Genomic DNA, 56,279 nt, shown 5'->3' on the forward strand with positions numbered 1-56,279 from the left:
GTGAGGAAGGTGGCGCAAAAACCTTGCTTGCGCTCGCGCCTCAAACCTTCAACAACCCCTTCTTCTCGATAAACTTCACCACCTCATCCAACCCGTCGAGCGCCTTCAGATTGGTCATCACGAAGGGCCGCTCGCCGCGCATCTTCTTCGCGTCCGAGGCCATTACTTCGAGATTCGCGCCGACCATCGGCGCGAGGTCCGTCTTGTTGATCACGAGCAGATCGGACTTGGTAATGCCGGGGCCGCCTTTGCGCGGAATCTTCTCGCCGCCCGCCACGTCGATCACATAGATCGTCAGGTCCGACAGTTCCGGACTGAACGTCGCCGCGAGGTTGTCGCCGCCCGATTCGATAAACACGATATCCGCATCGGGAAAGCGCGTCAGCATACGGTCGACAGCTTCAAGATTGATCGAAGCGTCTTCGCGAATCGCCGTATGCGGACAGCCGCCGGTCTCGACGCCCATGATCCGCTCAGCGGGCAACGCGCCGGCCACGGTCAGCAGACGCTGGTCTTCTTTCGTATAGATGTCGTTGGTGATGGCGACGAGGTCGTACTGTTCGCGCATCGCCTTGCAGAGCATTTCGAGCAGCGTGGTCTTGCCCGAGCCGACCGGACCGCCGACGCCCACGCGCAGCGGCGGCAGTTTCTTCGTGCGGACGGACGAGTGGGCGGGATGATGAGGTGCGTTCATGATGGATCGTGTTATGAGCGAAAGAGCCGTGAATACTGCGACTCGTGGCGCGCCGACAGAATGCCGAGCTGCGGCGCGAAGGTGTTGATGTTCTCGGGCGATGTGGCGAGAGCGCGCGTCACCGCGGCGTCGATTGGCTCGCGCAGCGCGACGATGATGCGTTGACCGGCGAGCTGTCCCAGCGGCACGGCTTTCAATGCGGCGGCCGCCTGGTTTTCGACCCAGCTGAAGGCGTAGGCGGCGAGGGCGGCGTCGACGGCTGCGTCGTGCGCGTAAGCGGCGAAAGCGAACGCGGTAGGTTGGGCGAGCGGTGTCATCGAGGCGAGCGTCGCGCGCCGGTCAGCGTCGCCCCATTCGAGCGACGCGCACAACTGCCGCAACGACCAGCCCATCTGTTCCGTTTCGCGGCGCAATTCCGCGGATTCACGGCTTGCGAGGAATTCGCTGTTGGCAACGCGCAAGCCTTCCGCGTCATGCGTGCGCCAGCGCTCCATCTGGTGCGCGAGGAACGGCAGTTCGCCGTGCGCGAGCACGTCGGTCAAGCCGCTGGCGATCCACTCGCGGGCGGAATCCGCATCGGTAATCAACTGCGCTTCGATGGCGGCTTCGAGACCCTGCGAGTAGCTGAATGCGCCGATCGGCAACGCCGGTGACGCCAGATGCAGCAGCGCCGTCAGTTCAGCGATGCGCATGATGATGGTGATGTCCGTGGCCGCACGATTCGTCGTGAACGTGATCGCCGTGATCGTGGTCATGATCGTGCGCATGGTCATGGCCGTGATCGTGCGCATGCGAATGCTCATGCGCCGCGTGACTATGCCCATGTTCATGTTCATGGTCATGGTCATGGTCATGCGAATGCTCATGCCCATGCCCATGCCCATGCCCATGATGCTCGCCGAACACCTGCTGCGCGAGCGCATAGTCTTCGGCAAAGGTCTCGTCGTGACCGTGTTTATGGCCGCCGCCATACGCGCCGGATTCCGGCTGGAATGGCATCGAAACCTGATCGACCGTTGCGCCGATGCGCTTGAGCATATCGGCCAGCACCGGATCGTATTCGAGCTTCAGATAGTCCGCGCCGACTTCCACCGGCGTGTGGCGATTGCCGAGGTGATAGGCGGCCCGAGTCAAAGTCAGCGCATCTTTCGCGCGCACGTAGAGGACCGTTTCAGGTGCAGCGACGACGCGCACGAGGCCGCCGTCGTCGGCGATCAGCACGTCGCCGTCGCGCAGCACGGTGCCGCGCGGCAACACCAGCGCGACTTCTTCGCCGCTGTCGAGCGTGGCCGCGAGCCGGCTCTTGCGCCGGTCGTCGAACGCCAGCGTCAAGGTCGGCGCGCGCTTCACCAGCACGGGAGCGAGCTTCAGATGCGGCGCAATCAGTTTGTCGATGGTACGCATGGTCAGAACAGGAAGTAGCGTTGCGCCATCGGCAGCACGGTGGCCGGTTCGCAGGTCAGCAACTGACCGTCGGCGATCACCTGATAGGTTTCCGGATCGACGCTGATCGCCGGACGCCACGCGTTGTGGATCATGTCTGCCTTCGAAATGTTGCGGCAGTTCTTGACCGCAACGATACGCTTGTTCAGACCATAGCGTTCGGCGACGCCGGCGTCCGCGGCCATCTGCGAGACGAAGGTGAGCGACGTGCGGCCCAATGCGCCGCCGCGCGTCGCGAACATCTCGCGATAGTGCACCGGCTGCGGTGTGGGGATCGACGCGTTCGGGTCGCCCATCTGCGCCATCGCGATCATGCCGCCCTTGAGAATCAGCGACGGCTTGATGCCGAAAAACGCCGGCTCCCAGAACACCAGGTCGGCCCATTTACCCGGCTCGATCGAGCCGACTTCATGCGCGATGCCGTGCGTGATCGCCGGGTTGATCGTGTACTTGGCGACGTAGCGCTTGGCGCGGAAGTTGTCGTGCCGCGCGTTGTCTTCGGGCAGCGCGCCGCGTTGCACTTTCATCTTGTGCGCGGTCTGCCACGTGCGGATGATCACTTCGCCCACCCGGCCCATGGCCTGCGAATCCGACGACAGCATCGACAGCGCGCCGAGATCGTGCAGGATGTCTTCGGCCGCGATGGTCTCGCGGCGAATGCGCGACTCCGCAAAGGCGATGTCTTCCGCAATCGACGGATCCAGGTGGTGGCACACCATCAGCATGTCGAGATGCTCTTCGAGCGTATTGACGGTGTAGGGTCGCGTCGGATTGGTCGAGGAGGGCAGCACGTTCGCTTCGCCGCATACCTTGATGATGTCCGGTGCGTGGCCGCCGCCCGCGCCTTCCGTGTGATACGTGTGGATCGTGCGGCCCTTGAACGCGGCCACGGTCGCTTCGACGAAACCGGCTTCGTTCAGCGTATCCGTGTGAATCGCGACCTGCGTGTCGGTGTCGTCCGCAACGGAGAGGCAGTTGTCGATCGCGGCAGGCGTCGTGCCCCAGTCTTCATGCAGCTTCAGGCCGATCGCGCCCGCGGCGATCTGTTCGAGCGCCGGTTGCGGCTGGCTCACGTTGCCTTTGCCGAGAAAGCCGAGGTTCATCGGATAACCGTCGGCCGCTTGCAGCATGCGTTCGAGATGCCACGGACCCGGCGTGCAGGTGGTCGCGTTCGTACCCGTGGCCGGACCCGTGCCGCCGCCGAGCATCGTGGTCACGCCGCTCGCAAGCGCTTCTTCGATCTGCTGCGGGCTGATGAAGTGAATGTGCGTATCGATGCCGCCCGCCGTCACGATCAGGCCTTCGCCCGCGATCACTTCGGTGGAGGCGCCGATCGCGATCGTCACGTTCGGCTGGATGTCGGGATTGCCCGCTTTGCCGATCGCGGCGATGCGGCCGTTCTTGATGCCGATGTCGGCCTTGACGATGCCCCAGTGATCGAGAATCACCGCATTCGTCACGACGGTATCGACCACGTCGGCATGCACGCGTTGCGACTGGCCCATGCCGTCGCGAATCACTTTGCCGCCGCCGAATTTCACTTCTTCGCCGTAGGTGGTGAAGTCGCGCTCGACTTCGATCAGCAATTCGGTGTCGGCGAGGCGCACGCGGTCGCCGGTGGTGGGGCCGAACATTTCCGCGTATGCGCGGCGGCCAATGCGTAATGTCATGGTGTGGGTCCGGAAATGAGCAGGGCGGTTCAGGCGAAGGAGCGCGCGTGGCGCATCACAGCTTGCCCATCACCTTGCCGTTGAAGCCGAAGACGACGCGATCGCCCGCCAGTTCGACCAGTTCGACGGTGCGCTCCTGACCGGGCTCGAAGCGCACGGCGGTGCCCGCCGCGATGTTCAGGCGAAAGCCGCGCGCAGTCTCGCGATCGAACGCGAGTGCCTCGTTCACTTCGTAAAAGTGATAGTGGGAGCCGATCTGCACCGGACGGTCGCCGGTATTGGACACGACCACCGTGACGGTCGCGCGGCCCGCGTTGAGCTCGTGTTCGCCGTCGTCGATGAGGAATTCGCCGGGAATCATCTGGGCTGCCTTGCGTGTTTAAGGAATCGGGTGGTGAACGGTGACGAGCTTGGTGCCGTCGGGGAACGTGGCTTCGACCTGGATGTCGGGGATCATCTCGGGCACGCCTTCCATGACGTCGTCACGGGTGAGCAGCGTGGTGCCGTAGTGCATCACTTCGGCGACGGTCTTGCCGTCGCGCGCCGCTTCCATCAGCGCGGCGGTGATGAAGGCGATCGCTTCCGGGTAGTTCAGTTTGAGGCCGCGTGCGCGGCGCCGTTCGGCAAGCAGCGCGGCGGTGAAGATCAGCAGCTTGTCCTTCTCGCGAGGTGTCAGCTTCATCGAATGTGTGCGTAGGGTTGCAACGGTTGTGGCGGCGGTCCTGGTCGGGACCGGCTGCGACAATGATAGGCGCTGCGCGTCATGGCCGCGATCAGGTGCGACGCACGGGATGCGTCCATGACGAGTGCAATGCCGGATAAGCCGGTCACGGTATCAATTTCGCCTAACGGCACGCTTACAGATCGGCCGGCAGCGGCGCGCTGAACCACTTCTTCGACATCGTGTTGAGCGTGCCGTCCTGCTTCGCCTGTGCGATGGCCGCGTTCACTTTTTGCTGCAGGCGCGGCTCGTTCTTGTTCATGCCGACGAAGCACGGCGAATTCTTGATGACGAACTTCGGTTCCGGGCGTCGCGGCGGATTCTTCGCGAGGATCGCGGCCGCGACGATGTTGCCCGCGGCGATCAACTGCACCTGGCCCGAGAGGAACGCGGCGATGGTCGCGTTGTTGTCCTCGAAGCGCTTGATGGTCGCGTTCGGCGCCATTTGCGTGAGACCGATCTCTTCCAGCGCACCGCGGGTTGCGCCGACCGTTTTGCCGGTCAGGTCGGCGGGGCCGCTGACCTTGATGTCGGCGGGACCGAACACGCCCTGGTAGTACGGCGCATAGGCCGTCGAAAAATCGATCACTTTCTCGCGATCCGGCGTCTTGCCGAGCGACGAGATCACCAGATCGACCTTGCCTGTTTGCAGGTACGGAATACGGTTGGCGCTATTGACCGGCACGAGTTCGAGCTTCACGTTCATCGACTTCGCGAGCAGGGCGGCGGTGTCGATATCGTAGCCTTGCGGCTTCATGTCCGCGCCGACCGAACCGAACGGCGGATAGTCTTCCGGCACGGCGACTTTCAGCACGCCGGCCTTGGCAATGTTATCGAGGGTGTCCGCGTGAGCGGCGGGCGCATGGATGGCGAGGACGGGCGAGAGCAACAATGCGGCGAGCCAGGCGCGACGTGCAGGGCGGAGAGTCGATCGTGTCATGTTCTGTGAGCGGAGGTGGCAACGAGCCGGTCGGCTGCCGTCAGGGCGCGGCAGCATCGTGGGGGATTTTGATGCAAGGTATGTGCCATGGCGGTGCAGCATAGGCTGGCGGCCGACGGAATAACGGGCGCACGTAATTGAAGCGGCGCGACGCGCCAAAATGGTGCAAATCTCGTCTTACGAAGGTGAAAGGCGGCGAGCGCAATGATCACGCGCTGCACATGCTCGATGCTGCGACGACTATCCCGATGACGCAAGTCACGCACGCGACTTCACCGCCTTGCCTGGACTCTGCGCCGCGAGCCCCGAAAACTGCGCGTCCTCGCCCGGTGCCGCCGCCGGCTCCCCGAAGCCTGCCCAGGCGGCGATTCCCAGGCGTCGCGTCACTAGATACATCGCTACCGGCACTGTGAGACCGGTCGCAATACCGAGCACAACGTGGACAACCGGCTGACTGATGCCGAGCGCCAGCAACGCATTCCAGGTCGAGGCGATTGCCAGCACATGCAGCAGATAGACCGGCTTCCACGACGAGCCGAGCGAGACGATCCAGCGCGAGCTGCGCCATAGTCCGAGGCATCCTCCTACCGAAATGGCCGCGGCGATACCCAGGAAACTCGCTGGCAGCGAGTATGGGTTCATGTAGTCGCCAAAGCCTTGTCCTACGATAGCAGCGGCTGCAAAGGCAATTGCCGTTGCCGGCGCGACGAGAAGGCCGGGCGTGCGCTTGCCATGCCGGTTCCATCGGGAGCCGAACAGCACGCCGGACAGAAAGAACACAAGGCCCCAACACGTCATCGTGACGATGCCCCAGTGACTGCGCGTGGCGACTATCGCGCCGACAACGATCAGTGCGGAAATCAGACAGCGATTCGCCACTGTCAAGGCGTGCCGGGATGTGCCGGACCGTGGCCATACGGTGAGGCACGTCACGATCTGGCAGACGAAAAGCGCGTAGAGAAACCAGAATTGGCCGACGGGCGCCCATGCCAGACGAGTCAATTCGATCTGCTGGAGCGCGTACCCTCGAGATTGAGCCACGAACCACTGCACGCCCGTCTGCACTATCGACCAAAGCAGATAGGGATAGAGAACGGTCAGGGCAACTGATTTCAGGAACCGGCCGCGTGAGTGCTGCAAACACGCAACCGTACCCAGGCCGAGCAGGAAGAAGAGCGTCGGGTATCCAAGCGTGCTCGCGGCGTACTGAACGACCTTCAGGAGGCGGGCTACATGCCCATCCTGCAGAAAACCGGCATCGCCGACTCTGCGAATGGCATCGGCGCACACGATCGCAGTGATGGAAATTGCCATGCCGCCTCTGATGCGCTCGTCTCTCACCATTTGCTCGATCGGATTCATATTTGCGCGCAATGCGGGCGGTTCTTCGGGGCGTGCTAAAGCTGCACGTCGAAGATCACGCACCAGTTGTCCAGACGCATCGATTCGCGGCCGTCGTTAAACCGGATCGCGTCGCCCTGTGAATCTCGCAGATTGCCACGCGGGCCGTACCGGCTGCCCGCGACGCCGACACCATTGAAGGCGTACTCCACGTGCGTACCGGCGGGGATCGGTGATTGGGCGGTAATTCGTACCTCGTCGTGTCCGGTGATGGATACCGAACGGATCGGCAGCAAGTTACCCGAAGGCAGGCGCAGTGCGAAACCGTAGTCCGAATTGCCGGCGACTTGCGTCGTGTCCCACCTGAGTGGCGGCGCGGGGACATTGAAGCGCAGCGTGGCCGTGGTGCCCTCGCGTTGCCAGGTCAGCGGCTCGAGGGGTTTCCACGTCTCGCGGTCGATCAGAATCCGCTTCAGGACCAGGCCGTAGTAGGCGCCCATCCATTCGGTGCTGCGATTGTCCGTGTGTCCTCCGTCCACGTAGCGAAAGAGATACATTGGCACCGCCAGATGGATGTGCGGATCTTCGTGGCTGGCCGCGAGGAGGGCGAGCGCGATATGCGGGTACTGCTGATCGAAACGGCGATTCGTGGCCACTTGATAGGTGATCATCTCGACGTCCTGCTTCTGGCCGGTCAGTGCCTTGGCGTTCCGATCGACGTCGGCCCGCAGAGTCCTGAGCTTTGCGACATAAGTTGGAATGGATGTCTGGCTGGAATCATCGGCTTCCCCTTGCGTCCATGTGATTGCGCCGACGCCGTACGTCTTGCCTTGGGCGTCCGCAAGCCGTTTTCCCTGAGCGATGTCGCGCAAGAGCCGTGTGTAATAGCGTCCTGGTGCCGACAGCGTCGCAATGTCCATGGAGCCTTCACCTGGTGCCGACCCAACGAACTGGTAGGGAAGCTTTGCGTGATCTTGCAGGTTCTCCTGTTCGATCAACTGCGTGGCCATATTCAGCGTCCCGCTGGTGGGCGTCTCGGCTTTGTCACCCCATTGAGTCTCGATGAGCGGCACGAACTGCCTGTACGCAACCTCGACGCCTCCGTCCTGGACGCCGTCTTGAGCGCGCACGCCGCCAATGAAGCGCAGTGACGAATAACGCTGATGGATGGACAAAACGGGCTTGTTAAAAAAGCCCTGGCTGAGCGATTGGCCGTAGGTAATGACGTGTGTGATGTCCCAAGGTGCTGCGCCGTGCGGAATCCATGTCGAATAAGCGGGCTCGATGCGACCATCGCCGGAGCCGGACTGCGTTGTGTCGAAGATAGTCGTTGTGGCCTGCGCGCTTGCGGCTAACACTTTCTGGACTACCCAGCCGCCGGCAGAAGACGAGAGAATGAAATGGACCTGACGGCCTGGGCGCCCATCGGCGTTCTGGATCACCACGCTCGCCTGAGAGCCGTCGACTTGCACATGGTAGGTTTCGGGCAGCGCCGTCAAACGCTCGCAGGCCGTGGCAGTCGACACATGCAAAAGCTGTTGAAGCAGACCTTTCATATCCGCGAGCGCGGCGGTTCCGGCGCCGCATGTTGCGCGCTTATATCGCCACAGCGGGTCGAACTTGTCTCTCCACGCGTGCAGAGCGTTTTCGATGCCGGGATTTTCAGCAGAAATGGCGACGCGACTATCCTGCTGCGAACAGGCGCAGCATACGATTGTTACCAGGACGAGGAATACGACACGCATGGGTTCATCCTTAGCGTTCAACTGCGCGAACGATTGTAGGAGGATTGCCTCATGCGCTCTGTGCGACCACGCACCTAGGAGCCCGAATGGACAGCAGAGGAGCCCCGATGAAAGAAACGGACTCAACCAAATACGACCGCGACGGCGCGCGCAGCGCCGCCGGAAGAATGACTGCTGTGTCACAGACGGGGAATGTGCGAGAACCCAGATTCCAGATGCACCACTACCGTGGCTGCGCGAGGGGCCCGCTTATAAGCTGGCGGTTCAAAGCCGCTTTCTTTGCTTACTTTCTTTGCGGCAAGCAAAGAAAGTGAGTGCCGCCCCGCACAGGGGCAACGCTAATAGACCACGAAGAAAGCAAGAAAGGCCCAAAAACCAAACAACCCACCAAATTCAAGTCGCCCAAATCCGCAAAGGCACAGCCCCAACCCCATGCACAACCGGCCGCAACTGAAGCCAGCACTGAGTCAAAGCCCGCTGCAGCGTCTCCATAGACCGCGAGACAGCGCGCACGATCACCACCCCTGAGGTCACACAAGAAGCCGCACCTCTAAGTGAGCCACTAAACGACAACTGAGCGGTCAAAGCTTCAGCGAGCGCATCATCGCAAGCCTCGCCGACCGCCCAAAGCGTTCCATAAGCAGGAAATCCGGCGAGCCCCTGAGCCGCGTCGCGCAGCGAGTCATTCGCCGAGAGGCTGGCCCGCTCGAGCCAAAGCAATTCGCCGCTAGCGCCAACGATCCGCGACAGCGAACGCAAGCTCCCCTCCGACCACCGCTCACCGGCAGCCTGCCTTCCGAGTTGAGTTGCATCCCATCCCAAAGCCGTGGCACCCTCACCGAGCGTCAACGAAAAATCCAGCTTCGCATTAGCCTGATCGAACACGATATTGTTTTGCGGCAGCCAATCGAGCTTCGCCCGCGCGCCGACACGCACATCGATACGCTGTTGCGCTTCACGCCCATTGGACTTGTACCACTTGGTCGCCCCAGGCGTGGTAATGACGGCATGCGCTGCGTCGCCAACCGCAACATCGATAGCCAGCTGATCGCCGCCCGCGATCCCACCAGGCGGATGCACGATCACCGCATGACAAACGCCATATCCTTCCGGATAGAGCGGCCTTTGAACCCGCAAAGGCCCATCGTGCAGCCGATGCTTGAGCGTAGTCCGCTCGCCATCCCTGACAAAACCAAGTTCAAGGCGCGCGCGCCATTGCGAATGCGCGCCGGCTTGCGCGGTAGCGAGGGTAGCGTGATTTTCGTGAAGCGACATGCGAATGAAATGCGACCAGACGGAGAATAGCAAAGCGTGCCTGCGCACGTCAGACAGCGCTCAACCGCGCTGCCACAGGATGCGTCGAGAATAGCACGCGCGGTGCGTGACGCCGCTCACACGGCGATCAGCGTGCGCACGCCATCGGCATCCATATTGGCGCCTTCTCCGCCCGCGATGATCTCGCCGCGGCTCATCACCCAATACCGGTCCGCGATCTCTTTGGCGAAGTCGTAATACTGCTCGACGAGCAGCACCGTCATGCCCATTTCCTCGACCAGTTGACGCAGCGTGCGGCCGATATCCTGAATGATCGAAGGCTGAATGCCCTCGGTGGGCTCGTCGAGAATCAACAGTTGGGGATCGCTCATCAACGCGCGGCCAATGGCGAGCTGTTGCTGCTGCCCGCCGGAGAGATCGCCGCCGCGCCGGCTGCGCATATCCTTTAACACCGGGAACAGTTCGTAGATACGATCCGGGATCTTCTTGGGCGCCTTCTTGCTGGCGGCGCCCACCAGCAGATTTTCCTCGACGGTCAGCCGCGGAAAGATATCGCGGCCTTGCGGCACATAAGCGAGGCCTTTTTCCACGCGCGAGTAGGTCGGCAGTTTGGTGATCGGCGCGCCGCGCCAGGCGATCGAGCCGCTTTTCGTCTGCACGACGCCCATCAGGCAGCGCAGCAGCGTGGTTTTGCCCACGCCGTTGCGGCCGAGCAGGACAGTGAGTTTGCCGTCGGGCACGGTGAGCTTCACATCGCGCAGGATGTGGCTGCCGCCGTAGTACTGGTTCAGGTTTTCTACTTCTAGCATGTCCGTTCGACCCTTTGTTTCACCGTCCCGTTTGAGAGACCCGCTTCACCGGCCCAGATAAGACTCGATGACCGTCTCGTCGCGCTTCACTTCGTCGAGCGTGCCGTGAGCGAGCACACGCCCCTCGGCCATCACCGTCACCTTGCCGGTCGAGCCTGATAGCGCCGCCACGAACTCCATATCGTGTTCGACGACCATCATCGAACAGGTGCCGCGCAGATGATTGAGCAATTCGGCTAACTGCATGGTTTCGTCGTCGGTCATGCCGGCGGCCGGCTCGTCGAGCAGGAGCAGCGCCGGTTGCTGCATCAGCAGCATGCCGATTTCGAGCCGTTGCTTCTGGCCGTGCGACAGTTCGCCGGCAAGACGCCGCGCCTCGCTTTCGAGGCCGATCAACGCCAGCGTCTCTTCAATGCGCGTCTGTGCCTCGCGGTCGAGCCGCGCGCGTAGCGAGGCCCACCAGCCCTTGTCGGCCTTCATCGCCAGTTCGAGGTTTTCCCACACGGGATGCTGTTCGAACACCGTGGGCTTCTGAAATTTCCGGCCAATGCCCGCACGCGCGATGGACGGCTCGTTCATGCGCGTCAGATCGATCGACTGACCGAGAAACACCTTGCCGGAATCCGGCTCCGTCTTGCCGGTAATGACGTCCATCATGGTCGTTTTGCCGGCGCCGTTCGGACCGATGATGCAGCGCAATTCGCCGGCGTCGATCGTCAGCGTCAACGCGTTCAATGCACGAAAACCGTCGAAGCTCACGGTCACGTCTTCGAGATACAAAATCGTGCCGTGCGACACGTCGATCTCGCCGGGCACGACCGCGCGGCCCATGCTCGCCACACCGCTCAACGAGGTTTCAGCGGGATCTTCCGGTAACGCCAGATCAGGAACCATCGGGTTTTCGTTCATGAGCGGTTCCTTTTGCGCGTCACGAGTTCGATCAGCCCCATGATGCCGTTCGGCAGGAACAGCGGGACCAGCACGAAAATCAGACCGAGAAAGAACAGCCAGTATTCAGGGAAGTTCGCGGTGAAGAAGCTCTTTGCGCCATTCACGGCGAAGGCGCCGATGATCGGGCCGATCAGCGTGCCGCGTCCGCCCACGGCAACCCAGATCGCCATTTCGATCGAGTTGCCCGGCGACATCTCGCCCGGGTTGATGATGCCGACCTGCGGCACGTACAGCGCGCCGGCAATGCCGCACAACACGGCGGACACGGTCCATACGAAGAGCTTGTAGGCGAGCGGGCTATAGCCGAGGAACATCAGGCGCGTTTCACCGTCGCGCACCGCGGTTACCACGCGGCCGAGCTTCGAGGTGACGATGGCGCGCGCGCCGAGGAACGCGAGGATCAGCACGGCGAACGTGATCAGCAGCAGGGCGGTGCGCGTGCCCGGATGCGTGATCGGAAAGCCGCCAATGCGCTTGAAGTCGGTAAAGCCGTTATTGCCGCCGAAGCCCGTCTCGTTGCGATAGAACAGCAGCATCGCGGCGAAGGTCATGGCCTGCGTGATGATCGACAGATACACGCCCTTCACCCGCGAGCGGAACGTGAAGAAGCCGAACACCCACGCGACCACCGCCGGCACCAGCACCACCAGCAGCAGCGCGTAGCCGAGATGCTGCGTGCCTTGCCAGTACCAGGGCAACTGATGCCAGTCGAGAAACACCATGAAGTCGGGCAGGTCGCTGCCGTATTTGCCTTCGTGGCCGATCGAGCGCATCAGATACATACCGATCGCGTAGCCGCCGAGCGCGAAGAACAGCGCGTGCCCCAAGCTCAGAATGCCGCAGTAGCCCCATACGAGATCGAGCGCCAACGCCGCGATCGCATAGCACATGAACTTGCCGGTGATCGTCATCGCGTACGCCGACAGATGCAGCGCGCTCGTCTCCGGCACCACCAGCGTGGCGAACGGCACGCCGAGGCCGAAGACGATGATCAACGCGATCAGCGCAAGCCACGCGCGCCGTGACAGCAGCGCGGGGCGCGGCGGCAGGCCGAGCGCGAAACCCGCTTGCGCTTCGCGTCCGGCGAGCGCGCCGCCGCCGCTTGCGCCGACGTGAGCCGATGAAGTTGCAGATGTCATCTCATGCCTCCGCGCTACGGCCCTTGAGGGCGAACATGCCCTGCGGACGCTTCTGGATGAACAATACGATCAGCACGAGCACGGCGATCTTCGCGAGCACCGCGCCCCAGAACGGTTCGATCGCCTTGCTGATGAGTCCGAGGCCGAAGCCGCCGATCACCGTGCCGGCCAACTGGCCGACGCCACCTAGCACCACCGCCATGAACGAATCGATGATGTAGCTTTGGCCGAGGTCCGGTCCGACGTTGCCGATCTGCGAGAGCGCACAGCCGCCCAGACCGGCGATGCCCGCGCCGAACGCGAACGCATACGAATCGACCCGCGCGGTCTTCACGCCGACACAGGCCGCCATGCGCCGGTTCTGCGTGACGGCGCGCACGAACAGGCCGAGCCGCGTCTTGGTGAGCACGGCCCACGCGATGCCGACCACGATCAGCGAGAACGCGAGAATCGCCAGCCGGTTGTACGGCAGGATCAGATTGGGCAGCACAGTGACGCCGCCGCTCATCCACGCCGGGTTGACCACCTGCACGTTCTGCGCGCCGAACAGCATGCGCGTCGCCTGAATCAGGATCAGGCTGACGCCGAAGGTGGTCAGCAGCGTTTCGAGCGGGCGGCCGTACAGATGCTTCAGCACCAGCCGTTCGAGCACGATGCCCACCAGCCCCGCGGCGACGAACGAGGCCGGAATGGCGAGCAGCGGATACCAGTCGAACGCGCCGGGCGCGAAACGCTGAAAGAGGTTCTGCACGACATAGGTCGCGTACGCGCCGATCATCAGGAATTCGCCGTGCGCCATGTTGATCACGCCGATCAACCCATAGGTGATGGCAAGGCCCAGCGCGGCGAGCAGCAGCACGCTGCCAAGCGAGAGGCCCGCGAACAGCGTGCCGGCGATCTGGCTGCGGCGCTGGATCGCGTCGAGTTCGTCGATGCCGCTTTGCGCGGCGGCGCGCACGCGGTCGTCGGCTTCCACGAAGGTGCCGTCCGGCTTCTTCGCGACGATCGGCCGCAGCAGCTCGTTCATGTCGAGGTCGTGTCGCGCGGCGACCAGTTGCACGGCTTCGAGGCGCCTTGCGGGGTCGGCGTCGTGCAGCGCGGTCATCGCCCACAAAGTGTCGAGGCGCTTCTTCAGCGCGGGATCGGTTTCCTTTGCGCGAGCCGCGTCGACGAGCGGTTTGATCGACGGATCCGGGTTCTGCAGCAGCGCGGTGATCGCGGCTTCACGTGTCGCCTTGTCCGGCGAATCGAGTTGCAGGCCCGACAGCGCGCCGGCCACTTTCGAGCGCAGCAGATTGTTCAGCGTGACCGGCTGGGCATCGCCCGCGGCGACGGTCTTGCCGGCGACCGCGTCCTTCGCGGTGTCGCCGTCCTGCAGCAGCACGGCGCCCGAATCGGTGGCGAGCGCGCTGTCGTCGGACAGCGCCTTGAGCACCGCCATCGACTCTTTGTCGTGATTGGCGATCAGTTTGTCGATGGCGGCGGATTTCGCGTCGAAGTCGTCGCCGGCAAGCGGCGCCACATCGGCTTGCGTCAGCGCGAAAGCGCTCAGCGGTGCGCCCGCGAGGAGCACGAGCGCGACACCGGTCACGCCGCGCTGCGCGAGCCGCAGCGACAGTTTTTGCGCCAGTGTTCGTGTGGACCTGAGAAATGAGAACGCCATGGTGGCCTTTGAAGAAAAACCGGCGGAGCGGCGCGGCATGTGGGCAAGCGCCGCAGCTTCACCTTCGAATTGCCGCGCGCGAAAGTCGTGCCGTCGGGACGGCGGATCACGGCACGAACGCAGGCGCGGTCGGCGCGCCTGTCGCGGGATTACATCGGCGTGCCATGCCGGCCGACGTCGCCGTCACGGCACGCCTTCCGGTCAGGCGACGCGCGAGCGCTTCAGGAACGCCGGGATCGAGCTGACCACGTCCGGCTTGCTCGAATTGCCGGCAATGAACGGGCTCCACGGCTGCGCGCGAATCGCGGTCTTGGTCCGCCACACCACGTTGAACTGGCCGTCGGCGCGCACTTCGCCGATCATCACCGGCTTGTGCAGGTGGTGATTGCCGTCCATTTCGAGCGTGAAGCCCGAAGGCGCGGCGAACGTCTGGCCGACCATCGCCACGCGCACCTTGTCGACTTCGGTGCTCTTGGCCTTCTCGACTGCCTGCTTCCACATATGGATGCCGACGAAGGTCGCTTCCATCGGGTCATTGGTCACGCGCTTGGTGCCGCCCGGCAGGTTGTTCTGCGCGACCCATGCGGCCCATTGCTTCTTGAACTTTTCGTTGGCCGGATTGCGCAGCGACATGAAGTAGTTCCACGCCGCCAGGTTGCCGACCAGCGGCTTCGTATCGATGCCGCGCAGTTCTTCCTCGCCGACCGAGAAGGCGACCACCGGCACGTCCGACGCCTTCAGCCCCTGGTTGCCGAGTTCCTTATAGAACGGCACGTTCGAGTCGCCGTTCACGGTCGAGATCACCGCGGTCTTGCCGCCTTGCGAGAAAGTCTTGATGTTCGCGACGATGGTCTGGTAGTCGCTATGGCCGAACGGCGTATAGACCTCCTGAATGTCGGCTTCCTGGACGCCCTTCGACTTGAGGAACGCGCGCAGGATCTTGTTGGTCGTGCGGGGGTACACATAGTCGGTGCCCAGCAGGAAGAAGCGCTTGGCGCCGCCCCCTTCCGCGCTCATCAGGTATTCGGTCGCCGGAATCGCCTGCTGATTCGGCGCTGCGCCCGTGTAGAACACGTTGCGCGACATTTCTTCGCCTTCGTACTGCACCGGATAGAACAGCAGGCCGTTCAGTTCCTCGAACACCGGCAGCACCGATTTACGCGACACCGAGGTCCAGCAGCCGAACACCACGGCGCACTTGTCCTGCGTGATCAGCTGACGCGCTTTCTCGGCGAAGAGCGGCCAGTTCGACGCCGGGTCGACCACCACCGGCTCCAGTTGACGGCCCATTACGCCGCCGTTCTTGTTGATGTCCGCAATGGTCATCAACGCGGTGTCTTTGAGGGAAGTCTCCGAGATCGCCATCGTGCCCGACAGCGAATGCAGGATACCTACCTTGATCGGGCCGCTACCCGACTGCGCATGGGCGAACGGAACCTGACCAGCAAGCGCCAGCGCGCCCGACATGGAGCCGAACTTCAACAGACTGCGACGTTTCATGTATATCCCCTTGCCATTGATGGTGACTGTTTATGGGCGTCGATTTCAGCCAGCAGGGCTTATCCCGCATGACTTGCCGCTTGTGTACTGCAAGCGACATGCCATGCAGTAAATTCGACTCGAAGGTCGTGCATGGCATGCTGCATCGCGGCTACCGGCTGGCCGGTTCATGCGGATTGCGGCGCGAAATTGGTGCAGGATCGAACCATGCGCCTCGTTCAGGTGCGCGCCGCGCCGCAACGAAGCGTGGGTATCCGCCAACGGGCGTCGACGGTGCATCTCCGCTGCGCCTTTGTGCATGAGCCGTCTCGCTATACAGGTGATATCCTGGCGTTCTCGCCGCCGTTGATCGTCGAGGAGGCGCAGATCGGGGGAGATTCTGTGGAGCGGTGGCCGAGGTGTTGAGGGCGGTGGACTAGTAGCGCGGCGTTTCGGAGGCCGCGGTATGAAAGAAGGCCGGCGATTTGCGGGGCGCCGGCCTTATCGATTAGATCGCCGAGTTCAGAACGCGACGAAGGGGCCAGTCTGCGCGCCGACCTGGGCGCCGTTCAAAGCGGTGTAGACGTCGCGGCCGAAGAAGAACGGCAGGCCCCAGATAAAGTAACTGGAAAGCGACGTATAGACGGCCAGATCGTCATGTGCTGCGTATTGGCCGTTCATCAGGTTGGCCGTATTGGCTACCTGGAACGGTACGGTTGCGGACGCCGCCGCTCCGCTGTTGGGTTTGAGCATGGCGGACAGGCTGAGTGCGGTCGACGGCGTGTAACGTCCCCACGAGTCGAACGGGATCGAGCGATCCTGGAAGGTGTTCGCGTTCGACCCGCTATCCATCACCCCCCTTCCGAACAGCGAGCCCTTGTACGCCGTCGTGAAGAAGCCGTTGCCGTCGAGCGCAATGATGTTGGCATTCGACGGCAACCTGTTGTTCTGCTGGGTGCCGATGCCGAACACCAGTTCGCCGGTGGCGCTTGGCTGGCCGCCCGCAGGCAGGGCAGGCAGACGGATGATCGTGCCGTTGTTGTCCGAAGTGAAGTTGGCGACGGGATTCATGACCTGCGTGTCGAGCGGCACGCGTGTGCCTTTGCACGAACCCGTGGACGGACAGTAGTAGTAAGTGGCCGACAAGGCATATTGGGCCGCGAGCGGAAAGTCGCGTACCGCGGAACTGATGCCGACCACGCCATTGGCGCCGAGATCGGTCACCGTGCCGATGTTCCCGAGCCCCACCGATGCGCAATCCGCGGGCGTGGCATACACGCTGTCGCCGATCACCTGGATCGGCAGGTTGCCTGCTGCCTTGGCGCCGATCGTTACGTCGGCGCGCCTGATCGGCCCCCACGCATAACCTGACGCAAACTGCGCGCATTGGGCAATCGGGGCTCCGCTGGTGGGATCGTCGGTGGCGCCGGTTTGCGCCGGCAAACGAGCCGAGAGCGCCGGGCCCAACGCGCTCGCCAGCACACGCACGCCTGCCGAACCGGTGTCGACCAGCATGTGGTCGATCGTTGCGCATTGGCTCGCGCCCTGCACACCAGGGATGCAGATGGTGACGGTTACGTAGGGCTGGTTGGCGTAATTTCCCGTCCATCGTTCGACGGTGATCGGGACGGTGTTGACGTCGGCCGATGGCGTTGGCGTTGGCGATGGCGATGGCGATGGTGTCGGAGTCGGAGTCGGAGTCGGAGTCGGTGTTGGAGTCGGAGTCGGAGTCGGAGTCGGAATTGGAGTTGGAGTTGGAGTTGGAGTTGGAGTTGGAGTCGGCGTTGGTGTCGATGTCGGAGTGGGAGTGGGAGTCGGAGTCGGAGTCGGAGTCGGAGTCGGAATTGGAGTCGGTGTCGGTGTCGGAGTTGGTGTCGGACGCGGCATCGGACTGGGCTTCGGCGCAGGCGTCGGTGTCGGGATTGGAGTCTGCGTGGGCGTTTGGCTCGAAGCGGAGCTTGGCGCAGGCGCAAGGCCCGGCGCCGGGTTGCCCTTGTCCTGCGTCGCATTCGAGTCACTGCTGTCGCCACCGCCACCGCCGCCACCGCCGCAGGCGGACAGGACGACACTGGCAGTCAGGATGGCGAAACAAAGGGATTGGTTGAGTGTTTTCATGTTTCTTGTGATTCGTGGCTCGACCCGCCGCTTCATTGCAGATCTTCCACGCGAACATTGGCGGGGACGAGGCGCGGCAGGAATGCCTTGCCGGAGGCGTGTCCCGGCGCGCCTGCCGACTCGATCTGGAAGTCGCCATTGCGCTCGATCAACGGACCCGTGCCGCGAGCCCGCACTGCGCTGGCGGCAACCGCGCTGGGGAAATAGCTGCCGAGCAACGCGCTCATATCCGGCCGCACCGGGCCGTCCCACGTGACCGCAAACACGACGTTCGACGGCAGCACGTATTCGCGCACTGTCACACCATTGAGGTCACGCGATGGGCGCACGGTGTAAGGCATGGAAGCGGAAGCAGCGTTAGAGCTCGCCGCGCGGAGCAACAGTTGCGGCGTCGCCCCTGCATTGGGCGCACCGCCCAACGCCGCATAAGACGCGAGCGGTAACAGTGCCGCAGCGGCCAGTGCGACCTTCACAAAATTCATCACATTGCTCCAGGAAACAGGTCGGAGCATGGTGCCAGCGGGGCGTTATTGGGATTGCCGGAAAAGTCTGAATGAAAAATCGGAAATGGCGTAAGGAGGTGCTGCGCCAGTGCAACGCCTCCTGTCTCAGTTGGGCGCTCAGTCGTCAGAACGCGACGAACGGCCCAGTCTGGTTGCCGACCTTCGCGTTTCCAATCACGGTGTAGACGTCGCGGCCATAGAAGAACGGCAGCCCCCACAAGAACATATTGTTGTGGCTATTCGAGAAGTACTGACCAATGTTGTTAAACGCTGCGTAACCGCTCGCCATGAGACTGGCGGCGTTGCCGACCGAAAATGGCATCTGGAGCGGCGAGCCTTTTCCGTTGGTGGGGTCGATGGTGGCGCTCAGGTTCAACGTGCCCGTCGGCGTATATAAGCCGGCGGCGGATACGGGGATGGCGCTATCGGGGAAAGCGTAGCTCAAGGTGCCGCTGTCGATCGCGCTGCGATTGAACACGCGCCCTTGGTACTGCGTCGTGAACGTGCCGTATTTGTCCACTGCAACGACGGTGGCATTGGGCGGCAGCGCATTGTTCGGCTGCGTGCCGACGCCGAACACCAACAGGCCAGTAACGCTGGCCTGGCCGCCGGCCGGCACTGCGGGCAGGCGGATGACCGTGCCGTTGTTGTCCCTCGCGAATCCTGCAACCGGGTTCATGACTTCCTGGCTCGCCTGCACGCGCGTGCTGATGCAACGGTTTTGCGACGGGCAGTAATAGTAGTTGCCGGGTATCGCAGTAGTGACCGCGTCCGCGGAATCGCTCGTGAAGTTGTCGATGCCGAGAATGCCGTTCACGCCCATGGCGTCGAGGGCGGCGCCCATGTCGCCGCCGCCGTGTGCAACGCAATCGTCGGGAACGGCGAACGCACCATCGGAGATCAGCTGGATCGGAATATTGCTCGCCGTCTTGCGGCCGATCGTGATGTCCGCGCGTTTGACCGAACCCCACGTGAAACCCGAGGCAAACGGCATGCATTCGACAATCGGCGCGGAGCCGACCGGATCGTCGACCGCGCCCGCTTGCGTGAGCAACTGAGGAGCCAGCGTGGGGAGTGCGCGAGCTGCAATGCGCACGCCGGTCGAGCCGGTATCGACCAGCATCTTGTCGACGCTCACGCACTGGCTCGCGACCTGCGCGCTCTGGGCGCCCGGCACGCAGACCGTGACCGATGCCAATAACCGGTTCACGTTGCCCGTCGAGGCGTCGACGCTAACCGGCACCGTGTTGTCGCCGGTGGCCGGGGGCGTCGCGTTACCCGAATTGCCGGAGTTGCCGGAACCGCCTGAGCCGTTCGGTGGTGGGATCCAGTCAGGGGTGGCGTTCCAGCCGATCGAGTTGCCGCTCTGGTTGCCGCTCGCGTTTCCGCCGCCGCCGCATGCGGAAAGCGCGATTCCCGCAATGGCTGCCGCGAGCCAGAGTGTCTTCTTCAATGTGTTCATGGTTTGTTTTCTCATAGCTCGACGTGTGCCTTATTGCAGATCGCCCGGACCGACGCCGGCAGGCATCAGGCGAGGCAACCAGGCCATGCCGCTGAAGCGTCCCAGGCGACCAGTGGACTCGACCCGGAAATCGTCGTTGCCGTCGACCAATGGCCCGGTGCCGCGCGTGCGGCTTTGCGCGGCGTTGACGAAGTTCGGGAAATAGCTGCCGAGCAGCGCTGCCATATCAGGACGGATGGGGCCGTCCCACGAGACCGCGAACACGACGTTGCCGGGCAGGACGTATTCGCGAAGGGTCACGCCGTTGGCGTCGATCGACTGGTGCAGGGAGTAGCGTGCTGCGTTCGCCGGTTGAGCCGGTGTCGCGACGGCGGACTGCGGTACGGCGCGTAGCAGGGGCGCAGAGGATGTGCCGGCGGATGGCGCGCCGCCCAACGTTGCATGCGACGTAAGCGGCAGCAAGGTTGCGGCCAGCATCGCGATCTTCAAGAATCTCATCAGATTGCTTCCCCAAGAAAGGTCGAAGCATGGTGCCTGTGAGATGTTCAGGAAACCGTATGAAATTTCCGAAGAGGATGCGCGAAGCGGCGCAATGAAAGCGTGACGTTAGCTCTGCGCCAAAGGGCGCATGCTGGAAGCGGGAGAGGCGGGAGAGGCGGGAGAAGCGCGGAAAGGCCGTTGGCCCGTCGGCGTAACGCGGAGGCTCGCAAGCAAGTATTAGAGCAGCCGCTCCTCACGGCCGCACTAACACCTCATTGCGGCTGATCGATCAGTAGGTCGGAACGGACGGATCCACCTGACGCGACCACGCGTCGATTCCGCCTTGCAGATTGAACACGTTGGTATGGCCGCGCGACTCGAGGAACATCGCGACCTGGGCGCTGCGCGCGCCGTGGTGGCAGACGCAGACGATTTGCGCGTCGTCGTCGAGTTCTTCGCTGCGCGCGGGAATCTCACGCATGGGGATCGACACGGCGCCGGCGATGGACGCCGTCTGGATTTCCCACGGCTCGCGCACGTCGAGCAGGACGGGCGCGGGGCGCGAGGTGTCGGCGAGCCATTCGGCGAGCGCCGGAGCGGTCAGGTTTTGCATCAGCAGGACATCCAGTTCAATTCAGAGGACGGCGGCCATGCCGGCCGTCCGGATCAATGCGTCAATCAGAACTTGAAACGCGACGGCTGCACCGCGTTGATGAGCGGCTCGACATACGTTTCGAACACGTCGGCAATGCGGTACTGCTTCTCGTCGATACGCGTGATGATCTGCGCCTTCATGACCGGCGCGGTGCCGACGAACGCCGCCAGACGGCCGCCGATCTTCAGTTGATCGAGAATTTCCTGCGGCAGCACCGGCAGGCCGCCCGACACGCAGATCACGTCGTACGGCGCGGCGCCGGCCCAGCCGCGCGAAGCGTCGCCGGTGGCGACTTCGGCGTTCAGCACGCCGTTGGCGATCAGGTTGGTTTTCGCCAGTTCCGCCAGTTCGGGTTCGATGTCGACCGTCAGCACGTGCTGCGCGCGGTGCGCGAGCAACGCGGCCATGTAACCCGAGCCCGCGCCGATTTCGAGCACGCTTTCGTGTTTCTTCACCGCCAGTTCCTGCAGCACGCGCGCTTCGACGCGCGGCGCCAGCATGTGCTGACCGGCCGGCAGCGGCACTTCGAAATCGACGAAGGCCAGGTCGCGATAGACGGTGGGGACGAAGTTCTCACGCTTGACGATCGACAGCAAATTCAGCACGTCCTGGTCGAGCACTTCCCAGGGGCGGATCTGCTGTTCGATCATGTTGAAACGCGCTTGCTCGATGTTCATGGTGGATTCGGCTCTGTGGTTTGGCGAGTTTGCGATGTGCCACTGACCGGTGGCCTCGCACGACAACTCGGCACGCAAGGCACGTCAGGGTAACTGCGGGATTGTACCAAATGACCATGCCGATCCGCGCTCGGGCGGGCAGGGCGCCGCCCGCCGCCAGACCGGAATGCGGCGCTGCGGGGTCACGCCGCCCCCCGTGTTAATCCCTAGCGATCGGGCCTTGCGCTTCCTGCATCGATCGCTCAAGAATGTAATCGATTACATTTTCGAGGCGAGTTTACTTGTCCAGATCGACGTCCAGCAAGGCTCCCGCAGTGGTGTCCGAGGCGCGTCCCCAGCCCGGCGGCCGGCCGGCGCGCGGCGCGGCCGAAGGCATTTCGATTGCCGGCGTCGCCGAGCAGGCGGGCGTTTCGGTGGCCACGGTGTCGCGCGTGCTGAACGGCCACGAGAACGTGCGGCCCGCCACGCGCGACAAGGTGCTGGCCGCCATCGACGCCAGCGGCTACCGCGTCAACGAACTCGCGCGCAACCTGCGCACGGCGGAGAGCCGCCTGCTGCTGACCATGGTTCCGGACGTGGGCAACCCGTTTTACGCGGAGATCGTGCGCGGCATCGACAGCGTGGCGCGCCAGCACGGCTACTTCATGTTGCTGTGCGACACGGGCGCCGATCCGGGGCGCGAGCGCAGCTACTTCGATCTGCTGCGCCGCCGCCGCGCGGACGGCGCGATCTGTCTCGATCCGGCCACCATCCAGCAGGCGCTCGGCGAGGCGTCGAGCGCGCTGCCGTGGGTTGCGTGCTGCGAGTTCGACCCGGCGATGGGCGTGCCGTACGTGGGCATCGACAACTACCGGGCCGCCGGCGACGCCGTCCGGCACCTGCTTGCGCGTGGCCACCGCCGCATCGGCCTGATCAATTCCGATGTCGATTACCTGTACGCGCGCCAGCGTCAGCAGGGCTATCTGGATGCGCTGACCGAAGCGGGCATCACGCCGGACGAATGCTGGCGCATGAACCTGAACAGCCTCGATTACGAAGCGGGCGCCTCGGCCGCGGCCACGCTGATGAATCAGCCGCACGCGCCGAGCGCGATCTTCGCGGTCTCGGACACGCTCGCGATCGGCGTGATTCACGGCTTGCGCAGCGTCGGCAAGCGTGTGCCCGACGATATCGCGGTGGTCGGCTTCGACGATATCTCGCTTGCCGCGCAGATCGATCCGCCCCTCACCACCATCGCGCAGCCCATGCGCGAGCTGGGCGAAACCGCCGCGCGGCTGTTGCTGCAGCGGCTCGCCAATCCGTTGGCGAACGTGCCGGGCGTGCTGTTGCCGCACCGGCTCGTGATTCGCGGGAGCGCCTGAGTCATGAGCCTCGCGATCCGTTTCGACGATATTCGCAAAGACTTCGGCCCCGTGCGCGTGCTGCACGGCGTGAGCTTCGAGTTGGCGCCGGGACGCATCTACGGACTGCTCGGCGAGAACGGCGCGGGCAAATCGACGCTGATGAAAATCCTCGCCGGCTATGAAACCGCCACGTCGGGCAGCTTGTTGGTCGACGGCCACCCGCAGCAGTTCACCGGTTCGCGCGATGCCGAAGCGCAAGGCATCGTGCTGATTCACCAGGAGTTCAATCTCGCCGAGCATCTGACGATCGCGCAGAACATGTACCTCGGCCATGAAAAGAAGCGCGGCTGGTTCGTCGACGATGCGGCGATGAACACCGAGGCCGCCCGTTATCTCGCGCAGGTCGGTCTGGAGAAAGCGCCGGACACGAAGGTGCGCGAACTGATCGTCGCGGAAAAGCAGATGGTGGAGATCGCCAAGGCGCTGTCGCGCCGCGCGCGCCTGCTCATCATGGACGAACCGACGGCCACGCTCACGCCTTCTGAAACCGAGCGCCTTTTCACGCTGATGGCGAAGCTGAAGGCCGACGGTGTGACCATCATCTACATTTCGCACAAGCTCGACGAAGTGGAGCGCATTACCGACGAAGTGATCGTGATGCGCGACGGCCGCTTCGTCGCCCGCTGCGAAACCGCCGGACTCGCGCGGCAGCAGATGGCGAACCTGATGGTCGGGCGCGACGTGTCCGATATGTTCCCCGAGAAAATCACCGTGCCCGCCGACGCGCCGGTCGCGCTGAAGGTTCAAGGCCTCGTCGTGCCGGACTGGGTGGAGGACCTGAGCTTCGACGTGCGCGCGGGCGAAGTGCTCGGTTTCGCGGGACTGGTGGGCGCGGGCCGCACCGAGGCGTTCGAAGCGATCATCGGCCTGCGCAAACGCACGGCGGGTCGCATCGAGATGGCCGGCCGTCCCGCCGATCTGAAAAGTCCGCGCGACGCGATGCACCACGGCCTCACCTATCTGAGCGAGGATCGCAAGGGCAAAGGCCTGCACGTGAACCTGAGCCTGCAGGACAACGTCACGCTGATGACGCTCGAACGCTACGCGCATCCGCTGCTCGACATGAAGGCGGGGCGCGCCGCGTTGACGAAAGCCGTGAGCGAATTCGGCATTCGCACCGGCGATCTGTCGAGCCGCGCGCGCATGCTCTCCGGCGGCAATCAGCAGAAGCTCGCGCTCGCCAAATTTCTGCAGCCGGAGCCGAATGTGATCGTGCTCGACGAGCCGACTCGCGGCGTGGATGTCGGCGCGAAACGCGATATCTATTTCCTGATCCATCGTCTCGCCGCGCAGGGCCGCGCGGTGATCGTCATTTCATCCGAACTGATCGAGCTGATCGGCTTGTGCCACCGCGTCGCCGTGATGCGCGCGGGACGCCTGCAAGCCACGCTGACGCTCGAGCATCTGACCGAAGAGGAGTTGATCGCCCATGCGACCGGCACCCACTGAAGCCGTCCAATCCGGCCGCGCGTTGCGCTTCGCGCATCGGCTGTATGCGCTCGGTCCGCTGGTTGGACTGATCGTGCTGTGCATTGTCGGCACGCTGCTCAACCGCGATTTCGCCACGCTCGACAACATGATGAACGTGCTCACGCGCACGTCGTTCATCGGCATCATCGCGGTCGGCATGACCTTCGTGATCATCTCGGGCGGCATCGATCTCTCGGTCGGCTCGATGGCGGCGCTGATCGCGGGCAGCATGATCTGGCTGATGAACGGACTTGCGGCGGGCGTCGGCGGGCATACCTTCCCGCCGCTGATGATCCTCACACTCGGCATCGTGTTCGCGCTCGTGCTCGGCGGGCTGTTCGGCTGCGCGCACGGCTTGCTGATTACCAAAGGGCGGATCGAGCCGTTCATCGTCACGCTCGGCACGTTGGGCATCTTTCGCGCGGTGCTGACCTGGCTCGCCGACGGTGGCGCGCTAACGCTGGATAACTCGCTTTCCGACCTGTACGGCCCGGTCTATTACGCGAGCCTGTTCGGCGTGCCGGTGCCGATCTGGGTGTTTCTGGTGGTCGCGGCGGGCGGCGCGCTGATTCTCAACCGCACGGCGTTCGGCCGGCACGTGCAGGCGATCGGTTCGAACGAACAGGTCGCGCGCTATGCGGCGATTCGCGTCGACACCGTGAAGATCGTCACCTACGTGCTGCTCGGCATTTGCGTGGGCGTCGCCACCGTGTTGTATGTGCCGCGGCTCGGGTCCGCCACGCCGACTACCGGTTTGCTGTGGGAGCTCGAGGCGATCGCGTCGGTGGTGGTCGGCGGCACGGCGCTCAAGGGCGGCGAAGGGCGCGTGATCGGTACGGTGATCGGCGCGATCCTGCTGTCGGTGATCGCGAACATTCTGAATCTGACCAGCATCATCAGCGTGTATCTGAACGCGGCGGTGCAGGGCGTGGTGATTATCTTCGTCGCGTTCGTACAACGTGGACGGCGGTAGCGGTGGTGCTTCAGATTGTGCGTCAAACTGCGCTTCAAACTGCAGTAACGGTGAGTTGAGATCGGGGCGCACGAACGCCTCACACAAGGAGACATAACCATGAAGCAGGTCCTTCGAGCGGTCGGCGCCGGCATGCTGGCGTTGGGAATACTGGGAACGGCGAATGTCGCGCGCGCCGATGAAAAAGTCACGCTGGGCGTCGCGATTCCAACAGCCGACCACGGTTTTACGGGCGGCATTGTCTGGTGGGCGAACAAAGCCAAGACCGATCTGGAGAAAGCGCATCCCGATCTGAAAGTGATCGTGAAGACCGCGGCCGGCGCGCCCGAACAGGCGAACCAGTTGCAGGATCTGGTGACGGTCAACAAGATCAACGCGCTCGTGATCTTCCCGTTCGAATCGGCTTCGCTCACGCAACCGGTCGCGCAGGTGAAGAAGAAAGGCGTGTACGTGACGGTGGTGGATCGCGGGCTGACCGACACCAGCGCGCAGGACGCGTATGTTGCTGGTGACAACACCGCGTTCGGCAAGATCCCCGCCGAGTTTCTGGCGAAGGAGCTGGGCGGCAAAGGCAACATCGTCGCGCTGCGCGGCATTCCGACCACGCTCGACAACGAACGCTGGACCGCGTTCACGACCGTGATCAAGAACTATCCGGACATGAAGATTCTCGACGCCAAGTACGCGAACTGGAATCGCGACGACGCGTTCAAGGTCATGCAGGATTACCTGACGCGCTTCAAGCATATCGACGCCGTCTGGGCCGCGGACGACGACATGGCGGTGGGCGTGATCAAGGCGATCGAACAGGCCAAACGCACCGACATCAAGATCGTGTTCGGCGGCGCGGGCTCGAAGGGCATGGTGAAGAATGTGATGGACGGTGCGCCGATGATCAAGGCGGACGTATCTTATTCACCAAAATTCATCTACGACGCCATCAAGCTCACCGCCGAAGCTCGCCTGAAGGGCGAGAAGCTGCCGCCCACGACGATCATTCCGTCGGTGCTGATCACGAAGGAAAACGCGCAGCAGTTCTACTTCCCGGACTCGCCGTTCTGATCCCAGCATCCGGGGCGCGCTGCCTGATGTCGTGCAGTGGGCGGCACGGCGCGCGCGCCCCCGTTCGAGGAGCCGTACGATGAAAACCATCCAGGGGCCGGCTATCTTTCTCGCCCAGTTCATGGGTGACGAGGTGCCGTTCGACAACCTCGCGCATCTTGCCGAATGGGCCGCGGGTCTCGGCTTCAAAGGGATTCAGGTGCCGTGCGACAGCCGCCTGATCGATCTCGAACAGGCGGCGTCGAGCCAGACCTATTGCGACGAGTTGCGCGAGACCGTGGACAACTTGGGCGTGACAATCACCGAACTGTCGACGCATCTGCAAGGACAGCTCGTCGCCGTGCATCCGGCGTATGACACGCTGTTCGACGGTTTTGCCGCGCCGCAGGTGCGAGGCGATCCGGCCGCGCGCACGCAGTGGGCGATCGAGCAGATGAAGCTCGCGGCGAAGGCGTCGCAGCGTTTGGGCTTGAGCACGCACGTGTCGTTTTCCGGGGCGCTGGCGTGGCCGTATCTGTACCCGTGGCCGCAGCGTCCGGCCGGTCTCGTGGAAGCCGCGTTCGACGAACTCGCGCGCCGCTGGACGCCGATTCTCGACGCGTTCGACGCAGCCGGCGTGGACGTGTGCTACGAACTGCACCCGGGCGAAGACCTGCACGACGGCGTGACCTTCGAGCGTTTTCTCGATGCGGTCAAGCAGCATGCGCGCGCCAACATCCTCTACGACCCGAGTCATTTCGTGTTGCAGCAACTGGACTACCTCGCGTTCATCGACATCTATCACGAACGCATCAAGGCGTTCCATGTGAAGGACGCGGAGTTTCGTCCGACCGGCAAGCAAGGCGTGTATGGCGGCTACAGCGGTTGGGTCGAACGTGCGGGCCGGTTCCGCTCGCTCGGCGACGGCCAGATCGATTTCGGCGCGATCTTCTCGAAGATGGCGCAATACGATTTCCCCGGCTGGGCCGTGCTCGAATGGGAGTGCGCGCTGAAGCATCCGCACGACGGCGCGCGCGAAGGCGCGGAGTTCATTCGCCGCCACATCATCCGCGTGGCCGAGCATGCGTTCGACGATTTCGCCGGAAGCGGTGTGGACGCCGCGCAGTTAAAACGCGTGCTCGGCATCTGACGGCGGCGAGCCAACGCAAAGGAGCGGGGACGATGGCACAACGAAGGCTCAGGCTAGGGATGGTCGGCGGCGGGCAGGGCGCGTTTATCGGCGCGGTGCATCGGATCGCGGCGCGGCTCGACGATCGGTTCGAACTGGTGGCGGGCGCGCTGTCGTCCGATCCGCAGCGCGCCCAGGCGAGCGCCGCCGAGGCCGGCATCGCGCGCAGCTATGCGGACTGGCGCGAGATGGCGCGCGCGGAGGCCGCGCGCGACGATGGCATCGACGCGGTGGCGATCGTCACGCCGAATCATCTTCACGCACCAGTGGCGACGGCGTTTCTCGAAGCCGGTATCCATATCGTGTGCGACAAGCCGCTGGCGATTTCACTGGCCGAAGGCGAAGCGCTGGCCCAACTGGCTCGCAAGAAGAATAAGCTGTTTGCGTTGACGCATACGTATTCGGGCTATCCGTTGGCACGTCATGCCCGCGAGTTGATCGAACGAGGCGAGCTCGGCGAGATACGTGTGGTGCAGGTCGAATATGCGCAGGACTGGCTGGCGGAACCGATCGAAACGAGCGGCACGAACAAGCAGGCCGGTTGGCGCACGGACCCGGCGTTAGCGGGTCCGGCGGGATGTCTCGGCGATATCGGCACGCACGCTTATCACCTTGCCGCGTTCGTCACGGGCATGACGCCGCATGCGTTGGCGGCGGAAGTGCATACCTTTGTGCCGGGACGCCGCATCGACGATCACGTGCAGGCCATGCTGCGCTATCCGAATGGCGCGCGCGGCATGCTCTGGGCGAGCCAGGTAGCGAGCGGCGCGCAGAATGCATTGCGTTTGCGCGTGTATGGGACGAAAGCGGGGTTGAGTTTCGACCAGGAGAATCCGAACGAATTGTGGTTCACGCCGTTGGGCGGCGAGGCTGAGCGTTTGACGCGAGGGCGCGTGAAGAGCGTGATCGCGGCGCATGCGACGCGTGTGCCGCCAGGGCATCCCGAAGGTTATCTGGAAGCGTTCGCGCAGTTGTACAAAGACGCTGCGTTGCAGATCGAAGCGCTGGACGCGGGGCGCGCGTTGCCCGCCGAAAGCCGGTTGCTCACGACGGTGGAAGACGGAGTGTCGGGTTTGCGCTTTATCGAGGCGATGCTCGCGAGCAGCGCGGCGGATGGGCAGTGGCGCGAGATTGGCAACGTCTGAGGCGTTGATACGGCTATGGTCGTAAAGCGGTTGTATCGCTCAACCGCCCTTGCTCTTCTTGATCTGCTCTTCGAACGCGATATCCAGCTTGCTCGCCTTGCGCGGCTTCGGCGGGCCGAAAGCGTCGACGAATTTGACGAAGTCGTCGAGCGTCAGCGGGTCGGAGACTTTCTTGTCCGTGCCGCTCGATTTGTCGACCAGATAGAACAGGCCGCCGGAAAGGCTGATCGCGGCGAACTGCGGATTGCCGCTGCGCGTTTTCAGCCGCTCGACGGCGTGGATGGCTCGGGTGGTGCGCATGGTGTGGGACTGCTGATCGGGGAAAGACTGCTACTTTAGCAACTTCGCCGGCCGAACGCGCCAGTGTCTCGGTCTCGCCGCCTGGTTGCGGGCGGAGCCGCAAGTTGCGCCGCAGCCTGTTCGCACGACTTTTTTGCACCGTGGACGGCGCCGCCACGTGTATTGGCGCCGACCACGTCATCACGCCGCGGACACCTGCCGCCCGGCTGCACGGGCGGCGGTCTCACTACATCGCTTACTGGCTCAAATAAACAAACTTGCCGTTCCTGATCACGCCCATCACGCTCGCGCGCTGATCCAACCCCACGTGATCCTTCGGGCTCGTGTTGACCACGCCGTTCGGCACGACCAGTTCATGCGCATGTTCCAGCTCGTTACGCAGCGCCGTGCGGAACGCCGGCGTGCCCGGCTGCGCCGTCTTCAGCGCACGGGCCACGGCATCCTGCAAGCGCGGATACACACCCGCCGCGTCGCCCGCGAACTGCGTCACGCTGCCCGGGCCGTACTTCGCCTCATATTCGTTCGTAAAGGCGAGCGCCGCTTTCTTCGCCGGATGATCGGCCGGCAGCGTGCGCGCCACTACGACCGGCTGGGTCGGGAACAGCGTGCCTTCCACGTCCTTGCCGCCCAGCTTGATGAACTCGGGCGTCGCGATGCCATGCGTCTGATAGATCGGGCCTTTGAAGCCGCGCTCGATCAGCGTGCGTTGCGGCAGTACCGTCGGCGTGCCGGCGCCCGCGATCAGGATCGCGTCGGGCTTGGCGGCCATCAGCTTCAGGATCTGGCCGGTCACGCTCGCGTCGGTGCGGTTATAGCGCTCGGTGGCGACCAGTTGAATATGGCGCAGCGCCGCGAACTTGCTGAACTCGTTGAGCCAGCTTTCGCCGTAGCCGTCCGCGAAACCGATGAAACCCACCGTTTTCACGTTGTGGTTCGACATGTAGCGCGTCATCACGTCGGCCATCGCGCTGTCGGTCTGCGCCATCTTGTAGGCCCACACCTTCTTGCCTTCCTGCGGCTCGACCACGCTCGCCGAGCCGATCAGCGTGATCATCGGCGTCTGGCTCTCGGCGACCGGATCGAGCGCGGCCATCGCGGCCGGCGTGATGTTCGGGCCGACGATCACGTCCACGTGGTCTTCGTTGATCAGCTTGCGGATGTTGCGCACGGCGGCGCCCGGGTCGGAGGCGTCGTCGAGGAAAATGTAGTCGGCTTTCTGGCCGGCGATGGTGGCGGGCCACATCAGCATCGCATTCTTGCTGGTGATGCCGATCACGGCCGCCGGGCCGGTGCTCGACAGATCGATGCCGACCTTGATGTCGGCGTGGGCAGCGGTGGCGAGCAGGAGCGCGCCAAAACCTAAAGCGGCGGTGAGGCCGCTGAATTTTTTCTTATACGACGTCATCAAAGGGTCTCCGTAGCAGGAAGCGGTGGTGAGATCAAAGTTCGTAGGTTTCGTGTTCGCCCTTGAGCGCCTGCTCGATCAGCTTGCGGTTCATGCTCGGCGACAGCAGTTCGACGAGCGTATACACATAGCTGCGCAAATAAGCGCCCTGTTTCAGCGCGACCCGCGTCACGTTGCTGCCGAACAGGTGGCCGACCGGCATGGCGCGCAAATGACGGTCGCGCTCGGCGTTGAACGCGATATCCGCCATGATGCCGACGCCCAGACCCAGTTCCACATAGGTTTTGATCACGTCGGCGTCGATCGCCTCCAGCACGATGTCCGGATGCAGACCGCGCAGGCGGAACGCCTCGTTGATCTTGGTGCGGCCGGCGAACGCGTTGTCGTAGGTGATAAGCGGATACTGGGTCAGATCATCCAGCGACAAAAGTTTGCGGTCGAGCAGCGGATGATCCGGTTGCATGACGGCCACGTGGTGCCACTGGAAGCACGGCAGCGAGACCAGCTCCTTATAGTTGGAGATCGCCTCGGTGGCGATGCAGAGGTCGGCCTGGTCGTGGATCACCATTTCGGCGACCTGAGTCGGGCTGCCTTGCAGAATCGAAAGGTGGACCTTGGGAAAGCGCTTCTTGAATTCGGCGATCGCGGCGGGCAGCGAGTAGCGCGCCTGGGTGTGGGTGGCGGCGATCACCAGATTGCCCTGATCCTGCGCCGCGTAATCTTTACCGACCCGTTTGAGGCTCTCGACTTCCTGCAGAATCTTCTCAACCGACTGAAGAATGATGCGCCCCGGCTCGGTCAGCGAGCGCACCCGCTTGCCGTGTCGTGTGAAGATTTCGACGCCGAGCTCGTCCTCCAGCTCGATGATCGCCTTCGAAACGCCTGGCTGGCTTGTAAACAGGGCTTTCGCGGCTTCCGTCAGGTTGAAATTCTGCCGCACTGCCTCTCGGACGAAGCGGAACTGGTGTAGGTTCATATATAACCCCTCCGCATATCAAAAGAATTTTTTAGTCGTTTGAAATATAAGGCGAGTTTATTACGATCTGTCCATCTTTTTCAATATGGATATCTGTATTTGTCATAAGCAAATGAGCGATGGGTCTAAACGTTCATCTGCGGCTGCTGACAAAGAGAGGTATTCAAGGCGTGGCGGAACCGGACCGCTGCGTATCACTGCAAAAATTGGGGTCCCCGAATGTACCAATACGATCAGTACGACCAGACCATCGTCGATGAACGGGTCGCGCAGTACGCCGATCAGGTTCGCCGCCGTTTGTCGGGCGAATTGAGCGAAGAGGAGTTTCGTCCGCTGCGTCTGCAGAACGGCCTGTATATGCAGCGTCACGCGTACATGCACCGCATCGCGATTCCTTACGGCAACCTGCGCAGCGACCAGATGCGCGTGCTTGCGCAGATCGCGCGCGAGCATGACCGCGGTTACGGCCACTTCTCGACGCGCTCGAACATCCAGTACAACTGGATCAAGCTCGAAGAAACGCCGGAAATCCTGCGCAAGCTCGCCGCGGTGCAGATGCACGGCATCCAGACCTCGGGCAACTGTATCCGCAACATCACCGCCGACCAGTTCGCCGGCGTGGCGCCGGATGAAGTGGTCGATCCGCGTCCGTGGGCCGAAATCCTGCGTCAATGGTCGACGTTCCACCCCGAATTCGCGTGGCTGCCGCGCAAGTTCAAGATCGCCGTGTCCGGTTCGAAAGAAGACCGCGCTGCCGTGCAGATTCACGACATGGGCGTGTATCTGAAGAAGAACGAGCAGGGCGAGCTGGTGGCCGACATTCTGGCCGGCGGCGGCATGGGCCGCACGCCGATCATCGGCGCGATCATCCGCAAAGATCTGCCGTGGCAACATCTGCTGACGTACTGCGAAGCCGTGCTGCGCGTGTATAACCGCTACGGCCGTCGCGACAATATGTACAAGGCGCGCATCAAGATTCTCGTGAAGGCGTTGAGCCCGGAGAAGTTCTCGGCGCAAGTCGAAGAAGAATGGCAGCACCTGAAGGACGGCCCTTCGACGCTTACGCAAGCCGAAGTGGATCGCGTGTCGCAATACTTCCAGCCGCCGGTCTATGAAAAGCTCGCGGATACGGACGCTTCGTACGAAAAGCATCTGCTGGAAAACCGCGCGTTCGCCCGTTGGGTCGAGCGTAACGTGCGTCCGCACAAGGTGGCGGGCTATTCGTCCGTCACCCTGTCTCTGAAGCCGACCACGATCGCCCCCGGCGATGCAACGGACGCGCAGATGGAAGCGGTCGCCGATTGGGCCGACGAGTACTCGCTCGGCGAAATCCGCGTGTCGCACGAACAGAACCTGATTCTCGCCAACGTCAAGAAGCGCGACCTGTTCGCGCTGTGGGAAAAGGCCAAGGCGCAAGGTTTCGCGACGCCGAACATCGGTTTGCTGACCGACATCATCGCGTGCCCGGGCGGCGACTTCTGCTCGCTTGCGAATGCGAAGTCGATTCCGATTGCGCTCGCCATTCAGGAGCGTTTCAACGATCTGGACTACGTGTACGACCTGGGCGATGTGTCGCTGAACATCTCGGGCTGTATCAATGCGTGCGGTCACCACCACATCGGCAACATCGGCATTCTGGGCGTCGATAAGGACGGCTCGGAGTGGTACCAGGTGACGCTCGGCGGCGAGCAGGGTTCGGGCGCCACCGGCGCGCACCTCGGCCGCGTGATCGGCCCGTCGTTCTCGGCGGAAGAAATGCCGGACGTGATGAGCAAGGTGATCGATACGTTCGTGGAAAACCGTCACGAAGGCGAACGCTTCATCGAAACGTATAACCGCATCGGCATCACCCCGTTCAAGGAACGTGTGTACGCCTCGCGTCAACCGGCTCACGCGTAACCGCGAAAAGGATACTGAACAGATGGCTTCTATCATCAAGAATCGCGCGATCGTCAACGATGACTGGACGGTCGTGCGCCCGGCGGAAGACGGCACGCTGCCCGCGGTGAACGAATTGCCCGCAGGCAAGGTGCTGGTGCCGCTCGCGTTGTGGCAGGCTGAGCGTGAAGCGCTGAGCGCTTCGCGCAGTGCCGCTGAAATCGGCGTGTGGCTCGCGCCGGACAGCGAGCCGGCGGATATCGTCGCCGACTTCGACAAGCTCGCGCTGATCGGCGTCGACTTCCCGGTGTTCCGCGACGGCCGCGGCTACAGCATTGGCCGCCTGCTGCGCGAGCGTTACGGCTACAAGGGCGAACTGCGCGCGATCGGCGACGTGCTGCGCGATCAGCTCGCGTTCATGTTCCGTTGCGGCTTCGACGCTTACGCGCTGCGCGCCGATAAAGACTTCGACGACGCGCTCAAGGCGTTCGACGAATTCAGCTTCAACTACCAGGGCGCGGTGAATTCGTCGCCGCTGTTCCGCCGCCGCGAAGCGGGCGAATTGGCGAAGGCGTCGGCATGAGCGAAGTCCAAGCCCTCACGCCGGAACTCGCCGCGAAGGTCGAGCGCCTCGATGCGCTGCTCGATTCGATCGCCGCGCGTCACGCGAACGTCAAGCTCGCCAGCAGCCTCGCAGCGGAAGACATGCTGCTCACGCACGCGATCCTGTCGCGTGGCGTGAAGATCGGCATCTTCTCGCTGAACACGGGCCGCTTGCATGCGGAAACGCTGGGCATGCTCGATCGTGTGAAAGAGCGCTACGGCTACGACATCGAACAGTTTCATCCGCAAGCCGCCGCGGTCGAGGAATACATCGGCTCGCACGGTCTGAACGCGTTTTATGAAAGCGTCGATCTGCGCAAGCGCTGCTGCGAAATCCGCAAGGTCGAGCCGTTGAACCGCGCGCTGTCGGATGTCAGCGCATGGGTTACCGGCCAGCGCCGCGAGCAGTCGGTGACGCGTGCAGAACTGCATGCGGAAGAGCACGACGCCGCACGCAATATCGCCAAGTTCAATCCGCTGACCGACTGGACCGAGGCCGAAGTGTGGGCCTACCTGAAAGCGTTCGATGTGCCGGTCAATCCGCTGCATGCGCGCGGCTACCCGAGCATCGGCTGCGAGCCGTGTACGCGCGCCGTGCGTCCCGGCGAAGATAGCCGGGCAGGGCGCTGGTGGTGGGAGTCCCGCGATACGAAGGAATGCGGACTGCACATCACGACGATTACGCCGATCGCGGTCGAGCGTGGCGCGGACGCCCAGGCCTGAAGTTTCAGCGAACGGGCCTTGGCTTTTGGCCCGCACGCCGCACATATCGATTTGAATACTTGCGCTTCGGCGAGCAACCGCTCGCCGGGCGAATCAACGAAGGACCCAAACATGAGCACCACGCTCGATTCCACTGTCAATGCACCGCTCGCCAACACGGCAGACCGGATGGATCACCTCGATTGGCTCGAAGCCGAGTCGATTCACATCCTGCGCGAACTGGTTGCCGAGTGCAGCAAGCCCGCGCTGCTGTTTTCGGGCGGCAAGGATTCGGTCGTGGTGCTGCACCTCGCGCTGAAGGCCTTCGGTATCGGCGCGAATCGCAAGACCGTGCTGCCGTTTCCGCTCGTGCATATCGACACCGGCCACAACTACGAGGAAGTGATCGACTTCCGCGATCGTCGTGCGAAAGAGATCGGCGCTGAACTCGTGGTGGGTCACGTCGAAGAGTCGATCAAGCGCGGCACGGTGCGTCTGCGCCGTGAAACGGATTCGCGCAACGCCGCGCAAGCCGTGACGCTGCTCGAAACCATCGAACAATATGGCTACACCGCGCTGATCGGCGGCGCGCGCCGCGACGAAGAAAAGGCCCGTGCGAAAGAACGGATCTTCTCGTTCCGCGACGAATTCGGCCAGTGGGATCCGAAGGCGCAGCGCCCGGAACTGTGGAGCCTGTACAACGCGCGTCTGCATAACGGCGAACACCTGCGCGTGTTCCCGATTTCGAACTGGACTGAACTCGACGTGTGGCAGTACATCGCTCGTGAAAAGCTCGAACTGCCGTCGATCTACTATGCGCATCAGCGCGAGATCGTGCGCCGCAATGGTCTGCTCGTGCCGGTCACCCCGCTTACGCCGATGCGTGAAGGCGAAGTCAGCGAATCGGCGCTGGTGCGTTTCCGTACCGTCGGCGATATCAGCTGCACGTGCCCGGTGGAAAGCGATGCGGATGATCTCGAGAAGATCATCGCCGAAACGGCCGTGACCGAAATCACGGAACGCGGTGCGACGCGGATGGACGATCAGGTCTCCGAGGCCGCGATGGAACAGCGTAAGAAGCAAGGTTATTTCTAAGCACACGACGAGGGTAAAGTAATCATGAGCGGTATTCACCAACCAGAAGACCTCGGCGTGCTGCGTTTCATTACCGCGGGCAGCGTCGACGATGGTAAGAGCACGTTGATCGGCCGCCTGCTGTACGACAGCAAGGCCGTATTGAGCGATCAACTCTCGGCACTGTCGCGCGCAAAGAATAAGCGCACCGTTGGCGACGAAATCGACCTGTCGCTGCTGACGGACGGCCTCGAAGCCGAACGCGAGCAGGGCATCACGATCGATGTCGCGTACCGTTACTTCGCGACGGCGAAGCGCAAGTTCATCATTGCCGACACGCCGGGTCACGAGCAGTACACGCGCAATATGGTGACGGGTGCATCGACCGCGCACGCGGCGATCATTCTGGTCGACGCAACGCGCGTGACGTTTGTGGACGGCGTCGCGCAACTGCTGCCGCAAACCAAGCGTCATAGCGCGATCGTCAAGCTGCTGGGTTTGCAGCACGCAATCGTCGCGATCAACAAGATGGACCTGGTCGATTACAGCGAGCAGCGCTTCAACGAGATTCGCGACGCGTATGTCGAACTCGCGCGTCAACTTGGCTTGAACGATGTGCGCTTCGTGCCGGTGTCGGCGCTCAAGGGCGACAACATCGTGACGGCGAGCGAAAGCATGCCGTGGTACGCGGGCGAACCGCTGCTCGACCTGCTCGAAGCGCTGCCGGTCGAAGTGCCGACGGGCCAGGCGCTGCGTTTCCCGGTGCAATGGGTGGCGCGCCAGGACGGCAGCCAGGCCGACGATTTCCGCGGCTACATGGGCCGTGTGGAAGCCGGCGAAGTGAAGCTCGGCGATACGATCGTCGTGTTGCCGGCTAATCGGGAAGCGACGGTGGCTGAAATCATCGCGCCGGTGCCGGGCGGCACGGCAGCGGTGGACCGCGCGTTTGCCGGTCAAACGGTGACGATTCGTCTGGCGGAAGACGTCGACGTGTCGCGCGGCGACACCTTCGTGCTGCGTGAAGCGGCACCGGAGCCGGCCAAGAAACTGGAAGCCGACCTCTGCTGGTTTGACGACACGCCGCTGTCGACGCAACGCAAGTATCTGTTGAAGCAGACCACCAACACGGTGTTCGCGCGGATCGGTGCGATCAAGGAAGTGCTCGACGTGCATACGCTGTCGCAGGCAACCGATCGCAAGGAACTGACGATGAACGATATCGGCCGCGTGGCGCTGACGTTGCAGAAGCCGCTGGTGTGCGATGTGTACGACTCGCATCAGGGCACGGGTGCGTTCGTGCTGATCGATGAGGCGACGCATCATACCGTTGCGGCTGGAATGATTCGGGCGTTTTCGGCTTAAGCGCTTGGCACGTCACTGCGTCGTGCTGGCGACCTAACGGACAGGTTTAGGCAAATGGGTAAGGTTTATCTGATCGGCGCAGGGCCGGGTGCTGCGGACCTGATTACGGTGCGTGGCGCGCGGCTGCTCGGGTTGGCCGATGTCGTGCTGCATGATGCGCTGGTCGAGCCGGCTATGTTGGACTATGCGCCTACGCATGCGCGGCGGATTGCTGTTGGGAAGCGTTGTGGGCAGTTGTCGACCGCGCAGCAGTTCATCAATAAGCAGATTGTGGATGCTGCGTTGGAGCATGACGTGGTCGTGCGCCTTAAAGGCGGCGATCCGATGTTGTTCGGCCGCGCTGATGAGGAAATGCGGGCGCTCGAGGCTGCGGGCATCGAGTATGAGGTTGTGCCTGGGATTACGGCGGCTCTCGCGAGCGCTGCCTCTTTGAAACGGTCGCTGACGTTGCGGGGGGTGTCGCGCAGCGTTGCGTTGGCTACTTTTAGTCGGGCGCCTGGGTCTGAGGAGATTCGCGAGCAGGTTAATGCGGATTCTCTGGTGTTTTATATGGGCCGGGATAGTGGGGTTGAGATTGCGCAGCAGTTGATTGAGGCTGGGCGGTCTGTTGCCACGCCTGTGGCTATTGTTGAGGCTTGTTCTACTGCTCATGAGCGGATGCTTTCGCTTACTCTTGAAGAGCTGGCCGCTGGCGATGCGCAGAAGTGGGTCGATGCTTCGCAGCCTAGTCTGCTGATGATTGGCGAGGCTTTTGCTGCGCGGCAAGGTGGGGTGGTTCGCTCCGCGGGTGGGTTGTTGGTCGCGGCTTGAGGTTTCTCTTTGCTGCTGTGCGCTTCGCTTGTTGGTGCTTTTGCGGCTTTGGCCTTTCCTTGATTTTTTAGTGGTTGATTAGCGTTGCCCCTGTGCGGGGCGGCACCTACTTTTCTTTGCCGGCCGCAAAGAAAAGTAGGCAAAAGAAAGCGGCTCACACCGCTAGCTCATAAGTGGGTCCCCCGCGCAGTCACGGTAGTGGTGCATCTGGAATCTGGGCTCTCGCACATTACGCTCTCGTGACACAGCAGTCATTCTTCCGGCGGCGCTGCGCGCGCCGTCGCGGTCGTTCGGCAAACCTTCGCTTCATCGCTCTCTGCCGTCGCTTCCGCGCTCCTCATCTTCGCTCTCCACATATCACTTCCGTAGTAGCACTGTTACTTTGTTGCAGCGGCTTCGCTGCATCACGGACGTTCCGATAAATGACTAGTCCCAATTTCGCTGACGTTTCCTCTGTGGTGTAGTTTTGCATTCGAGGAACGTTTGGGAAATTTCAGAATCGGTGATACCTCGCTCTTTTTAGCTCGCGCAGGTAATCACTCGCGAAACAATACGGCTTAAACTCAATTCACCGTCAAAACAACGATGGTCAGGCTTGGCAGCCTGCGCCCCACACGCGTACGCCCGCTCACGCGGGTAGTACGTTCGGTTCTGCGCGTCCTCCTACAATGGGCGGGCCGTGATAGGGAGATCTTCGGATCTGCTGGATTGCTGTGGGCCAGTCTGCCAACCGTGTCACTGTGCCCGCTCACCACCTTGCAAGCGCGTGTCGGGCGCTCCAGATAAGTTTCAGGGAGATCGCGCCATGAGTAAATCCGTCAAGCATTCACGCACCACGTCGCGCCCACCCGTTGATGCACTTCAATACGAAAAACTAGCCTTATCCGCATTCGGACTGGTGGAGCGGCAGCTAGGCCAACTGGACAAACTGGTCACGCTTGCGGCTTCAATAGTTAGGAGTCTGGCTATAACGCGAGAAGAAAGACACCGACAGCGGAGATTGCTGGAAGTGCTGGTCGACACAGGCGAGGACTACCAACGCGAAGTCGAGAATGATCGCGAGTTGTATCAGGTCATCGCGCTTGATGCGAAGGGCATTCCTCAAAGCCGCATTACCGCGCGCCACGCGACAGACCTTCTGGCTAAGGCTACGCGGACAGTGACTGGTAGCCGTGAACGTACGGGCGCAAAGAGGGTGATGACGAATGGGCAGATGCGATTCAAAACGGTCACGCGTCGTACTGCGACGGCACACTGACAGCGGCACACGGCACACGGCACACGGCACACGGCACACGGCACACGGCACACGGCACACGGCTCGAAACTCTGAACGAAGCGCGGGTCCCAAATGTGAGGTAAGGCGCAGCGTATGCGCCTGAGGTGTTCGAGGTACCTGCTCAACGGCGTCAGCGCTGGCAAGCGAACGTTAGCTGATTCTGCGTCAACGCTTTTCGCCGCGACCACGCTTAGTACCGGGGACAAATGGTGGCGCCCGGAGGTTTTCAACGGCAACTCGCCGAGGCGAAGCCGACGGCCCCCACCACGCCAAGAAAATCCAGCGGGTTTGAGCAAACCCTTCCGACGAGCGCGGAGCGCGAGGCGGGAAGAATGAGCGCCTTGTCACGAAAGTGGAGTGTGCGAGGGCGCAGATTCCAGATGCACCACTACCGCGACTGCGCGAGAGACCCACTTAAGAACTAGCGGTGTGAGCCGCTTTCTTTTGCCTACTTTTCTTTGCGGCCGGCAAAGAAAAGTAGGTGCCGCCCCGCACAGGGGCAACACTAATAGACCACTAACAAAGCAAGGAAAGGCCAACGCCCCAGGGACGGGCAAGAAGCCAAAAAACCCAATCAAACCTGCCGCAGACAATACTGAGCCACAGCATCCAAAACCGCCTCATCCTCCCCCACAGCAACAGCGCACTTAATCAGAACAGAAGGATGCAACGCCTGGCATTGCTCAATGACAAGAGGCAGATCCTTCCTGACATGCCCCCCTTGCCCAAAAAACACCGGCACAACGGTAACCACATCACAGCCTTGAGCGACAAGCTCACCCAAAGCCGTAGGCAAATCCGGCTCCATCAACTCCAGAAACGCCAACGCCACAGGCCGTGCGCCAGCAGAAGCCTCCCGCAACTTGACAGCCAACCGCTCAAACGGCTCCCGCCACCGCACATCCCTCGCGCCATGCCCAAACAGAACGATACCGTGCATAGCCATAGCAACCGCTCCTAATGCCGATCGACCCACTTCAACCCAACCAACCCAAGCACCAGATAAACCAACCCAGGCGTAGCCGCAGTCAAAGGCGCAGGCCAGGTATTCAGCGTGCCGATATGCGAGAACAAAGTATTGAACAACTGAAAACTCATCCCCAACATGATCCCGCCAAAAACCTTCATCCCAACAACCCCAGCCCGCGTATGCAAATACGCAAACGGCAGCGACAAAACCAGCATCACGAACACAGCGAACGGATACAACAGCTTGCGCCACAGCGCAATTTCATACCGCTGCGTATCCTGATGATTCTCGGTCAAATGCTGGATATACCGGAACAGATTGAACATCGACATCCGATCCGGCGACACCAGCAGCACCGAGAGAATCTGCGGCGTCAATTCCGAACGCAGCGAATACTCCGGCACCGCAACTTCCTTCGCACGATAAACCGGATTCAACGCGTCAGCGGGCGTGCCCGGAGGAGGGGGCACATCGATCAATTGCGTATCGGTCACGCCAGTCAACTGCCAATGCCCCGGCGGCTGATACTTGCCACTTTTCGCGGTCCGCACATTGGAGAGCCGGAATTTTGAATCGAATTCGTAGATGCGCACATTGCTGATCGTCGCATCCGGCTTCAATTCGCCGACGTTCACGAACCGCGTGACCTGCTCGCCATCCGCGCGCGCCGTCAGCGTATCTTTCACCCACACGCCCGACTCGAAATTACTCGATACCGAAGACCCCAACGCCTCGAGCCGCACACGCTCCGACAACTGATCCGTGTACGGACCAACCACTTCGCCGATCAGATAGGTCAGCAAAACCAGCGGAATGCCAATCTTCAGCAGCGAGCGCAGCGACTGATTCGTCGCAAGCCCGGACACACGAAAAATCGTGTATTCCGAATTCGCCGCCATCTGCGCAAACACATAGATCGCACTGATCAACGCGGCGACCGGAATGATTTCGTAGAAACGCGACGGCGTCTGCAACGCGACCCGCAACACGGCGTACTGAAACTTGTAGTTGCCGTGCCCGACCGAATTCAATTCGTTGATCAGGTCGAAGAAAAAGAACAGACCCGAAAACGCAAACAGAATAAAGATGAACGTGAGATAGATCTGACGCGCGAAGTACCTTTCATAGATGCGCATCGGTCAGGCTCCCTGCGAACGGCTGAACATTGCCCGCGTGAATAGCGGCCGGTTGCGCACGCGCAGCCAGAAAATGAACGCGACGATCGCCGCGACGATCACATGCAGGCCCACCAGCCCGACCGGGAACGACATCTTGCCCTGCTCGATCCACGACTGCACCACGTTCAGCAGATTCGAATACGTCAGATAGATGAGCACCGCCATCACCAGATTGATGGTGCGGCTGCGCCGCGGGTTCTGGTGCGCGAGCGGAATGGCGAGCAGCATCAGGTTGAGTGCAATCAGCGGCAGCCCCGCGCGCCACGCGAATTCGGCGAGATTGTCGTTGGTGGGATTACGCAGCAGCGTCAGCGTAGGCGTGCCGGTGGTGCTCGGCGTATTGACGACCGGTTGGCTCTGGATCTTCACGCCATAGCGCTCGAATTCCATGATGCGGAAATCGGGCTGCCCCGGTTGTCCGTCATAGCGGCGGCCGTTTTCCAGCACGACGAAGCGATCGCCGTTCTTACGCGTTTCCGTATGGCCGGTCTTCGACACGACCACGTTGACCTTGCCGTTCTCCGTGCTGGTCACGAACACGTTCTCGACGCGCGCCTGGTCGGGCGACATCTTCTCGATGAAGAACACGCGGTGGCTCGTGGCCGATTCGCGGAACTGACCCGGCGCGAGCAGTGAGACTTCGTCGCGTTGCTGGAAGCGCGCGCGGATCAGCTTGCTCTGCTGGTTCGACCACGGCCAGCCGACGAACACGAAGAACATGATGAGGATGATGATCGGCGTGGCAAAAATACCGATCGGCTTGATGAATTGCGTCAGACTGACACCCGACGAGAGCCACACGACCATCTCGGAGTCTTTGTACCAACGGGTCAGGACGAACAGGATCGACACGAACAGGGTCGCGACGAGCATGATCGCCAGGTAGCCGATCACGGTCAGACCGATCAGGACCAGCACGTCGCGCGGGTCGATCTCGCCTGAGGCCGCGAAGCCGACGATGCGGATCATCATCGTCGTCAGCACGAGCGTGAGGAGAACCATGAACACGGCACCAGCCGTATACGCGAGTTCGCGCTGGAGGGAGCGTTCGAAGATCATTATTGATGATGAGAGGGGGCGCTCTCAGTGGCGCACGGGTTGCTTCCCGTCACACCTCCGGTGCAGCCGCCGCGGGAAAAATAGCGGATAATTGCGGCTTTCATCCTAAGCCCAGATTTTATCCGAGGACAAGCGCGATGGACTTTAGCATAAAAGCCTGTGATTGGACCAAAGGCTCGTCAAACGGTTTCCTGACTGGAAAATCCGATTGCATCGTAATCGGTGTGTTCGAGTCGCAAACCCTCTCGGGCGCGGCTCTCGAGATCGACGCGGCCACCAAGGGCCTGTTGACCCGCATCATCAAGGCCGGCGACATGGACGGCAAGGCCGGCACCACGCTGTTCCTGCACGAAGTGTCGGGCATTGGCGCTTCCCGCGTGCTGCTGGTCGGCCTCGGCAAGCAGGACGCTTTCAATCAGAAAGCCTACGGTGACGCCGCACGGGCCGCCTGGCGCGCGCTCCTGTCCACCAAGATCGTCCAGGTCACCTTCACGCTGGCGCAACTGCCGATCCTCGAGCGTTCGGCAGATTGGGCGGTGCGCGCCGCGATCCTCGCGCTGCGCGAGCTGACCTACAAGTTCACGCAGATGAAGAGCAAGCCGGACACGTCGGCGCGTGCGCTGAAGCGCATCGTCTTCAGCGTCAACACCGGCGACGAGAAGGCCGCCAAGCTGGCCGCGAAGCAGGGCGCGGCGCTGGCCAACGGCATGGACTTGACGCGCGACCTCGGCAACCTGCCGAGCAACGTCTGCACGCCGACCTACCTCGCCAACACCGCGAAGAAGCTCGCCAAAGACTGGAAGCTGAAGGTCGAAGTGCTGGGCGAAAAGCAGTGTGAAGCGCTCAAGATGGGCTCGTTCCTGTCGGTCACGGCCGGCTCGGTGGAACCGGCGCAGTTCATCGTGCTGCAGTACCAGGGCGGCGCCGCGAAAGCCGCGCCGGTGGTGCTGGTGGGCAAGGGCGTGACGTTCGACACGGGCGGCATTTCGCTCAAGCCGGGCGAAGGCATGGACGAGATGAAGTACGACATGTGCGGCGCCGGTTCGGTGCTGGGCACGTTGCGCGCCGTCGCCGAAATGGGCCTGAAAATCAACGTGGTGGGCATCATTCCGGCGGTGGAGAACATGCCGTCCGCTACGGCCACCAAGCCGGGCGACATCGTCACCAGCATGAAGGGCCTGACGATCGAAGTGCTGAACACGGACGCCGAAGGCCGCCTGATCCTGTGTGACGCGCTCACCTATGCGGAGCGCTTCAAGCCGGCGGCGGTGATCGACATCGCCACGCTCACGGGCGCCTGCATCATCGCGTTGGGTCACCATAACAGCGGCCTGTTCTCGAAAGACGACGCGCTGGCGGGCGAGCTGCTCGACGCATCGCGTGAAGCGTTGGACCCGGCCTGGCGTATGCCCCTCGACGACGAGTATCAGGACCAGCTCAAGTCGAACTTCGCGGATCTGGCCAACATCGGCGGCCGTCCGGCGGGCAGCGTGACGGCGGCATGCTTCCTGTCGCGCTTCACCGAAGCCTATCCGTGGGCGCACCTGGACATCGCGGGTACGGCATGGAAGAGCGGTGCGGCGAAGGGCGCAACGGGCCGTCCGGTGCCGTTGCTGGCGCAGTTCTTGATCGATCGGGCCGCGGACGGTCGCGCCGCGCAATGACGCAATGCAGTAAAGATGCAGGCCCGGCTGCCCAGGCAGACGCCGGCCGGAGCCGCCGATGACGAGAATCGACTTTCACTCGAACGTCGGCGATTCGCTGCTGTATGCGTGCCGCCTGATCCGCAAAGCGTATCAGGCGGGCCAGCCGACCATCGTGCTGGCCGAGCCGGCGCGCCTGAAGGCCTTCGACGAACAGTTGTGGACCTTCTCGCCGCTCGACTTCGTGCCGCACTGCATGGCGGGCACGCCGCTCGCCGCGCAAACGCCGATCGTGCTGGCTTCCACCCTCGACGATGTGCCGCATCATCAGGTACTGCTCAATCTCGGCGCCACGGTGCCGGCGCAATTCGCGCGCTTCGAAAGATTGCTGGAAGTGGTCGGTAACGCACACGAGGAACTCGCTGCGGGCCGCGAGCGCTATCGCTTCTATCGCGATCGCGGCTATGCTTTGAACAACTACAAGCAAGGCAGCTAGGTCCCATTCGGTCCGTGTCGCGCGCGTGTCTGGTCTCAGGCATTCGGTGGGTGCGCGGCCTGCCTCGGCTTCGACTCAAACACGGAGAGCGCACGTGTCCGATCCCAACGACGATTCGATCCCGGTTCTGCACGAGATTCTCGTGCAGGGTCATCCTGCGCAGGCGCGCCAAGCGTCGAGCGGTGCCGACGAGTTCGGCGCGCCGCGTGAGCCCAGTTTCAAGGCGGAGCCGGTGTTGGCGCCGCAGCCGGTGCTGACGCCGGAGCAGATCAGGTCCGCCGAGCCTGTGCATGCGGCCGAGCCAGTGCATGCGCAAGAGCCAGCGTTGGCACCTCAGCCGGTGCATGCTCAAGAACCCGGGTTGGCACCTCAACCGCATGTGCCGGAAGACGTCGCGCACACGCCGCAGCCGGCGCATCCGGCCGACCATCACCCGAAGAAGCGCGCGCGGGCGCATCACCCCGCCCAATCTCGGCACGCGCATGACGATGGCTTCGTGCCGTCGGCGGGCGTGTTCGATCGGGCCGAGCCGGCCACGCCGCTGGAGGCAGGTTCGACGGTGCCGCCGGATATCGCCCGTGAAGGCGTCGGCGAGACGCCGCTGGAGCTGGACGCCGATGTCATCGCCGAACGTTTGCGCAGACGGGTCGCGGGTTTCCTGGCAGGCGACGGAAGAAGCATCATTGAGGATCGTTGCCGCGAGACCTTGCATGCGCACACAGGGTGGCTGATCGATCAGATCACGCGCGAAGTGGCCTTGACGCTGGAAGAGGAAATGACCAGCTGGGTGCGCGAAGCGGTGCTGGAAGAGATCGCGCGGCGCGCCTCGGCAAGGCCTGACGGTGCGGCGTGAAGCGCGGGCGCGCTCTGGGCGAAAGGGCTTGACGGTGTAAGCGAAGGGCGGGCACGCAGAGCGGCGCCTGCGTGTAGCGTTTGATGGTCGGGTCTGCTTATCGGGTCTGCCTGTTGCGTTTGCCTGTCACATCGCTCACGAGCGAGAGGCCCGTATCTGATCAGCGTACCCGAACAGTTTATTTGAGCGTCAACACCCAGCCAGCCAGCGTGGCCGCCTGATCGGGCGTGAGTTGGGTATTCGCGGGCATCGGCACCACACCCCACACGCCCGTGCTGCCGTCCAGAATCTTGTGCTTCAGATAAGTGGCGGCGTCTTCACGACTGGCATATTTCACGGCGACATCGTGCAACGCCGGTCCCATGAAGGAGCGCGTGACCGAGTGGCAACTCATGCAGTTCTGCTGCTGGGCCAGCGCGAGGCCCGCAGCCTCGGCATGCGCCGCCGGACTGCCGGCACTCAACGCAGCGCCCAGCACGACGGCGGCGGCAAGCGCTGTGTGCGACATTGATTTCATTCTGGTCTCCGTCGGTGCGGGTGCCCGACTCGTGGTGCCAGCATTATAAAAGGAAAGGGGCGCACGGTTTCCCGCGTGCCCCTTTCGCTTTTACGTAGCTTTGCGCTTGCTCAGCCCGTTATCGCGCCCTTGTTGGCGGGCTGCGCCAACGCGAAGTACTTCGCCAGCACGCCGCGCGTGTAACGCGGTTTCGGCTGCTGCCATGCGGCACGGCGTCGCTCCAGTTCGGCGTCGTCGATATTCAGTTGCAGCAGCAGCTTGTGCGCGTCGATGGTGATCGAGTCGCCTTCCTGCACGAACGCGATCGTGCCGCCCACAAAGGCTTCCGGCGCAACGTGACCGACCACCATGCCCCACGTGCCTCCGGAGAAGCGCCCGTCGGTGATCAGGCCCACGCTCTCGCCGAGCCCCTTGCCGATGATCGCCGAAGTCGGCGCGAGCATCTCCGGCATGCCGGGGCCGCCCTTCGGGCCGAGGTAGCGCAGCACCACCACGTCGCCCGCGACAATCTTGTCGGCCAGAATCGCTTCCAGCGCGCTTTGCTCGTCGTCGAATACGCGCGCCGGGCCGGTGATCACGGGGTTCTTCAGGCCGGTGATCTTGGCGACCGCGCCGTCCACGGCCAGGTTGCCCTTCAGGATCGCGAGATGGCCTTCCTTGTACAGCGCCTTCTCGATCGGGAAAATCACCTGCTGATCGGCGCGCGGCCTGGCCGGCACGTCCTTCAACTCTTCCGCGATGGTTCTGCCGGTGATCGTGATGCAATCGCCGTGCAGCATGCCTGCGTCGAGCAGAATCTTCATGACTTGCGGAATGCCGCCGGCCTTGTGCAGATCGGTCGCCACGAACTGGCCCGACGGCTTCAGGTTGCAGATCACCGGCACCTTCTTGCGCATGCGCTCGAAGTCCTCGATGCTCCATTCCACTTCCGCCGCATGCGCGATGGCGAGAAAGTGCAGCACGGCATTGGTCGAGCCGCCGGTGGCCATAATCACGGCCACGGCGTTTTCGATCGACTTGCGGGTGACGATGTCGCGCGGCTTCAGATCCTGCTTGACCGCTTCGACCAGCACACGTGCCGATTCGGCGGCCGAGTCGACTTTTTCCTGATCCGGATTGGCCATCGTCGACGAATACAGCAGCGACATGCCGAGCGCTTCGAACGACGAGCTCATCGTGTTGGCGGTGTACATGCCGCCGCACGACCCGGTGGAGGGGCACGCGTTCTGTTCGACACCTTCGAAATCTTCCTGCGACATCCGGCCGGCGGTGAATTCGCCCACAGCTTCGAACGACGACACGATGGTCAGGTCGGTGCCCTTCCAGTTGCCCGGACGAATGGTGCCGCCATACACGTAGATGCTCGGCACGTTGGTGCGCAACATGCCGATCATGCCGCCCGGCATGTTCTTGTCGCAGCCGCCGATCACGACCACGCCGTCCATCCACTGGCCTTGCACGCAGGTCTCGATGCAGTCGGAGATGACTTCGCGCGACACCAGCGAGTACTTCATGCCTTCGGTGCCCATCGACATGCCGTCCGAGATCGTCGGCGTGCCGAAGATCTGCGGATTCGCGTCGGCGCCTTTGATCGCGGCGACCGCGGCATCGGCGAGACGCTGCAGGCCGGCGTTGCACGGCGTGATGGTCGAATGGCCGTTGGCGATGCCGATCATCGGCTTGTCGAAGTCGGCCTTCTCGTAGCCGAGCGCGTAGTACATCGAGCGATTCGGCGAACGCGCCACGCCTTGCGTGATGTTCTTCGAACGACGGTTGTATGCCATGGGAGCTCCAGTCTGTTTTGTTTTGATCCGCGCTGCGGGTTCTGCCTTGCCGGCGTGGGTGGCCGGCCGCATCCGTCCAGTGTAGTTCGCACGCGTCGTGCAAGGACGCAGTTTTGCAAAGTGCGTGTCTAATATATTATTCATGCTTCATTAGGTCGCAAAACGTATTACCCATGTTGCCAGCCATCCCCGACCTGCGCCAGTTGCGCTATTTCGTCACCGTCGCCGAAGAAAAGCACTTCGGCCGCGCGGCCGTGCGTCTTTCGATGACGCAACCGCCGCTCTCGCAAGCCATTCGGGCGCTGGAGGAGACGCTCGGCGTCGCGCTGTTCGCGCGCACCAAGCGCTCGGTCGAACTGACGCCGGTGGGTGCCGATCTGTTGCCCGAGGTGCAGCGCCTGCTGGCGGGCGCCGAGGGGCTGCGGCCGCTCGCGCAAAGCCTCGCTCGCGGCGAGGCGGGCGTGCTGTCGCTGGCTTTTGTTTCGACGGCGGACTATGGCCTGCTGCCGCTGTTGCTGCGCGATTTCGGCGTGCGCCATCCGCGCGTGCGGCTGGAGCTGACCGAAGCCACCAGCGACGTGCAGGTGGACGAACTGGTGGCCGGGCGCATCGACGCGGGCCTCGTGATCGCGCCGCTGCCGTCGCGCCATGCTGCGCAGTTGTCGTGGCTGCCGATCGCGCGCGAACCGCTGGTGATCGCCATGTCCACGGAAATGGCGGCGCGCGTGGCGAGCGTTAGCGGCAGCCGTGACGACCCGAGCGCGGAATGGCTCGACACCCCGATCAGCCTGCGCGATGTGGCCGACGCACCGCTCGTGATCTTCCCAAGACGTCTGGCGCCAGGCTTTTATGACATCATTATGGATTGCTACGGCGTGGCGGGCCTCGCGCCGCGGATCGGCCAGGAAGCGATCCAGATGCAGACGATCGTGAGCCTCGTGTCGGCCGGCATGGGTGTCGCACTGGTGCCGCAATCGTTGCGTAATCTGCGCCGCACCGGCGTCGTGTACCGGCCGCTGTCCGAGTCGGTGCCCGCCATCGAGACGGGGCTGGTCTGGCGCACGGCGGAGGTGAGCCCGGTGCTGGCGGGCTTCATCGAGATCGTGCGCTCGCATGCCGCGACCGTCGAGGCGCCGCTATCCGCCGCGCCGCGCGTTTAGACGCGTTTTCGCGAACGCATCGGCGCCTGGAGCGTCCAACGCATGCACCGCAAGGTGCGGGCAGCGCCGCCCACTATTACAAACCCAGAAAACCCGCTTCTGAACCTGAACTGCCCATAACAACACGATGCTCATTCACCCGAATTTCGACCCCATTGCCATTCATCTGGGGCCGCTCGCCGTGCGCTGGTATGGACTGATGTACCTCGTCGCGTTTGTCGCGGCGATCGTCGTCGGCCGGCTGCGGCTGCGTTTGCCGTATGTCGCCGCGCAAGGCTGGACCGCCAAAGATATCGACGACATGCTGTTTTACGGCGTGCTCGGCACGATCTTGGGCGGCCGGCTCGGCTATGTGCTGTTCTACAAGGCGAGCTTTTATTTCGCGCATCCGCTCGACATCTTCAAGGTGTGGGAAGGGGGCATGTCGTTTCACGGCGGCTTTCTCGGCGTGACGCTCGCCATGGTGCTGTTCGCGTATCAACGCAAGCGCTCGTGGCTGCAGGTCACCGACTTCGTCGCGCCGATGGTGCCCACGGGCCTCGCCGCGGGGCGTCTGGGCAACTTCATCAACGGCGAGTTGTGGGGCCGCGTGACCGATCCGAGCGCGCCGTGGGCCATGCTGTTTCCGGGCGCAGCGCCTGACGACGCCGCGTGGCTCACCGCGCATCCGCAACTGGCCGCGCAATGGCATCTGAACGAAGTGTTCGCGCAATATCACATGCTGCCGCGCCATCCGTCGGAGCTGTATGAGATCGCGCTGGAAGGCGTTGCGCTGTTCTTCGTGCTGTTCTTCTTCTCCCGCAAACCGAAGCCGATGGGCGCGATTTCCGCCGTGTTTCTGATCGGCTACGGCCTCGCGCGCTTCACGGTCGAATTCGCGCGTGAGCCGGACGACTTCCTCGGTCTGCTGGCCATGGGGCTTTCCATGGGCCAATGGTTGTCGCTGCCGATGATCCTCGTCGGTATCGGCGTGCTGGTGTGGTCTTATCGACGCGCGCGCCGTGAACCGGCGCAAGCGGTCAGCGCGAGCTGATCTGGTTGGCTACGGTTTATCGTAGCGAGCGACTAAATGAAAAAAGCCACGGCGTGCCGTGGCTTTTTCTTTGGCTGTCGCGAAGCAGCCCTTCTAGCATGAGTGAACGGCGTTACTTCATCTGCACCGAACCCGACACGTTCACCGTCACGGTCGACGTGCCGCCTTCAATCGGCACCGGTGCCGAAGCCTTTGCGTCGGCGCCCATGGCGCGCGCGCTCATCATCATCACGGGACGCGGCATCACGCCGTTGTGGCCGACGTTGACTTCGCGAATCGAATAGCCGCTATAGCCGAACGCCTGCGCGGACGATGCGGCCTGCTCGCGGAACGACTTGATCGCTTCGCCAGTGAGCTTCTGCTCGGCCGCGCGTTGTGCTTCAGGCGAGAGCGAGAATTGCACGTTGCCGACCTGCATGATCGACGCCATTTGACCCGCGAGCTTCGACGCCGCGGCGAAGTCGTGCGATTCGAGCACGATCTCCGTGCGGCCGCGCCACGCGGAAATGCGCCCGTCACGATCCGTTGTCGGATAGATCGAGAACGAGCCCGTGCGGGCGGTCACGCCGCTCACACCCTTGGCCTTTTGCAGCGCCGAATCGGCGCGCTGATTCAGCGTTGACGTGAGCGCCGACGGATCGCTCGCTTCCTGCTCGTAGAACAGCGTGATATCGACAACGTCTTGCGGTACTTCCGCGCTAGCCTGCGCGTTCAGCGACAGCACACCTGCCGGCTGATACTGCATCATGCCTTGCGCGCGGGCCATGGCCGGCGTCAGGGCGAGCGCGGCAGGCGCGGCGCATACGAGAGCGAAAGCGAGTGCACGTGCGGTGTTTTTCGTCATTATTGGACTCCTTGCTTGAACAGGGGTTGTGCACGATCGGAGCAAGCGCCGCGCAGTGGCACGGCGTTTGCGAGTCCGTTAGGCGGTTGTAACCTGAGCTTGGTTCCCCGGTTTGACGTTGCTTTAACGTTTGCGCCTGCGTGAATACGTGGCGCGCATCAACTATCACGCGAGTTGTCACGCAACCTCAGGCGAGCCGCCTGGTGATGAAGCGCCATTCGGCTTCGGTCACCGGCGTGATCGACAGGCGGTTGCCTTTGGCGAGCACGCGCATGTCCTTGAGTTCGTCATGCTCGCGCAGCGTGGCTAGCGGAATCAGCGGGATCTTCTTCTTGAACACCACGTCGACGAGCACCCAGCGCGGCGTTTCCTGCGAAGACTTCGCGTCGTAGTACGGACTCTTCTTGTCGAACTGCGTGGGGTCCGGATACGCGGTGGACGATACCTCCGCAATGCCCGCAATGCCGGGCTCGGGACAACTCGAGTGATAGAACAGTACGCCGTCGCCGACCTGCATCTGGTCGCGCATGAAATTGCGCGCCTGATAGTTGCGCACGCCGGTCCACGGCAACGTGCGATGCGGTGCGTTGGCGAGATGATCGATGCTTGCTTCGTCCGGTTCGGACTTCATTAGCCAGTAGCGCATGAATCGAATTGAACGTAGTTGAACGTTAAGGGTTTGAAGATGCGGAAGAAATCGGCGTACAAGAAGCAGCGCGCAAAAACAGCGCGCAAAACTAGCACCCAAAGAAAAACGGCACCGAACCGAAGTCCGATGCCGTTCTAAATAAGGTCCCCGCCTTAGCCGCTAGGCCGGCATCCTGAACCGGGGGTTCAGAATTGGTCGCAGTTAGCAACACTTCGGGTACATCAGACAGAGTGACGCGCACACCCGTGCTACAAATTTCCGCAACCGTGCACATGGCATTGGTTCAAGGAATATATGACCTTGGCGAACCAGGCAGGGAAGCTAAACCGATAAAGCTAAATCACGAAAACGACCGATTGAACTCAAACGTTTGCAGAATCTTGGACGCCTTGTCCTCACACACTCCGTTTGAATCCGCCGCCGATCTCAGGACCGGCCGCACGATAACACACGTTACTTACTGCATGCTGTACTGCTGAATCACAGTACCTAGTTGTTCGTTCATTTGATGCATTGTACGCCGGATTTCCTCAGCGGGAAATGCTTCTCCGTGTCTCACGCTCGATTGCAGCCGAAGCAGTTCCGATGCCAGCGACAGCGCAGCCATGACAGCAATGCGATCCGTGCCGCGCACGTTGCTGTTGTTACGGATCTTCGACATTTCGGCGTCGACGCGTGCGACCGCTTCAAGCAGCGCGCCTTCCGTTTCCGGCGAGCAGGCGAGGCGATAGGGCACGCCGAGAATCGATACTTCGATCTGCTTGGTGGTCATGCATTTTCTCCGTGGCGGGTCTCGTCGCTCTGCGCTTCGACTTCGTGCGGGGCGGGCTCGAGCAGATCGAGCTGGCTGTCGGGCTCGCTGTTTGCGCGGGCACGCGGCAGCTTTTCGAGGATCGCATTCAGGCGCACCTGGGCGTCGTCGATCTTTGCCGACAGCGCGTCGCGTTCCGCCTGCAGCGCATTGCGTTCCTCGCGCAGCATTGCAAGTTCCGTGCGCGTGGCTTCGACGTCGGCGCGCGATTGGGCGAGCTGCTCTTCGAGCGCGAGTCGCGCTTCATTGTGGCGTTGGCTGATCGCGATCAGCTTGCCGATATTCTGTGAAAGTGTTTCGAGTTCGGTGAGCATGTGCTGCGTCCTCTAAAGACATCGCATTTTAGCGCGGAATGTCGCAGGTTCCGACAATTGTCTCGTTTCGAGACGTAACAACATTGCTTTGTGCAGGCTTTTATCGACCATATGATGAAAAAGTACTCGTGCGTCGGACAATAGCCTGCACTTAACAGAACGGTAGTCTGCGGTCCCACTCATTCTTGACGGACCCCGAGGCCGCTCCTAAACTGGCCGCACTCTGGTGCCCGCGTGCGCTTTTCAACGGCGCGCGCAGTTAAACGGGAAGCAGGGGGCGCGGTTCGCCAGAACGCGCCAACCTGCGCTGCCCCCGCAACGGTAAGCGACCGCATTCGTCATGCAAGTCGATCCTGATCGCGTGTTGGAAGTTCAACTCGCGAGTGTGCCACTGCGCGTCACGCGTGGGAAGGCGGGATCGATATGTCGTCAGCCCGGATACCGGCCAGAGGGAGAGGCACGTCACGCGCGAAAATGTTAAATACGCGGGCGCCTCGTTACGCATCGGCCTGCGGGGAAGCAGGCCGCGCACGCTACCCACAGGACTTTCACCCCATGCTGTCCCCCATCGCTCGTGCGGCGCTGCTTGCCTTCGCGGGCCTGCCGATCGTTGCGCACGCGCAAGCTGCCCCTTCATCTTCTGCGTCGGCGGTGGATGCGTCGCCTGCAGTGTTGTCGCCCATCGTGGTGACCGCCGAGCGCGGGCCGCAGGCACTCGCCGATGCGATCCCGCAGACCGCGCTGTTCGACCAGCAGGATCTCGCCGACACCACCGCGACCGATTTGCCTGGCCTGCTGCAACTCGCGCCAGGCGCGCAAATCTCGCGTACAGGTGGCCCCGGTTCGACGACGAGCCTCTTCCTGCGCGGAGCCTCGTCGACGCAATCGCTGCTGCTGATCGACGGCGTGCGCGTCGATTCGGTGAGCCTGGGTTCCGCGCAACTCGCGCAGATTCCGCTCGACCAGGTCGATCACGTCGAGGTGGTGAACGGCAACGTGTCGGCGTTGTACGGTTCCGGCGCGATCGGCGGCGTGGTGCAGGTGTTCACGAAAGATGGCGGCGACCATCCGCCGCGTTTCAATTTTTCGCTCGGCTACGGCAGCTATCACACGCAGACGCAGCAGGCGGGCGTGAACGGCGCATTGGATAAAGACGGCAAGACGACCTTCAGCATTTCGCTCGCGCGCTCGAAGGACGACGGCTTTTCATCGCTCAATCCGCGTGAGGCGCCCGGCGCCAATCCGAATGCGAACGGCTATCTGAACGAGAGCATCTCGGCCTCGTTGCGCCACAAGTTCAACGACAAATGGGATGCCGGCGCGAGCTACTTCCAGTCGAACGGCAACAACAGCTACGACAACGCGTACGGACTGCCGACCGATCTGAACAACCTGTATAGCAAAGTGCGCCAGGTCTCGGTGTTCGCGAACGGCAAGCTGACCGACTGGTGGACGACTCACTTCATCGTCTCCGAAGGCGACGACCGCAGCGTGTCGAACACCAACGGCGTCTATAACGGCCGCTTCGATACCGACAATCGCCAGTACACGTGGCAGAACGATTTCGCGCTGGCCGCGCAGCAGAAGCTGCAGGTCGGCTACGAGCATCTCGACCAGAGCCTCGACTCGGATACGTTTGCGGCGCCCGACCGGCATGTGGATTCGGGTTTTGTCGGCTATACGGGGCGCTTTGGGCGCAACCAGATTCAGGCCAACGTGCGGCGCGACCAGTATTCCGATTTCGGCGGAGCGAACAGTTACTATCTTGGCTACGGCTTCGACATCACCAGCCATTGGAAGGTGAGTGCAAGCTACTCGGATTCGTTTCGCGCGCCGAGTTTCGACGATCTGTACTATCCGCTCAGCGGCAATCCGTCGATTCAGCCGGAGCGCAGTCATTCGATCGAAGCCGCGCTGCAGTACGCATCGAATGCGCTCGGTGTGATGCGCCTCACCGCATTCCAGACGCGCTATTCGAATCTGATTGACTACGAGCAGGTAACGCCCGGCATCTATCTGGCCGAGAACGTCGGCCATGCGAAAGTGCAGGGACTCGAAGGATCGTGGAGCGGGCATGTCGGCAAGACGGACGTGCGCGCCTCGGTAACACTGCAAAACCCGGTCGACCTCGACAACGACGTCGACCTCGTGCGGCGCGCGCGGCGCTTCGGCTCGCTGACGGTGAACCGGAGTATCGCCGGGTGGCGCGTCGGCGGCGAATGGATCGTGAGCGGTCCGCGTGACGACAGCAGCGGCAAGCTGGGCGGCTATGGCGTGGTGAATCTGTCGGCGCGCTACAACATCACGAAAGCATGGTACGTGGCCGCGCAAATCCAGAATCTGTTCAACAAGGACTATGAAACGGCCTACTCGTATAACTCGCCGCGGCGCGGTGCGTATCTCACGGTTGGTTGGCAGCAGCAGTAGTGGGCACGCCTTGTTGAGACTGCGCGGATGAGCCGCTATATGAGCCGATCCACTAGCCGCCACTTGGGTTCGATGCCCGCAACGCTGCGCGTGATGAGCGCGAAGCGCGCGGCCGCGATCTGGCTCGCGCTTGCCGTGATCGCGCTGGCGGTGCTGATGGCGTCGCTCGCGTTGGGGAGCGTCTCGCTCGCGCCGATGCGCGTGCTGGCGGCGCTGATGCCCTCGCATGCGCCGTCTGGCGGCGCCTCCGATCTGACTGCGGAGATCGTCCGCACGCTGCGCTTGCCGCGCGCGGTGGCCGGCTTTGCCTGCGGCGCGTTGCTCGCATTGGCCGGCGCGCTGCTGCAGGTGCTGTTGCGCAATCCGCTCGCCGAGCCGTACGTGTTGGGTGTGTCGGGCGGCGCCGCGACTTTCGCGCTCGTCGCGATGATCGCCGGCTGCGCATGGTGGATCGTCGATGCGAGCGCCTTCGCCGGCGCCTTCGTGTCGATCCTGCTGGTGCTCGGCCTCGCGCGCCGCGAGTTGTGGCGCGGCGAGCCGCAGGACACATCGCCGCGTTTGCTGCTGACCGGCGCGGTGATCGCCGCGGGTTGGGGGGCGCTCATCACCTTGCTGCTCAATCTCGCGCCCGACAACCGCTTGCGCGGCATGCTGTTCTGGCTCACGGGCGACCTCAACGGCGGCACGATGCCGTGGACGGCGCTCGCCGCGCTCGTCATCGTGCTGGTTGCGATCGTGCCCGCCGCGCCGCGTCTGAACGTGCTGCTGCGTGGCGATGCCGCCGCGCAGGCGTTAGGTGTCGCGGTCATGCCGTTGCGTTTGCGCGTATATCTGGTGGCGTCGCTGGCGGCAGCCGCGGCGGTGACGACGGCGGGCACCATCGGCTTTGTCGGACTGGTCGTGCCGCACATGCTGCGGCTCGCGTTCGGCAACGATCAGCGCATGCTGCTGCCGGCTGCGGCGCTCGGCGGCGGTGTCGCGGTGATGGGCGCGGACCTGATCGCGCGCACGGTGATTGCGCCGGCGCAATTGCCGGTTGGCGTGATCACCTCGATCATCGGCGTGCCGGTGTTTCTGTGGATGCTGTTGCACAGGCGCCGATAATGCAAACCTTCAACGCATCTCAAGCCACACTCAGCGCGCAACATCTGACCTTGCGTGCCGGCACG

General features: G+C 62.8%; 56 protein-coding genes, 1 other RNA gene, 1 pseudogene and 1 riboswitch (2 of these 59 cut by a window edge). Of the genes and pseudogenes, 24 read left to right on the top strand and 34 right to left on the bottom strand.

The genetic code is table 11. From position 1 onward, the window contains the following. Positions 1-4, top strand: the 3' portion of a protein-coding gene (gene waaA, locus AC57B1_RS12675) for a lipid IV(A) 3-deoxy-D-manno-octulosonic acid transferase (RefSeq protein WP_408479975.1). Its footprint begins 1,313 nt before the window's first position; the window shows 4 of its 1,317 coding nt (coding positions 1,314-1,317); its start codon lies beyond the left edge, outside the window; its stop codon occupies positions 2-4. Positions 5-40: 36 nt separating this feature from the next. On the opposite strand, the gene ureG is transcribed toward waaA, so the two are convergent. The 9 genes from ureG to AC57B1_RS12720 form a co-directional block, all read right to left on the bottom strand. After that, the gene (gene ureG, locus AC57B1_RS12680) at positions 41-694 is read right to left on the bottom strand and encodes an urease accessory protein UreG (protein ID WP_408299173.1); all 654 of its coding nucleotides are present in this window, start codon (positions 692-694) and stop codon (positions 41-43) included. A gap of 11 nt (positions 695-705) precedes the next feature. Then, complete coding sequence (locus AC57B1_RS12685) at positions 706-1,386, bottom strand: urease accessory protein UreF (RefSeq protein WP_408345340.1); 681 nt, start codon at positions 1,384-1,386, stop codon at positions 706-708. Then, entirely contained in the window at positions 1,373-2,098 is a 726-nt protein-coding gene (gene ureE, locus AC57B1_RS12690) for an urease accessory protein UreE (protein WP_496417660.1), read from the bottom strand. The genes AC57B1_RS12685 and ureE overlap by 14 nt, the downstream gene beginning before the upstream one ends. A 2-nt stretch (positions 2,099-2,100) precedes the next feature. Then, positions 2,101-3,807 (bottom strand): urease subunit alpha, encoded by a 1,707-nt coding sequence (gene ureC / locus AC57B1_RS12695; RefSeq protein WP_091796486.1) that lies wholly within the window; start codon positions 3,805-3,807, stop codon positions 2,101-2,103. 55 nt (positions 3,808-3,862) lie between these two features. After that, complete coding sequence (locus AC57B1_RS12700) at positions 3,863-4,168, bottom strand: urease subunit beta (protein ID WP_496417661.1); 306 nt, start codon at positions 4,166-4,168, stop codon at positions 3,863-3,865. Between the two features lie 18 nt (positions 4,169-4,186). Beyond that, positions 4,187-4,489 carry an urease subunit gamma gene (ureA, locus tag AC57B1_RS12705; protein WP_011487082.1) on the bottom strand — a complete coding sequence of 101 codons (303 nt, stop codon included), beginning with the start codon at positions 4,487-4,489 and terminating at the stop codon, positions 4,187-4,189. Between the two features lie 175 nt (positions 4,490-4,664). Beyond that, complete coding sequence (locus tag AC57B1_RS12710; protein ID WP_408344712.1) at positions 4,665-5,468, bottom strand: transporter substrate-binding domain-containing protein; 804 nt, start codon at positions 5,466-5,468, stop codon at positions 4,665-4,667. Between the two features lie 258 nt (positions 5,469-5,726). Next, positions 5,727-6,782 (bottom strand): acyltransferase family protein, encoded by a 1,056-nt coding sequence (locus AC57B1_RS12715; RefSeq protein WP_496417662.1) that lies wholly within the window; start codon positions 6,780-6,782, stop codon positions 5,727-5,729. Between the two features lie 83 nt (positions 6,783-6,865). Beyond that, positions 6,866-8,335, bottom strand: coding sequence for a hypothetical protein (locus tag AC57B1_RS12720; RefSeq protein WP_496417663.1), 1,470 nt, complete (start codon positions 8,333-8,335; stop codon positions 6,866-6,868). Here AC57B1_RS12720 and AC57B1_RS12725 point away from each other — a divergent pair, their 5' ends adjacent. Then, positions 8,336-8,593, top strand: coding sequence for a hypothetical protein (locus AC57B1_RS12725; protein WP_496417664.1), 258 nt, complete (start codon positions 8,336-8,338; stop codon positions 8,591-8,593). It begins immediately after the preceding gene. A gap of 354 nt (positions 8,594-8,947) precedes the next feature. On the opposite strand, the gene AC57B1_RS12730 is transcribed toward AC57B1_RS12725, so the two are convergent. The 6 genes from AC57B1_RS12730 to urtA form a co-directional block, all read right to left on the bottom strand. Then, positions 8,948-9,829, bottom strand: a complete 882-nt coding sequence (locus AC57B1_RS12730; protein WP_496417665.1) for an urease accessory protein UreD — start codon at positions 9,827-9,829, stop codon at positions 8,948-8,950. Positions 9,830-9,945: 116 nt separating this feature from the next. Continuing rightward, the gene (gene urtE / locus AC57B1_RS12735; RefSeq protein ID WP_408186490.1) at positions 9,946-10,638 is read right to left on the bottom strand and encodes an urea ABC transporter ATP-binding subunit UrtE; all 693 of its coding nucleotides are present in this window, start codon (positions 10,636-10,638) and stop codon (positions 9,946-9,948) included. Positions 10,639-10,683: 45 nt separating this feature from the next. Beyond that, positions 10,684-11,547, bottom strand: coding sequence for an urea ABC transporter ATP-binding protein UrtD (gene urtD / locus AC57B1_RS12740; RefSeq protein ID WP_496417666.1), 864 nt, complete (start codon positions 11,545-11,547; stop codon positions 10,684-10,686). Beyond that, entirely contained in the window at positions 11,544-12,728 is a 1,185-nt protein-coding gene (gene urtC, locus AC57B1_RS12745) for an urea ABC transporter permease subunit UrtC (protein WP_408186491.1), read from the bottom strand. The genes urtD and urtC overlap by 4 nt, the downstream gene beginning before the upstream one ends. A gap of 1 nt (position 12,729) precedes the next feature. Next, entirely contained in the window at positions 12,730-14,391 is a 1,662-nt protein-coding gene (gene urtB, locus AC57B1_RS12750; RefSeq protein WP_496417667.1) for an urea ABC transporter permease subunit UrtB, read from the bottom strand. A 201-nt stretch (positions 14,392-14,592) separates the two neighbouring features. Next, positions 14,593-15,891, bottom strand: a complete 1,299-nt coding sequence (urtA, locus tag AC57B1_RS12755) for an urea ABC transporter substrate-binding protein (protein WP_091796478.1) — start codon at positions 15,889-15,891, stop codon at positions 14,593-14,595. 306 nt (positions 15,892-16,197) lie between these two features. Between urtA and AC57B1_RS12760 the strand changes: the two are divergent. Further along, positions 16,198-16,310: pseudogene (locus tag AC57B1_RS12760) on the top strand (aminotransferase class III-fold pyridoxal phosphate-dependent enzyme); the annotation flags it as partial. 82 nt (positions 16,311-16,392) lie between these two features. On the opposite strand, the gene AC57B1_RS12765 reads toward AC57B1_RS12760, so the two are convergent. The 6 genes from AC57B1_RS12765 to AC57B1_RS12790 all read right to left on the bottom strand — a co-directional run bounded on the left by AC57B1_RS12765 (position 16,393) and on the right by AC57B1_RS12790 (position 21,762). After that, positions 16,393-18,021 carry a DUF3443 domain-containing protein gene (locus AC57B1_RS12765; protein ID WP_496417668.1) on the bottom strand — a complete coding sequence of 543 codons (1,629 nt, stop codon included), beginning with the start codon at positions 18,019-18,021 and terminating at the stop codon, positions 16,393-16,395. Then, positions 18,018-18,467 (bottom strand): DUF2844 domain-containing protein, encoded by a 450-nt coding sequence (locus tag AC57B1_RS12770; protein WP_408344730.1) that lies wholly within the window; start codon positions 18,465-18,467, stop codon positions 18,018-18,020. The genes AC57B1_RS12765 and AC57B1_RS12770 overlap by 4 nt, the downstream gene beginning before the upstream one ends. Positions 18,468-18,612: 145 nt before the next feature. Next, complete coding sequence (locus AC57B1_RS12775; protein ID WP_496417669.1) at positions 18,613-19,965, bottom strand: DUF3443 domain-containing protein; 1,353 nt, start codon at positions 19,963-19,965, stop codon at positions 18,613-18,615. A 15-nt stretch (positions 19,966-19,980) separates the two neighbouring features. Continuing rightward, positions 19,981-20,448, bottom strand: a complete 468-nt coding sequence (locus AC57B1_RS12780) for a DUF2844 domain-containing protein (RefSeq protein WP_496417670.1) — start codon at positions 20,446-20,448, stop codon at positions 19,981-19,983. A gap of 271 nt (positions 20,449-20,719) precedes the next feature. After that, on the bottom strand, positions 20,720-21,043 hold the full coding sequence (locus AC57B1_RS12785) for a rhodanese-like domain-containing protein (RefSeq protein WP_091796474.1): 324 nt from the start codon (positions 21,041-21,043) through the stop codon (positions 20,720-20,722). Positions 21,044-21,108: 65 nt separating this feature from the next. Beyond that, positions 21,109-21,762, bottom strand: a complete 654-nt coding sequence (locus tag AC57B1_RS12790) for a protein-L-isoaspartate O-methyltransferase family protein (RefSeq protein WP_091796473.1) — start codon at positions 21,760-21,762, stop codon at positions 21,109-21,111. A gap of 281 nt (positions 21,763-22,043) precedes the next feature. On the opposite strand from AC57B1_RS12790, the gene AC57B1_RS12795 reads away from it, so the two are divergent. The 6 genes from AC57B1_RS12795 to AC57B1_RS12820 all read left to right on the top strand — a co-directional run bounded on the left by AC57B1_RS12795 (position 22,044) and on the right by AC57B1_RS12820 (position 28,983). After that, positions 22,044-23,123: a LacI family DNA-binding transcriptional regulator gene (locus AC57B1_RS12795; protein WP_091796472.1), complete on the top strand. Its 1,080-nt coding sequence runs from the start codon at positions 22,044-22,046 to the stop codon at positions 23,121-23,123. Between the two features lie 3 nt (positions 23,124-23,126). Continuing rightward, positions 23,127-24,614: a sugar ABC transporter ATP-binding protein gene (locus AC57B1_RS12800; RefSeq protein ID WP_496417671.1), complete on the top strand. Its 1,488-nt coding sequence runs from the start codon at positions 23,127-23,129 to the stop codon at positions 24,612-24,614. Further along, on the top strand, positions 24,595-25,608 hold the full coding sequence (locus tag AC57B1_RS12805) for an ABC transporter permease (protein WP_408299222.1): 1,014 nt from the start codon (positions 24,595-24,597) through the stop codon (positions 25,606-25,608). The genes AC57B1_RS12800 and AC57B1_RS12805 overlap by 20 nt, the downstream gene beginning before the upstream one ends. A gap of 99 nt (positions 25,609-25,707) precedes the next feature. Further along, a complete protein-coding gene (locus AC57B1_RS12810; RefSeq protein ID WP_091796469.1) occupies positions 25,708-26,670 on the top strand; it encodes a substrate-binding domain-containing protein in 963 nt (320 codons plus the stop codon). A 79-nt stretch (positions 26,671-26,749) separates the two neighbouring features. Next, positions 26,750-27,799, top strand: a complete 1,050-nt coding sequence (locus AC57B1_RS12815; RefSeq protein WP_408344745.1) for a sugar phosphate isomerase/epimerase family protein — start codon at positions 26,750-26,752, stop codon at positions 27,797-27,799. 32 nt (positions 27,800-27,831) lie between these two features. Beyond that, entirely contained in the window at positions 27,832-28,983 is a 1,152-nt protein-coding gene (locus AC57B1_RS12820) for a Gfo/Idh/MocA family protein (protein ID WP_496417672.1), read from the top strand. A 39-nt stretch (positions 28,984-29,022) separates the two neighbouring features. Here AC57B1_RS12820 and AC57B1_RS12825 read toward each other — a convergent pair whose 3' ends face one another. The 3 genes from AC57B1_RS12825 to AC57B1_RS12835 all read right to left on the bottom strand — a co-directional run bounded on the left by AC57B1_RS12825 (position 29,023) and on the right by AC57B1_RS12835 (position 31,664). Then, positions 29,023-29,283, bottom strand: a complete 261-nt coding sequence (locus AC57B1_RS12825) for a hypothetical protein (RefSeq protein WP_091796466.1) — start codon at positions 29,281-29,283, stop codon at positions 29,023-29,025. A 235-nt stretch (positions 29,284-29,518) separates the two neighbouring features. Further along, positions 29,519-30,688: an ABC transporter substrate-binding protein gene (locus AC57B1_RS12830; RefSeq protein WP_496417673.1), complete on the bottom strand. Its 1,170-nt coding sequence runs from the start codon at positions 30,686-30,688 to the stop codon at positions 29,519-29,521. Between the two features lie 34 nt (positions 30,689-30,722). Beyond that, a complete protein-coding gene (locus tag AC57B1_RS12835) occupies positions 30,723-31,664 on the bottom strand; it encodes a CysB family HTH-type transcriptional regulator (RefSeq protein WP_091796464.1) in 942 nt (313 codons plus the stop codon). Positions 31,665-31,883: 219 nt separating this feature from the next. Between AC57B1_RS12835 and AC57B1_RS12840 the strand changes: the two genes are divergently transcribed. The 7 genes from AC57B1_RS12840 (at position 31,884) to AC57B1_RS12870 (ending at position 39,351) form a co-directional block, all read left to right on the top strand. Further along, a complete protein-coding gene (locus tag AC57B1_RS12840) occupies positions 31,884-33,563 on the top strand; it encodes a nitrite/sulfite reductase (RefSeq protein ID WP_408187627.1) in 1,680 nt (559 codons plus the stop codon). Between the two features lie 22 nt (positions 33,564-33,585). Then, a complete protein-coding gene (locus AC57B1_RS12845) occupies positions 33,586-34,125 on the top strand; it encodes a DUF934 domain-containing protein (protein WP_408344751.1) in 540 nt (179 codons plus the stop codon). Beyond that, on the top strand, positions 34,122-34,868 hold the full coding sequence (locus tag AC57B1_RS12850) for a phosphoadenylyl-sulfate reductase (protein WP_165184922.1): 747 nt from the start codon (positions 34,122-34,124) through the stop codon (positions 34,866-34,868). Before AC57B1_RS12845 ends, AC57B1_RS12850 begins: the two co-directional genes overlap by 4 nt. A gap of 111 nt (positions 34,869-34,979) precedes the next feature. Further along, positions 34,980-35,942, top strand: coding sequence for a sulfate adenylyltransferase subunit CysD (cysD, locus tag AC57B1_RS12855; protein ID WP_408187630.1), 963 nt, complete (start codon positions 34,980-34,982; stop codon positions 35,940-35,942). A 24-nt stretch (positions 35,943-35,966) separates the two neighbouring features. Next, positions 35,967-37,283, top strand: a complete 1,317-nt coding sequence (locus tag AC57B1_RS12860; protein ID WP_011487103.1) for a sulfate adenylyltransferase subunit 1 — start codon at positions 35,967-35,969, stop codon at positions 37,281-37,283. Positions 37,284-37,337: 54 nt separating this feature from the next. After that, the gene (gene cobA, locus AC57B1_RS12865; protein WP_496417674.1) at positions 37,338-38,093 is read left to right on the top strand and encodes a uroporphyrinogen-III C-methyltransferase; all 756 of its coding nucleotides are present in this window, start codon (positions 37,338-37,340) and stop codon (positions 38,091-38,093) included. An 805-nt stretch (positions 38,094-38,898) separates the two neighbouring features. After that, on the top strand, positions 38,899-39,351 hold the full coding sequence (locus AC57B1_RS12870; RefSeq protein ID WP_496417675.1) for a hypothetical protein: 453 nt from the start codon (positions 38,899-38,901) through the stop codon (positions 39,349-39,351). 595 nt (positions 39,352-39,946) lie between these two features. Here AC57B1_RS12870 and AC57B1_RS12875 read toward each other — a convergent pair. Genes AC57B1_RS12875 through lptF form a run of 3 tightly spaced genes read right to left on the bottom strand, consistent with a single transcriptional unit; the run spans position 39,947 to position 42,579 of the window. Continuing rightward, positions 39,947-40,318, bottom strand: coding sequence for a sirohydrochlorin chelatase (locus tag AC57B1_RS12875; protein ID WP_011487121.1), 372 nt, complete (start codon positions 40,316-40,318; stop codon positions 39,947-39,949). An 11-nt stretch (positions 40,319-40,329) separates the two neighbouring features. Then, positions 40,330-41,478, bottom strand: coding sequence for an LPS export ABC transporter permease LptG (gene lptG / locus AC57B1_RS12880; RefSeq protein WP_011487122.1), 1,149 nt, complete (start codon positions 41,476-41,478; stop codon positions 40,330-40,332). 3 nt (positions 41,479-41,481) lie between these two features. Beyond that, positions 41,482-42,579, bottom strand: coding sequence for an LPS export ABC transporter permease LptF (lptF, locus tag AC57B1_RS12885; RefSeq protein ID WP_408344766.1), 1,098 nt, complete (start codon positions 42,577-42,579; stop codon positions 41,482-41,484). A gap of 137 nt (positions 42,580-42,716) precedes the next feature. Between lptF and AC57B1_RS12890 the strand changes: the two genes are divergently transcribed. The 3 genes from AC57B1_RS12890 to AC57B1_RS12900 all read left to right on the top strand — a co-directional run bounded on the left by AC57B1_RS12890 (position 42,717) and on the right by AC57B1_RS12900 (position 45,571). Then, positions 42,717-44,243 (top strand): leucyl aminopeptidase, encoded by a 1,527-nt coding sequence (locus AC57B1_RS12890; protein ID WP_091796451.1) that lies wholly within the window; start codon positions 42,717-42,719, stop codon positions 44,241-44,243. 58 nt (positions 44,244-44,301) lie between these two features. Beyond that, complete coding sequence (locus AC57B1_RS12895; protein ID WP_091796450.1) at positions 44,302-44,718, top strand: DNA polymerase III subunit chi; 417 nt, start codon at positions 44,302-44,304, stop codon at positions 44,716-44,718. 94 nt (positions 44,719-44,812) lie between these two features. Next, the gene (locus AC57B1_RS12900; RefSeq protein WP_496417676.1) at positions 44,813-45,571 is read left to right on the top strand and encodes a DUF2486 family protein; all 759 of its coding nucleotides are present in this window, start codon (positions 44,813-44,815) and stop codon (positions 45,569-45,571) included. Between the two features lie 178 nt (positions 45,572-45,749). On the opposite strand, the gene AC57B1_RS12905 is transcribed toward AC57B1_RS12900, so the two are convergent. Both AC57B1_RS12905 and ilvD read right to left on the bottom strand, forming a co-directional pair. Then, positions 45,750-46,088: a c-type cytochrome gene (locus AC57B1_RS12905; RefSeq protein ID WP_091796448.1), complete on the bottom strand. Its 339-nt coding sequence runs from the start codon at positions 46,086-46,088 to the stop codon at positions 45,750-45,752. Between the two features lie 110 nt (positions 46,089-46,198). Next, positions 46,199-47,872, bottom strand: a complete 1,674-nt coding sequence (gene ilvD, locus AC57B1_RS12910; protein ID WP_496417677.1) for a dihydroxy-acid dehydratase — start codon at positions 47,870-47,872, stop codon at positions 46,199-46,201. A 173-nt stretch (positions 47,873-48,045) separates the two neighbouring features. Here ilvD and AC57B1_RS12915 point away from each other — a divergent pair, with 173 nt between their 5' ends. Next, a complete protein-coding gene (locus AC57B1_RS12915) occupies positions 48,046-49,032 on the top strand; it encodes a LysR family transcriptional regulator (RefSeq protein ID WP_408344772.1) in 987 nt (328 codons plus the stop codon). Between the two features lie 127 nt (positions 49,033-49,159). Further along, a complete protein-coding gene (lgt, locus tag AC57B1_RS12920; protein ID WP_408344775.1) occupies positions 49,160-50,065 on the top strand; it encodes a prolipoprotein diacylglyceryl transferase in 906 nt (301 codons plus the stop codon). Between the two features lie 112 nt (positions 50,066-50,177). On the opposite strand, the gene AC57B1_RS12925 is transcribed toward lgt, so the two are convergent. From AC57B1_RS12925 to AC57B1_RS12945, 5 genes are all read right to left on the bottom strand, one after another. Continuing rightward, positions 50,178-50,909, bottom strand: coding sequence for an SIMPL domain-containing protein (locus tag AC57B1_RS12925; RefSeq protein ID WP_408344778.1), 732 nt, complete (start codon positions 50,907-50,909; stop codon positions 50,178-50,180). 187 nt (positions 50,910-51,096) lie between these two features. Continuing rightward, a complete protein-coding gene (locus tag AC57B1_RS12930) occupies positions 51,097-51,555 on the bottom strand; it encodes an EVE domain-containing protein (protein ID WP_408299254.1) in 459 nt (152 codons plus the stop codon). A gap of 143 nt (positions 51,556-51,698) precedes the next feature. Then, a non-coding RNA gene (gene ssrS / locus AC57B1_RS12935) (6S RNA) lies at positions 51,699-51,880 on the bottom strand. A 135-nt stretch (positions 51,881-52,015) separates the two neighbouring features. Further along, positions 52,016-52,330, bottom strand: a complete 315-nt coding sequence (locus tag AC57B1_RS12940) for a cell division protein ZapA (protein ID WP_091796442.1) — start codon at positions 52,328-52,330, stop codon at positions 52,016-52,018. Beyond that, positions 52,327-52,683, bottom strand: a complete 357-nt coding sequence (locus AC57B1_RS12945) for an ATPase (protein WP_091796441.1) — start codon at positions 52,681-52,683, stop codon at positions 52,327-52,329. Before AC57B1_RS12945 ends, AC57B1_RS12940 begins: the two co-directional genes overlap by 4 nt. 207 nt (positions 52,684-52,890) lie before the next feature. After that, positions 52,891-53,147, top strand: a riboswitch (cobalamin riboswitch). 91 nt (positions 53,148-53,238) lie between these two features. Here AC57B1_RS12945 and AC57B1_RS12950 point away from each other — a divergent pair. The 3 genes in view from AC57B1_RS12950 to AC57B1_RS12960 are tightly spaced (at most 39 nt apart) and all read left to right on the top strand, a layout consistent with a single transcriptional unit that may run on beyond the window. Continuing rightward, positions 53,239-55,110, top strand: coding sequence for a TonB-dependent receptor domain-containing protein (locus AC57B1_RS12950; RefSeq protein WP_408344781.1), 1,872 nt, complete (start codon positions 53,239-53,241; stop codon positions 55,108-55,110). Between the two features lie 39 nt (positions 55,111-55,149). After that, on the top strand, positions 55,150-56,214 hold the full coding sequence (locus tag AC57B1_RS12955; RefSeq protein ID WP_408344784.1) for a FecCD family ABC transporter permease: 1,065 nt from the start codon (positions 55,150-55,152) through the stop codon (positions 56,212-56,214). Further along, on the top strand, positions 56,214-56,279 hold the start of the coding sequence (locus AC57B1_RS12960; protein WP_496417678.1) for an ABC transporter ATP-binding protein. The gene runs 771 nt beyond the window's last position; only the first 66 of its 837 coding nucleotides appear in the window; its start codon is at positions 56,214-56,216; the stop codon falls past the right edge of the window. Before AC57B1_RS12955 ends, AC57B1_RS12960 begins: the two co-directional genes overlap by 1 nt.

The sequence above is a fragment of the Paraburkholderia sp. BGA-UO-ETr-F21 genome (assembly GCF_059567925.1).

Coding starts and splice junctions, on each gene's coding strand:
- AC57B1_RS12835 (WP_091796464.1), bottom strand. CDS start 31,664: ATGAACCTACACCAGTTCCGCTTCGTCCGAGAGGCAGTGCGGCAGAAT.
- urtC (WP_408186491.1), bottom strand. CDS start 12,728: ATGACATCTGCAACTTCATCGGCTCACGTCGGCGCAAGCGGCGGCGGC.
- AC57B1_RS12765 (WP_496417668.1), bottom strand. CDS start 18,021: ATGAAGCGGCGGGTCGAGCCACGAATCACAAGAAACATGAAAACACTC.
- urtE (WP_408186490.1), bottom strand. CDS start 10,638: ATGCTAGAAGTAGAAAACCTGAACCAGTACTACGGCGGCAGCCACATC.
- AC57B1_RS12915 (WP_408344772.1), top strand. CDS start 48,046: ATGTTGCCAGCCATCCCCGACCTGCGCCAGTTGCGCTATTTCGTCACC.
- AC57B1_RS12785 (WP_091796474.1), bottom strand. CDS start 21,043: ATGCAAAACCTGACCGCTCCGGCGCTCGCCGAATGGCTCGCCGACACC.
- AC57B1_RS12895 (WP_091796450.1), top strand. CDS start 44,302: ATGACGAGAATCGACTTTCACTCGAACGTCGGCGATTCGCTGCTGTAT.
- ilvD (WP_496417677.1), bottom strand. CDS start 47,872: ATGGCATACAACCGTCGTTCGAAGAACATCACGCAAGGCGTGGCGCGT.
- AC57B1_RS12700 (WP_496417661.1), bottom strand. CDS start 4,168: ATGATTCCCGGCGAATTCCTCATCGACGACGGCGAACACGAGCTCAAC.
- AC57B1_RS12685 (WP_408345340.1), bottom strand. CDS start 1,386: ATGCGCATCGCTGAACTGACGGCGCTGCTGCATCTGGCGTCACCGGCG.
- AC57B1_RS12725 (WP_496417664.1), top strand. CDS start 8,336: ATGCAAAAGCTGTTGAAGCAGACCTTTCATATCCGCGAGCGCGGCGGT.
- AC57B1_RS12790 (WP_091796473.1), bottom strand. CDS start 21,762: ATGAACATCGAGCAAGCGCGTTTCAACATGATCGAACAGCAGATCCGC.
- urtD (WP_496417666.1), bottom strand. CDS start 11,547: ATGAACGAAAACCCGATGGTTCCTGATCTGGCGTTACCGGAAGATCCC.
- AC57B1_RS12840 (WP_408187627.1), top strand. CDS start 31,884: ATGTACCAATACGATCAGTACGACCAGACCATCGTCGATGAACGGGTC.
- AC57B1_RS12710 (WP_408344712.1), bottom strand. CDS start 5,468: ATGACACGATCGACTCTCCGCCCTGCACGTCGCGCCTGGCTCGCCGCA.
- ureC (WP_091796486.1), bottom strand. CDS start 3,807: ATGACATTACGCATTGGCCGCCGCGCATACGCGGAAATGTTCGGCCCC.
- AC57B1_RS12830 (WP_496417673.1), bottom strand. CDS start 30,688: ATGACGTCGTATAAGAAAAAATTCAGCGGCCTCACCGCCGCTTTAGGT.
- AC57B1_RS12850 (WP_165184922.1), top strand. CDS start 34,122: ATGAGCGAAGTCCAAGCCCTCACGCCGGAACTCGCCGCGAAGGTCGAG.
- AC57B1_RS12815 (WP_408344745.1), top strand. CDS start 26,750: ATGAAAACCATCCAGGGGCCGGCTATCTTTCTCGCCCAGTTCATGGGT.
- urtA (WP_091796478.1), bottom strand. CDS start 15,891: ATGAAACGTCGCAGTCTGTTGAAGTTCGGCTCCATGTCGGGCGCGCTG.
- AC57B1_RS12950 (WP_408344781.1), top strand. CDS start 53,239: ATGCTGTCCCCCATCGCTCGTGCGGCGCTGCTTGCCTTCGCGGGCCTG.
- ureG (WP_408299173.1), bottom strand. CDS start 694: ATGAACGCACCTCATCATCCCGCCCACTCGTCCGTCCGCACGAAGAAA.
- AC57B1_RS12845 (WP_408344751.1), top strand. CDS start 33,586: ATGGCTTCTATCATCAAGAATCGCGCGATCGTCAACGATGACTGGACG.
- AC57B1_RS12945 (WP_091796441.1), bottom strand. CDS start 52,683: ATGCTCACCGAACTCGAAACACTTTCACAGAATATCGGCAAGCTGATC.
- AC57B1_RS12955 (WP_408344784.1), top strand. CDS start 55,150: ATGAGCCGATCCACTAGCCGCCACTTGGGTTCGATGCCCGCAACGCTG.
- lptF (WP_408344766.1), bottom strand. CDS start 42,579: ATGATCTTCGAACGCTCCCTCCAGCGCGAACTCGCGTATACGGCTGGT.
- cysD (WP_408187630.1), top strand. CDS start 34,980: ATGAGCACCACGCTCGATTCCACTGTCAATGCACCGCTCGCCAACACG.
- AC57B1_RS12780 (WP_496417670.1), bottom strand. CDS start 20,448: ATGAGATTCTTGAAGATCGCGATGCTGGCCGCAACCTTGCTGCCGCTT.
- AC57B1_RS12810 (WP_091796469.1), top strand. CDS start 25,708: ATGAAGCAGGTCCTTCGAGCGGTCGGCGCCGGCATGCTGGCGTTGGGA.
- AC57B1_RS12775 (WP_496417669.1), bottom strand. CDS start 19,965: ATGAGAAAACAAACCATGAACACATTGAAGAAGACACTCTGGCTCGCG.
- AC57B1_RS12730 (WP_496417665.1), bottom strand. CDS start 9,829: ATGTCGCTTCACGAAAATCACGCTACCCTCGCTACCGCGCAAGCCGGC.
- AC57B1_RS12820 (WP_496417672.1), top strand. CDS start 27,832: ATGGCACAACGAAGGCTCAGGCTAGGGATGGTCGGCGGCGGGCAGGGC.
- AC57B1_RS12905 (WP_091796448.1), bottom strand. CDS start 46,088: ATGAAATCAATGTCGCACACAGCGCTTGCCGCCGCCGTCGTGCTGGGC.
- AC57B1_RS12800 (WP_496417671.1), top strand. CDS start 23,127: ATGAGCCTCGCGATCCGTTTCGACGATATTCGCAAAGACTTCGGCCCC.
- AC57B1_RS12860 (WP_011487103.1), top strand. CDS start 35,967: ATGAGCGGTATTCACCAACCAGAAGACCTCGGCGTGCTGCGTTTCATT.
- lptG (WP_011487122.1), bottom strand. CDS start 41,478: ATGCGCATCTATGAAAGGTACTTCGCGCGTCAGATCTATCTCACGTTC.
- AC57B1_RS12940 (WP_091796442.1), bottom strand. CDS start 52,330: ATGACCACCAAGCAGATCGAAGTATCGATTCTCGGCGTGCCCTATCGC.
- AC57B1_RS12870 (WP_496417675.1), top strand. CDS start 38,899: ATGAGTAAATCCGTCAAGCATTCACGCACCACGTCGCGCCCACCCGTT.
- AC57B1_RS12770 (WP_408344730.1), bottom strand. CDS start 18,467: ATGAATTTTGTGAAGGTCGCACTGGCCGCTGCGGCACTGTTACCGCTC.
- urtB (WP_496417667.1), bottom strand. CDS start 14,391: ATGGCGTTCTCATTTCTCAGGTCCACACGAACACTGGCGCAAAAACTG.
- AC57B1_RS12825 (WP_091796466.1), bottom strand. CDS start 29,283: ATGCGCACCACCCGAGCCATCCACGCCGTCGAGCGGCTGAAAACGCGC.
- AC57B1_RS12805 (WP_408299222.1), top strand. CDS start 24,595: ATGCGACCGGCACCCACTGAAGCCGTCCAATCCGGCCGCGCGTTGCGC.
- ureA (WP_011487082.1), bottom strand. CDS start 4,489: ATGAAGCTGACACCTCGCGAGAAGGACAAGCTGCTGATCTTCACCGCC.
- ureE (WP_496417660.1), bottom strand. CDS start 2,098: ATGCGTACCATCGACAAACTGATTGCGCCGCATCTGAAGCTCGCTCCC.
- AC57B1_RS12930 (WP_408299254.1), bottom strand. CDS start 51,555: ATGCGCTACTGGCTAATGAAGTCCGAACCGGACGAAGCAAGCATCGAT.
- lgt (WP_408344775.1), top strand. CDS start 49,160: ATGCTCATTCACCCGAATTTCGACCCCATTGCCATTCATCTGGGGCCG.
- AC57B1_RS12925 (WP_408344778.1), bottom strand. CDS start 50,909: ATGACGAAAAACACCGCACGTGCACTCGCTTTCGCTCTCGTATGCGCC.
- AC57B1_RS12715 (WP_496417662.1), bottom strand. CDS start 6,782: ATGGCAATTTCCATCACTGCGATCGTGTGCGCCGATGCCATTCGCAGA.
- AC57B1_RS12875 (WP_011487121.1), bottom strand. CDS start 40,318: ATGGCTATGCACGGTATCGTTCTGTTTGGGCATGGCGCGAGGGATGTG.
- cobA (WP_496417674.1), top strand. CDS start 37,338: ATGGGTAAGGTTTATCTGATCGGCGCAGGGCCGGGTGCTGCGGACCTG.
- AC57B1_RS12890 (WP_091796451.1), top strand. CDS start 42,717: ATGGACTTTAGCATAAAAGCCTGTGATTGGACCAAAGGCTCGTCAAAC.